At 54.7% G+C, this 57,671-nt stretch carries 51 protein-coding genes, 2 tRNA genes and 1 riboswitch (1 of these 54 running past the window's edge); of the genes, 34 read left to right on the top strand and 19 right to left on the bottom strand.

Annotated features, from left to right (window positions below; genetic code table 11):
• From FGQ86_RS10715 to FGQ86_RS10705, 3 genes are all read left to right on the top strand, one after another.
• Positions 1-2,184: the 3' portion of a molybdopterin cofactor-binding domain-containing protein gene (locus FGQ86_RS10715; RefSeq protein WP_138304003.1), read on the top strand. 132 nt of this gene lie to the left of the window's left edge; only the last 2,184 of its 2,316 coding nucleotides appear in the window; its start codon lies beyond the left edge, outside the window; it ends in the stop codon at positions 2,182-2,184.
• A gap of 614 nt (positions 2,185-2,798) precedes the next feature.
• Entirely contained in the window at positions 2,799-4,139 is a 1,341-nt protein-coding gene (locus FGQ86_RS10710; protein ID WP_138304001.1) for a MurT ligase domain-containing protein, read from the top strand.
• A gap of 15 nt (positions 4,140-4,154) precedes the next feature.
• The gene (locus FGQ86_RS10705; RefSeq protein WP_033126556.1) at positions 4,155-4,898 is read left to right on the top strand and encodes a glutamine amidotransferase; all 744 of its coding nucleotides are present in this window, start codon (positions 4,155-4,157) and stop codon (positions 4,896-4,898) included.
• A gap of 23 nt (positions 4,899-4,921) precedes the next feature.
• Here the strand turns inward: FGQ86_RS10705 and FGQ86_RS10700 are convergent, their stop codons facing one another.
• On the bottom strand, positions 4,922-5,278 hold the full coding sequence (locus FGQ86_RS10700; RefSeq protein WP_033126555.1) for a helix-turn-helix transcriptional regulator: 357 nt from the start codon (positions 5,276-5,278) through the stop codon (positions 4,922-4,924).
• A 205-nt stretch (positions 5,279-5,483) separates the two neighbouring features.
• On the opposite strand from FGQ86_RS10700, the gene FGQ86_RS10695 reads away from it, so the two are divergent.
• The 3 genes from FGQ86_RS10695 to FGQ86_RS10685 all read left to right on the top strand — a co-directional run bounded on the left by FGQ86_RS10695 (position 5,484) and on the right by FGQ86_RS10685 (position 11,808).
• Positions 5,484-5,945: a hypothetical protein gene (locus FGQ86_RS10695; RefSeq protein ID WP_033126554.1), complete on the top strand. Its 462-nt coding sequence runs from the start codon at positions 5,484-5,486 to the stop codon at positions 5,943-5,945.
• Positions 5,946-6,119: 174 nt separating this feature from the next.
• Positions 6,120-7,175 carry a flavodoxin-dependent (E)-4-hydroxy-3-methylbut-2-enyl-diphosphate synthase gene (gene ispG / locus FGQ86_RS10690; protein ID WP_033126553.1) on the top strand — a complete coding sequence of 352 codons (1,056 nt, stop codon included), beginning with the start codon at positions 6,120-6,122 and terminating at the stop codon, positions 7,173-7,175.
• The gene (locus FGQ86_RS10685) at positions 7,168-11,808 is read left to right on the top strand and encodes a PolC-type DNA polymerase III (protein ID WP_138303999.1); all 4,641 of its coding nucleotides are present in this window, start codon (positions 7,168-7,170) and stop codon (positions 11,806-11,808) included. Before ispG ends, FGQ86_RS10685 begins: the two co-directional genes overlap by 8 nt.
• A 91-nt stretch (positions 11,809-11,899) precedes the next feature.
• On the opposite strand, the gene FGQ86_RS10680 is transcribed toward FGQ86_RS10685, so the two are convergent.
• On the bottom strand, positions 11,900-12,217 hold the full coding sequence (locus FGQ86_RS10680; RefSeq protein ID WP_138303997.1) for a hypothetical protein: 318 nt from the start codon (positions 12,215-12,217) through the stop codon (positions 11,900-11,902).
• A gap of 133 nt (positions 12,218-12,350) precedes the next feature.
• Between FGQ86_RS10680 and FGQ86_RS10675 the strand changes: the two genes are divergently transcribed.
• On the top strand, positions 12,351-13,025 hold the full coding sequence (locus tag FGQ86_RS10675; protein ID WP_138303995.1) for an MBL fold metallo-hydrolase: 675 nt from the start codon (positions 12,351-12,353) through the stop codon (positions 13,023-13,025).
• 26 nt (positions 13,026-13,051) lie between these two features.
• Positions 13,052-13,684 carry a Type 1 glutamine amidotransferase-like domain-containing protein gene (locus FGQ86_RS10670; RefSeq protein ID WP_033126549.1) on the top strand — a complete coding sequence of 211 codons (633 nt, stop codon included), beginning with the start codon at positions 13,052-13,054 and terminating at the stop codon, positions 13,682-13,684.
• A gap of 209 nt (positions 13,685-13,893) precedes the next feature.
• Here the strand turns inward: FGQ86_RS10670 and FGQ86_RS16700 are convergent, their stop codons facing one another.
• From FGQ86_RS16700 to FGQ86_RS10660, 3 genes are all read right to left on the bottom strand, one after another.
• Positions 13,894-14,691, bottom strand: a complete 798-nt coding sequence (locus tag FGQ86_RS16700) for an ATP-binding cassette domain-containing protein (RefSeq protein ID WP_347562508.1) — start codon at positions 14,689-14,691, stop codon at positions 13,894-13,896.
• Entirely contained in the window at positions 14,624-15,382 is a 759-nt protein-coding gene (locus FGQ86_RS16695) for an ABC transporter transmembrane domain-containing protein (protein WP_347562507.1), read from the bottom strand. The genes FGQ86_RS16700 and FGQ86_RS16695 overlap by 68 nt, the downstream gene beginning before the upstream one ends.
• A gap of 88 nt (positions 15,383-15,470) precedes the next feature.
• The gene (locus tag FGQ86_RS10660; RefSeq protein ID WP_033126547.1) at positions 15,471-16,121 is read right to left on the bottom strand and encodes a TetR/AcrR family transcriptional regulator; all 651 of its coding nucleotides are present in this window, start codon (positions 16,119-16,121) and stop codon (positions 15,471-15,473) included.
• 112 nt (positions 16,122-16,233) lie between these two features.
• On the opposite strand from FGQ86_RS10660, the gene FGQ86_RS16600 reads away from it, so the two are divergent.
• The 11 genes from FGQ86_RS16600 (at position 16,234) to thiC (ending at position 29,507) form a co-directional block, all read left to right on the top strand.
• Positions 16,234-16,365, top strand: a complete 132-nt coding sequence (locus tag FGQ86_RS16600; RefSeq protein WP_255349850.1) for a hypothetical protein — start codon at positions 16,234-16,236, stop codon at positions 16,363-16,365.
• Between the two features lie 190 nt (positions 16,366-16,555).
• The gene (locus FGQ86_RS10655; protein WP_138303994.1) at positions 16,556-17,395 is read left to right on the top strand and encodes a PRD domain-containing protein; all 840 of its coding nucleotides are present in this window, start codon (positions 16,556-16,558) and stop codon (positions 17,393-17,395) included.
• A 141-nt stretch (positions 17,396-17,536) separates the two neighbouring features.
• Positions 17,537-19,438 carry a beta-glucoside-specific PTS transporter subunit IIABC gene (locus FGQ86_RS10650; protein ID WP_138303992.1) on the top strand — a complete coding sequence of 634 codons (1,902 nt, stop codon included), beginning with the start codon at positions 17,537-17,539 and terminating at the stop codon, positions 19,436-19,438.
• A gap of 24 nt (positions 19,439-19,462) precedes the next feature.
• Positions 19,463-20,923 carry a glycoside hydrolase family 1 protein gene (locus FGQ86_RS10645; RefSeq protein ID WP_138303990.1) on the top strand — a complete coding sequence of 487 codons (1,461 nt, stop codon included), beginning with the start codon at positions 19,463-19,465 and terminating at the stop codon, positions 20,921-20,923.
• A gap of 165 nt (positions 20,924-21,088) precedes the next feature.
• On the top strand, positions 21,089-21,655 hold the full coding sequence (locus tag FGQ86_RS10640; protein ID WP_087175084.1) for a CDP-alcohol phosphatidyltransferase family protein: 567 nt from the start codon (positions 21,089-21,091) through the stop codon (positions 21,653-21,655).
• Between the two features lie 192 nt (positions 21,656-21,847).
• A complete protein-coding gene (locus FGQ86_RS10635) occupies positions 21,848-22,600 on the top strand; it encodes a TetR/AcrR family transcriptional regulator (protein WP_243127235.1) in 753 nt (250 codons plus the stop codon).
• Positions 22,601-22,698: 98 nt separating this feature from the next.
• The gene (locus FGQ86_RS10630) at positions 22,699-24,483 is read left to right on the top strand and encodes an ABC transporter ATP-binding protein (protein WP_347562506.1); all 1,785 of its coding nucleotides are present in this window, start codon (positions 22,699-22,701) and stop codon (positions 24,481-24,483) included.
• Positions 24,476-26,209: an ABC transporter ATP-binding protein gene (locus FGQ86_RS10625; protein WP_138303986.1), complete on the top strand. Its 1,734-nt coding sequence runs from the start codon at positions 24,476-24,478 to the stop codon at positions 26,207-26,209. The genes FGQ86_RS10630 and FGQ86_RS10625 overlap by 8 nt, the downstream gene beginning before the upstream one ends.
• Positions 26,210-26,370: 161 nt before the next feature.
• Positions 26,371-27,048, top strand: a complete 678-nt coding sequence (locus FGQ86_RS10620; protein WP_138303984.1) for a TRIC cation channel family protein — start codon at positions 26,371-26,373, stop codon at positions 27,046-27,048.
• A gap of 76 nt (positions 27,049-27,124) precedes the next feature.
• Positions 27,125-27,234, top strand: a riboswitch (TPP riboswitch).
• Positions 27,235-27,443: 209 nt separating this feature from the next.
• Positions 27,444-27,953 carry an energy coupling factor transporter S component ThiW gene (gene thiW, locus FGQ86_RS10615; RefSeq protein ID WP_033126539.1) on the top strand — a complete coding sequence of 170 codons (510 nt, stop codon included), beginning with the start codon at positions 27,444-27,446 and terminating at the stop codon, positions 27,951-27,953.
• 243 nt (positions 27,954-28,196) lie between these two features.
• Positions 28,197-29,507 (top strand): phosphomethylpyrimidine synthase ThiC, encoded by a 1,311-nt coding sequence (gene thiC / locus FGQ86_RS10610; RefSeq protein WP_138303982.1) that lies wholly within the window; start codon positions 28,197-28,199, stop codon positions 29,505-29,507.
• Positions 29,508-29,532: 25 nt separating this feature from the next.
• Here the strand turns inward: thiC and FGQ86_RS10605 are convergent, their stop codons facing one another.
• From FGQ86_RS10605 to FGQ86_RS10580, 6 genes are all read right to left on the bottom strand, one after another.
• Positions 29,533-30,363 carry a polysaccharide deacetylase family protein gene (locus tag FGQ86_RS10605; RefSeq protein WP_033126537.1) on the bottom strand — a complete coding sequence of 277 codons (831 nt, stop codon included), beginning with the start codon at positions 30,361-30,363 and terminating at the stop codon, positions 29,533-29,535.
• Between the two features lie 152 nt (positions 30,364-30,515).
• The gene (locus tag FGQ86_RS10600; RefSeq protein WP_033126536.1) at positions 30,516-31,706 is read right to left on the bottom strand and encodes an MFS transporter; all 1,191 of its coding nucleotides are present in this window, start codon (positions 31,704-31,706) and stop codon (positions 30,516-30,518) included.
• A 1-nt stretch (position 31,707) separates the two neighbouring features.
• Positions 31,708-32,094, bottom strand: coding sequence for a DUF1349 domain-containing protein (locus FGQ86_RS10595; RefSeq protein WP_242842863.1), 387 nt, complete (start codon positions 32,092-32,094; stop codon positions 31,708-31,710).
• Between the two features lie 102 nt (positions 32,095-32,196).
• A complete protein-coding gene (locus FGQ86_RS10590) occupies positions 32,197-33,099 on the bottom strand; it encodes a helix-turn-helix domain-containing protein (protein ID WP_242842862.1) in 903 nt (300 codons plus the stop codon).
• A 118-nt stretch (positions 33,100-33,217) separates the two neighbouring features.
• Positions 33,218-33,288, bottom strand: a tRNA-Trp gene (locus FGQ86_RS10585).
• A gap of 120 nt (positions 33,289-33,408) precedes the next feature.
• Entirely contained in the window at positions 33,409-34,620 is a 1,212-nt protein-coding gene (locus FGQ86_RS10580) for an ion transporter (protein ID WP_033126534.1), read from the bottom strand.
• A 196-nt stretch (positions 34,621-34,816) separates the two neighbouring features.
• On the opposite strand from FGQ86_RS10580, the gene FGQ86_RS10575 reads away from it, so the two are divergent.
• From FGQ86_RS10575 to FGQ86_RS10535, 9 genes are all read left to right on the top strand, one after another.
• Positions 34,817-35,509: a response regulator transcription factor gene (locus tag FGQ86_RS10575; RefSeq protein WP_033126533.1), complete on the top strand. Its 693-nt coding sequence runs from the start codon at positions 34,817-34,819 to the stop codon at positions 35,507-35,509.
• Positions 35,510-36,532 carry a HAMP domain-containing sensor histidine kinase gene (locus FGQ86_RS10570; protein ID WP_033126532.1) on the top strand — a complete coding sequence of 341 codons (1,023 nt, stop codon included), beginning with the start codon at positions 35,510-35,512 and terminating at the stop codon, positions 36,530-36,532.
• 33 nt (positions 36,533-36,565) lie between these two features.
• A complete protein-coding gene (locus FGQ86_RS10565; protein WP_347562505.1) occupies positions 36,566-37,294 on the top strand; it encodes an ABC transporter ATP-binding protein in 729 nt (242 codons plus the stop codon).
• A complete protein-coding gene (locus FGQ86_RS10560) occupies positions 37,254-39,836 on the top strand; it encodes an ABC transporter permease (protein ID WP_171031551.1) in 2,583 nt (860 codons plus the stop codon). The genes FGQ86_RS10565 and FGQ86_RS10560 overlap by 41 nt, the downstream gene beginning before the upstream one ends.
• A 128-nt stretch (positions 39,837-39,964) precedes the next feature.
• Positions 39,965-40,636: an ABC transporter ATP-binding protein gene (locus FGQ86_RS10555; RefSeq protein ID WP_138303976.1), complete on the top strand. Its 672-nt coding sequence runs from the start codon at positions 39,965-39,967 to the stop codon at positions 40,634-40,636.
• 15 nt (positions 40,637-40,651) lie between these two features.
• Positions 40,652-43,216 (top strand): ABC transporter permease, encoded by a 2,565-nt coding sequence (locus FGQ86_RS10550; protein WP_243127233.1) that lies wholly within the window; start codon positions 40,652-40,654, stop codon positions 43,214-43,216.
• A 208-nt stretch (positions 43,217-43,424) separates the two neighbouring features.
• A complete protein-coding gene (locus tag FGQ86_RS10545; protein ID WP_052084098.1) occupies positions 43,425-44,840 on the top strand; it encodes a DNA repair protein in 1,416 nt (471 codons plus the stop codon).
• Positions 44,755-45,099, top strand: coding sequence for a YolD-like family protein (locus tag FGQ86_RS10540; protein ID WP_138303974.1), 345 nt, complete (start codon positions 44,755-44,757; stop codon positions 45,097-45,099). Before FGQ86_RS10545 ends, FGQ86_RS10540 begins: the two co-directional genes overlap by 86 nt.
• A 117-nt stretch (positions 45,100-45,216) precedes the next feature.
• The gene (locus FGQ86_RS10535) at positions 45,217-45,960 is read left to right on the top strand and encodes a DUF6198 family protein (RefSeq protein WP_207742292.1); all 744 of its coding nucleotides are present in this window, start codon (positions 45,217-45,219) and stop codon (positions 45,958-45,960) included.
• Positions 45,961-46,075: 115 nt separating this feature from the next.
• Here the strand turns inward: FGQ86_RS10535 and FGQ86_RS10530 are convergent, their stop codons facing one another.
• Both FGQ86_RS10530 and FGQ86_RS10525 read right to left on the bottom strand, forming a co-directional pair.
• Entirely contained in the window at positions 46,076-46,408 is a 333-nt protein-coding gene (locus FGQ86_RS10530; protein ID WP_052084097.1) for a DUF6465 family protein, read from the bottom strand.
• A 124-nt stretch (positions 46,409-46,532) separates the two neighbouring features.
• Positions 46,533-47,939: an MATE family efflux transporter gene (locus tag FGQ86_RS10525; protein ID WP_138303971.1), complete on the bottom strand. Its 1,407-nt coding sequence runs from the start codon at positions 47,937-47,939 to the stop codon at positions 46,533-46,535.
• An 82-nt stretch (positions 47,940-48,021) separates the two neighbouring features.
• Here FGQ86_RS10525 and FGQ86_RS10520 point away from each other — a divergent pair, with 82 nt between their 5' ends.
• Entirely contained in the window at positions 48,022-48,864 is an 843-nt protein-coding gene (locus FGQ86_RS10520) for a MerR family transcriptional regulator (protein WP_138303969.1), read from the top strand.
• A 74-nt stretch (positions 48,865-48,938) separates the two neighbouring features.
• On the opposite strand, the gene FGQ86_RS10515 is transcribed toward FGQ86_RS10520, so the two are convergent.
• From FGQ86_RS10515 to FGQ86_RS10495, 5 genes are all read right to left on the bottom strand, one after another.
• On the bottom strand, positions 48,939-49,703 hold the full coding sequence (locus FGQ86_RS10515; RefSeq protein WP_138303968.1) for a pseudouridine-5'-phosphate glycosidase: 765 nt from the start codon (positions 49,701-49,703) through the stop codon (positions 48,939-48,941).
• A 3-nt stretch (positions 49,704-49,706) separates the two neighbouring features.
• Positions 49,707-50,789, bottom strand: a complete 1,083-nt coding sequence (locus FGQ86_RS10510; RefSeq protein WP_033126525.1) for a substrate-binding domain-containing protein — start codon at positions 50,787-50,789, stop codon at positions 49,707-49,709.
• Positions 50,790-50,792: 3 nt separating this feature from the next.
• Entirely contained in the window at positions 50,793-51,758 is a 966-nt protein-coding gene (locus FGQ86_RS10505; protein WP_033126524.1) for an ABC transporter permease, read from the bottom strand.
• Positions 51,755-52,510 carry an ATP-binding cassette domain-containing protein gene (locus FGQ86_RS10500; RefSeq protein ID WP_138303965.1) on the bottom strand — a complete coding sequence of 252 codons (756 nt, stop codon included), beginning with the start codon at positions 52,508-52,510 and terminating at the stop codon, positions 51,755-51,757. Before FGQ86_RS10500 ends, FGQ86_RS10505 begins: the two co-directional genes overlap by 4 nt.
• A gap of 95 nt (positions 52,511-52,605) precedes the next feature.
• Entirely contained in the window at positions 52,606-53,259 is a 654-nt protein-coding gene (locus tag FGQ86_RS10495; protein ID WP_138303962.1) for a YwaF family protein, read from the bottom strand.
• A gap of 169 nt (positions 53,260-53,428) precedes the next feature.
• Between FGQ86_RS10495 and FGQ86_RS10490 the strand changes: the two genes are divergently transcribed.
• The 3 genes from FGQ86_RS10490 to dtd all read left to right on the top strand — a co-directional run bounded on the left by FGQ86_RS10490 (position 53,429) and on the right by dtd (position 55,527).
• A complete protein-coding gene (locus tag FGQ86_RS10490; RefSeq protein ID WP_138303960.1) occupies positions 53,429-54,328 on the top strand; it encodes a DMT family transporter in 900 nt (299 codons plus the stop codon).
• A gap of 181 nt (positions 54,329-54,509) precedes the next feature.
• Entirely contained in the window at positions 54,510-55,016 is a 507-nt protein-coding gene (locus tag FGQ86_RS10485; RefSeq protein WP_033126521.1) for a CarD family transcriptional regulator, read from the top strand.
• A gap of 64 nt (positions 55,017-55,080) precedes the next feature.
• Positions 55,081-55,527: a D-aminoacyl-tRNA deacylase gene (gene dtd / locus FGQ86_RS10480; RefSeq protein WP_138303957.1), complete on the top strand. Its 447-nt coding sequence runs from the start codon at positions 55,081-55,083 to the stop codon at positions 55,525-55,527.
• 89 nt (positions 55,528-55,616) lie between these two features.
• Here the strand turns inward: dtd and dapB are convergent, their stop codons facing one another.
• The gene (gene dapB / locus FGQ86_RS10475) at positions 55,617-56,417 is read right to left on the bottom strand and encodes a 4-hydroxy-tetrahydrodipicolinate reductase (RefSeq protein WP_033126519.1); all 801 of its coding nucleotides are present in this window, start codon (positions 56,415-56,417) and stop codon (positions 55,617-55,619) included.
• 197 nt (positions 56,418-56,614) lie between these two features.
• On the opposite strand from dapB, the gene FGQ86_RS10470 reads away from it, so the two are divergent.
• Both FGQ86_RS10470 and FGQ86_RS16260 read left to right on the top strand, forming a co-directional pair.
• Positions 56,615-56,689, top strand: a tRNA-Pro gene (locus tag FGQ86_RS10470).
• A gap of 323 nt (positions 56,690-57,012) precedes the next feature.
• Positions 57,013-57,671, top strand: a 659-nt coding sequence (locus FGQ86_RS16260; protein ID WP_171031550.1) for a hypothetical protein, incomplete at its 3' end; no start/stop codon positions are given.

Genomic DNA, 57,671 nt, shown 5'->3' with positions numbered 1-57,671 from the left:
AAGGTGCTCCACAGCCCTCACGCCCACGCCCTCGTGCAGGAGATCAACACGGATATTGCCATGAAGGTGCCCGGCATTGAGGCCATTTACACCTACAGGGATGTGCCTGACAAGCGCTTTACCATGGCTGGCCAGACCTACCCCGAGGCCAGCCCCTACGACAGGCTGATCCTGGACCAGAGACTCCGCTTTGTGGGGGACGCTGTGGCTATCGTGGCTGGGGAAAATGAGAAGGCCGTGGACAAGGCATTGAAGCTCATCAAGGTCAAGTACGAAGTGCTGGAGCCGGTGCTGGATATCCACACGGCCAAGGACAACAAGATCCTTGTTCATCCGGAGGAAAACTGGAGGGCTCTCTGCCCTGTGGGAGCGGACAACAAGAGGAACCTGTGCGCCTCCGCAAAGGACAGCAAGGGAGATGTGGACGCGGTCATGGAGGACTGCGACATTGTGCTGGAGCACACCTACCACACAAAGCCGGACAGCCAGGCTATGATGGAGACATTCCGGACCTACACCTGCATGGATCCTTACGGGAGGCTGCACATTATCAGCTCCACCCAGATCATCTTCCACGTCCGCAGGATCGTGGCCAATGCCCTGGATATCCCCAAGTCAAAGGTGCGGGTGACAAAGCCCCGTATCGGCGGCGGATTTGGGGCGAAGCAGACCTGCGTGACAGAAGTCTTTCCGGCCTTTGTCACATGGAAGACAGGAAAGGCGGCCAAGCTGATCTACACCAGGCAGGAGAGCCAGACTGCCGGTTCGCCCCGCCATGAGATGGAGGTCAGGGTGAAGGTGGGAGCCATGAAGGACGGCACCATCCGGGCCCTGGATGTGTACACCCTGTCTAACACAGGGGCCTACGGGGAGCACGGCCCTACAACAGTGGGACTGAGCGGACACAAGTCCATTCCCCTCTATAACGGCAATATGGAAGCCTACCGGTTCAACTATGACGTGGTGTATACCAATGTGCAGGCAGCCGGAGCCTACAGGGGCTACGGGGCCACACAGGGTATTTTTGCGGTGGAGAGCATTGTCAGCGAGCTGGCGGACAGGCTCCACATGGATCCGGTGGCGATCCGGGAGAAAAATATGGTACGCCAGGGACAGACAGCCATGGCTTACTACAATGAAAAGATGAACGCCTGCGCTCTGGACCGCTGTATGGCGAGGGCAAAGGAGATGTTCCGCTGGGACGAGAAGCCTCTGGCAAAGGACATGGGCAATGGAAAGATCCGGGCCAAGGGAGTGGCCATGGCCATGCAGGGCTCCGGCATTTCCGGTGTGGACGTGGGATCGGCCACACTGAAGCTGAATGACGAGGGCTTCTACATCCTTTCCATTGGAGCAGCGGACATGGGAACTGGGTGCGACACCACCCTGGCCCAGGTGGCGGCAGAGTGTCTGGAGTGCGACCTGGACAATATCATCGTCTACGGGGCGGACACGGACTCCTCGCCCTACGACTCCGGCTCCTACGCATCCAGCACCATGTACGTGACAGGAAAGGCGGTGGAGAAGGCGGCCGTGGAGCTGAAGGACCACATCTGCGCCATTGCCGCCGGCATGCTGGAGTGCGGGAAGGACGAGGTGGAGTTTGCCGCTGACCGGGTGCGCAGAGCCGACGGGACAAAGGAGGTGCTCCTTAAAGATATCGCCACTAAATCCATGTGCGGAAACCGGGAGCCCGTCCAGGTCACAGTGACCCACTCCTCACCCACATCTCCGCCGCCTCTCATGGTGGGCATGGCAGAGCTGGAGGTGGACAAGGAGACAGGGGCTGTGGAGCTTCTGGATTACGTGGCCGTGGTGGACTGCGGCACGCCCATGAATCCCAATCTGACAAGGATCCAGACCGAGGGCGGCCTGGCCCAGGGGATCGGCATGGCCCTCTACGAGGACATCACCTACAGCAAAAAGGGAAGGATCCTGGAGAATTCCTTTATGCAGTACAAAATTCCCAGCCGTCTGGATATCGGAAGGCTGCGGGTGGAATTTGAGAGCAGCTATGAGGAGACCGGCCCATTTGGCGCCAAGTCCATCGGAGAGGTCGTCATCAACACTCCCTCCCCGGCTATTGCCCACGCTATCTTCAACGCCACAGGCGTATGGCACAGGGAGCTGCCCATCACGCCGGAGAAGATCCTCATGGGAATGATGGAAAAGGACAGAGGTTAGGAAAACCATAGAAAAAAGAACACAGATAAGGTCCATACAGAGCACAGAAAAACAGCCCCTGGCGCTTGGAAGCCCGGAGCTGTTTTTCCGTTTTAAAGGATTCTATTGTATGAAAAAAAGGTTTATTTGCTCTCCGGTTGTTCCTGGCAGTTCAACCAGAGAGCGTGCGTACCTGGGACGCCTATCGTTAAAAAAATATCTATCTGTTTATGTCTGTATCATAACACGGGAGGGCAGAATAGTAAATATAAATTAGACACAAAGTTTTGGGAAAAAACAGAAGAAATTTGTGAAAAACATAACAAATAAATGTAGACTGGACATGGCATGGCATGCAAACCGGACATGGCAGTTGACTTGTGGCAGGCCAGAAGGTAAAATAGTACAAAGATGCCAGGGGCAAAAGGTCTAAGCCCACATGAGCTTGCTCATAGTGGGTGAAAGACCTTGGGGCCCGCCCCAATATGAGCATAAAAGTGGGATGAACATCCCACGATATGCGAATATTGGGTAGGATTGTGAGAGTGCGCAGCATGGAACAATCCGTAGGCATCGTAGTTGAGGTTTTTGCCTCAATATCATACAAAGAATAAATCAGAAAAAAGGATAAACATATGAAGCTACGAAGAATGGCAGCAGTCTGGGCGGCAAAGGCGGCGCAGGCGGCGAGCGTACACATTTTCCACAGGCAGGGCGTGACCTGGGCCGGAAAGATCGCCCTTCGCGTCTGCCCGGATATACTGAGAGAGCTGGCCTCCCAGGTGAGAGGGGATATCTTTATCGTCTGCGGCACCAATGGGAAGACGACTACCAACAACATGCTCTGCGCGGCTCTGGAGGCAGAGGGAAAGAAGGTGGTCTGCAATCACACCGGCTCAAACATGCTGAACGGCGTGGCAGCGGCCTTTGTGCTGGCGGCCGGATGGTCCGGCAGGCTGGATGCGGACTGCGCCTGCATTGAGATAGACGAGGCGTCCACAAGGAGAGTCTTTCCTTACTTTAAGCCGGACTACATGGTTCTGACCAATCTGTTCCGGGATCAGCTGGACCGGTACGGGGAGATCGACATCACCATGAACATTCTAAAGGAAGTGATGCAGAGCGCCCCGGAGATGAAGGTCATCGTGAACGGGGATGACGCTCTGAGCGCCTTCCTCGCCATGGACGCGGGAAATCCATATATCACTTACGGGATCAACGAGAAGGTGACGGATGACAGCGGTGCCCACGAGATCAGGGAGGGACGCTTCTGCAAGAAGTGCGGCGCTCCTCTCCATTATGAGTTTTATCACTACAGCCAGCTTGGGGTCTACCAGTGTACACAGTGTGATTTCAGGCGGCCGGATATCCAGTACAACGCTTCTGATATTGAGGTGGGAGATCACCTCGCCTTCACTGTGGAGGGAAGAAGGATCACGGCCAATTACCGGGGATTCTACAATGTCTACAACATTCTGGCAGCCTACACGGCGGCCCGGGCGTCGGGACTGGAGCTTCCCCATTTCAATGACATGCTGGCGGCCTTTAATCCGGAGAACGGCAGGATGGAGCGGTTCCGGGTGAAGGGGACGGACATTACTCTGAACCTGGCAAAGAACCCGGCGGGCTTTAACCAGAATATTTCCGCGGTCATGCAGGATGAGACCCTAAAGGATGTCATTATTGTCATCAACGACAACGCCCAGGACGGCATCGATGTGTCCTGGCTGTGGGATGTGGATTTCGACAGGTTTAAGGAGGCGAATGTGAACTCCATCACAGTCAGCGGCATCCGGTGTCAGGATATGCGGCTGCGGCTCAAGTATGTGGACATCCCCTCCATGCTGGAGGCGGACGTGGAGAAGGCCATCTGCGAGCGTGTCGAGAAGGGCTGCGGCAACCTGTATGTGCTTGTGAACTACACCGCTCTTTTCAGCACCAGAAATGTGCTGAAAAGGCTTGAGGAACAGAAGTAAGGAGGGACGGGCAGTATGGAGAACAGGGAGACAAAAGAGACAAGAAAGATAACCATCGGCCACCTCTACCCGGATCTTCTCAATCTGTACGGAGACAGGGGAAACATTGCCTGCCTGATGCAGCGCTGTATCTGGAGAGGGATCGAGGCGGAGACGATCGAGTTCGAACTGAACGATGAGATTGATTTCTCAAAGCTGGATATCGTGCTCCTTGGCGGAGGCTCCGACAGGGAGCAGATGATCGTCTGCCGGAAGCTGAAGGACATCCAGCAGGATTTCAAGAGCTATGTGGAGGACAACGGAGTGGTCATCGCCGTGTGCGGCGGCTACCAGCTTCTTGGAAAATACTACCGCACCGAGGAGGGCATGATCGAGGGACTGGATCTGGTGGACCTGTACACGGAACAGGGAGAGGGGCGGCTTATCGGCAATATCGTCCTCAAAAGCGACCTCTTTGAGACACCGGTGGTGGGATTTGAAAATCACGGCGGCCGGACGTTTATCGGAGAGAACACCCCCTTCGGGAAGGTGCTCCACGGATATGGAAATGAGGAGAACAGCGGATGCGAGGGCGTGGTCTACAAAAACGTCATCGGCACCTATCTGCACGGCCCTCTTCTTCCGAAAAATCCCCAGGTCTGCGACTGGCTCATCGCCAGGGCCCTGGAGAGAAAATACGGTTCCGGAGAGCTTGTGCCCCTGGACGACAGCCAGGAGCTGGAGGCAAACAGGTATATTTATGAGCGTTTTGTGAAATAAATACAGGCGTCAGGAACTTTCCCCTATGGGCGTTCCTGCGCCTGCTTTTCATCTCTGAGCTTTAGAAGCTCGAGGTAGTCAAGAGCGCTTTCTTTTGATTTTACAGTGAGCTGGGAGTAGAGGCGGAAAAACTTCTCGTCTATGATGCGCTCATGCTGGGACAGGGAGACAGGAGTCAGTGTCTCGTCCCCGTCGATGAGATAGTCCACAGAGACGCCGAAGATGTCGGCTATGTCAGCCAGCTTCTCATGGGAGGGCTGACGGCTTTTGGTCTCATAGCCTGCGATGGTGGTGCGGGCAAGGTTCATGCGCCGGCCAAGCTCCTTCTGGGTCATATTGTGCTCTGCACGCAGTGTTTTCAGTCTCTGTGCAAATGACATGACTCTCTCCTCCTTTGTATTGATACCATATTTTACCAGTTTGCCGGCGCTGACGGTCGTGAAGTGCCGATACTCAACAAAATGTTGCGAAAAATGACGCGGTGTGACGCGGGGGATATGTCGTTGACACTGTCCCCAAAACCACCTATAATTTATTAAGAAGGAAAAAGTCTCCCTCTGGGAGAGATATGAGAGGACGATATCTATGCTGATCGCAAAAAATAATGAAGCTGAAAGAAGTAAACTCTGGAGGATCGTGATCACGGTCAGTTCCATTCTGATCGTGGTCATCGCGGTATTCTTCCTTGTCCGCATGTTCACGTCCAATCCCCTGGAGGGCAACTGGGTGAGCGAGGGCAGTGAGCTTGCGCTGGATATAGAGAACAATGAGAGGATGACGGTCACGCTGCCGGATGTGGTGGAAGAACAGACAGTTGAGGTGGAGCTCCAGTACAGCCTTGACAGGGACGAAAAGACCATCACCTTTAAAGAAATCCCGGGCGCACTGGCCAGCCAGGCTGAGAGCTCCGGGGGGCAGTACACGGAAGAGAACCTGCGCACGGCCCTCACGAATCTCACCACCACCTTTTCCTACAGCGTGGATCAGGGTCAGCTGACCCTCACGGAGAGAGAGTACGGAGAGCAGATGGTATTTGTGCGGCAGTAGGCAGCACAGGCGCAGACAGACACAGGGTTCCTCTTTGACGGTCCGGGGCTGAGCCGGGGGCGAAGGAGAGGGCCCCTTTTTATTCTGCGGGTAAGCGGAGGCGGGAAGCCCCGCCCTGTTCTGATGAGAAGAGCTACATTTGAAAAGCAGTATTTGTAAAGAAGGAGAACGGTTATGACACGAAATGAGACAAAACAGATCAGAATAGGCGATGTGTGGATCGGCGGCGGCCACCCCATTGCCATCCAGTCCATGACCAACACGAAGACAGAGGATGTGGAGGCTACAGTGGCCCAGATCCTCCGCCTGGAGAAGGCGGGGTGCGAGATCATCCGCTGCGCCGTGCCCACTCAGGAGGCGGCCCTGGCGCTTGGGGAGATCAAGAAGCATATTCACATTCCCCTTGTGGCGGACATTCACTTTGACTACAGGCTGGCCATCGCAGCCATTGAAAATGGGGCAGATAAGATCCGCATCAACCCCGGCAATATCGGCTCAGAGGATCGGGTCCGGATGGTGGTGGAGAAGGCGAAGGAGAGAGAGATCCCCATCCGGGTGGGTGTCAACAGCGGCTCCCTGGAGAAGGAGCTGGTGGAAAAATACGGCGGCGTCACGGCTGAGGGCATTGTGGAGAGCGCCCTGGACAAGGTACATATGATCGAGGGGATGGGCTACGACAACCTGGTGGTCAGCATCAAGTCCTCGGATGTGCTGATGTGCGTGAAGGCCCATGAGCTGATCGCCAGGGAGTGTCCTTATCCGCTCCACGTGGGCATTACGGAGTCGGGCACTCTTATGTCCGGAAACATCAAGTCCTCCATCGGCCTTGCGCTCATCCTGAGTCAGGGTATCGGGGACACTATCCGGGTCTCCCTGACAGGGGATCCTGTGGAGGAGATTAAGAGCGCCAGGCTCATCCTCCGGACGCTTGGCCTCAGAAAGGGAGGCATTGAGGTTGTCTCCTGCCCCACCTGCGGAAGGACGAAGATCGACCTCATCGGCCTTGCCAATAAGGTGGAGCAGATGGTGGCTGACATTCCCCTCGACATCAAGGTGGCGGTCATGGGCTGCGTGGTCAACGGCCCAGGCGAGGCGAAGGAGGCCGATATCGGCATTGCCGGCGGCATCGGAGAAGGCCTGCTCATCAAAAAGGGTGAGATTGTCAAAAAGGTAAAGGAAGAAGAACTGCTGGACACACTGAGATGGGAGCTTGAACACTGGAATGAGTAAACTGTTTTTTGAAGTGTTTCCGACTTTAAAGGTAAATGAAGAAATGAAAATGCTCCTTGGGGAGGTGGAGGTGACAAAGGTGGCCTCCAACTCCGCAAGGGATTTTATACGCGTGCACATTTTCAGCCGGCATCTGATCAAGAAGAGGCGGATCTACGAGCTGGAGAGGATGATCAAGGAGCAGCTTTTCGGCAGAGTGCCCGTCCGCATCGAGGTGCGGGAGGACTATCAGCTCTCCGCCCAGTACACGCCGGAAAATCTGATGCGGGAGTACTACGACAGCCTTCTCCTGGAGGCGGAGCAAAAAAGCGTGGTGGAGCGGAACATGCTTCAGACATCCCGCTATTCATTTGAGGACGGCAACATTATGTGCCTGACTCTCCAGGATACGGTGGTAGCGCAGGGGAAAAAAGACTCTGTAGTGGAGCTTCTGACCTCTGTGTTCAACGACCGGTTCCACGTGCCTGTGGAGGTGCGGGTGGTCTACGAGAAGCCCAAGGAGAGCAGCCTGAAGTACAATGACCTGAAGCTGCGGCAGGAAGTGGACGCCATTGTGGAGAGAAACCAGGCCCTCAGGAAGGAGCGGCTTCTGCGGGAAAAATCCGCGGAGGAGGACGCCGCCTTTGGAGAGGAGACGGCGGGCGCTCCTGACTCCCTGAAAAAGACAGGAGAGGGATCCGGAGAGAGGGTTGCCTCCAAAGCCGGCTCAAAGGGCAGCGCAAAAGGCGGCTCAAACGGCGGTCTTAAGGGAGATGCAAAGGGCGGCTTCAAGGGAGGTGGCTCCCGGGGCGGTTTCTCCAAGGGAAACGGCGGCTTCCGGAAACGGGAATTTTCTTCCTACCGCAAATCCGACGATCCCAATGTCATTTACGGCCGGGATTTTGACGATGCGGCTATTGAGCTGAAGGAAGTGGTCAGCGAGATGGGAGAGATCACCATCCGGGGCAAGGTCATCAGCTTTGACACGAGAGAGATCCGCAATGAGAAGACTATCATTATGTACGCGGTGACGGATTTCACGGATACCATCATGGTGAAGATGTTTGTCCGCAATGACCAGCTGGCGGACATACTCCAGGACATCAAGATGGGGGCGTTCCTGAAGATCAAGGGAGTCACCACCATCGATAAATTTGACGGTGAGCTGACCATCGGCTCTGTCACAGGCATCCGGAAAATCCCGGACTTTACGGTCACAAGGAAGGACACAGCCCCGGAGAAGCGGGTGGAGCTCCACTGCCACACAAAGATGAGCGACATGGACGGGGTCTCCGAGGTAAAGGATATTGTGAAGAGGGCCCACGACTGGGGACACAAGGCCATCGCCATCACGGACCACGGGGTGGTGCAGGCGTTTACAGACGCCAACCACTACATAGAGACGCTGGATAAGGACGACCCCTTCAAGGTCATCTACGGGGTGGAGGCCTATCTGGTGGACGACCTGTCCGACGTGGCGGTCAACGAGAAGGGACAGGACCTGCAGGGGACCTTTATCGTCTTTGACCTGGAGACGACGGGCTTCAGCCCCATCAAGGACAAGATTATTGAGATCGGGGCCGTGAAGGTGGAGAAGGGGGAAATAACGGAGAGGTTCAGCACCTTTGTAAATCCCCAGATCCCCATTCCCTTTAAGATCACCCAGCTCACCAGCATCACGGACACCATGGTTTTAGACGCCCCTCCCATTGAGGAGGTGCTGCCCAGATTTCTGGAATTTGTGGGGGACGGCGTGCTGGTGGCCCACAACGCCTCCTTTGACGTCAGCTTTATCGAGCAGAACTGCCGCTATCAGGACATCCAGCCGGATTTTACCTCTGTGGACACAGTGGCCATGGCCAGAGTGCTCCTGCCTACCCTGTCCAGATTCAAGCTGAATATTGTGGCAAAGGCCCTGAACATTTCACTGGAAAATCATCACCGGGCGGTGGACGACGCGGGAGCTACGGCGGAAATCTTTGAAAAATTTGTGGAGATGCTGGCCGAGAGGGACATTTATACCTTGAAGGAGCTGAACCGGTTCGGCGTGAAGAACAATGCGGACGCGGTCCGGAAGATGCCCTCCTACCACGCCATCATCCTGGCCAGGAATGACATTGGAAGGACCAACCTCTACACCCTGATCTCCAAGTCCCACCTGGATTATTTTGCCCGGCATCCAAGGATTCCAAAGAGCGAATTTTCCAGGTACAGGGAGGGACTGATCCTGGGAAGCGCCTGCGAGGCCGGAGAGCTCTACCAGGCCATTCTGGACGACAAGTCCGAGGAGCGGATTGCCCGCATTGTAGACTACTATGATTACCTGGAGATCCAGCCTCTGGGGAACAACGCCTTTATGATCGACAGCGACAGAGTGTCCAAGGTTCACTCGGAGGAGGATTTAAAGGAGATCAACAGGCAGATCATCCGGCTTGGGGAGAAGTTCAACAAGCCCGTGGTGGCAACCTGTGACGTCCATTTCCTGGATCCGGAGGATGAGGTCTACCGCCGGATCATCATGGCCGGGAAGGGCTTTTCAGACGCTGACAACCAGGCTCCTCTCTATCTGCGGTCAACAGACGAGATGCTGGCTGAGTTTGAATACCTGGGATCTGCCAAGGCAAAAGAGGTGGTCATCGACAACCCAAACATGATCGCGGACTGGGTGGAGAAGATTGCTCCTGTCCGTCCGGACAAGTGTCCGCCGGTGATCCCCAACTCGGATCAGATGCTGAGGGACATCTGCTATAACAAGGCCCACGAGATGTACGGGGAGGATCTGCCGGAGGTGGTGACGGAGCGTCTGGAGAGAGAGCTGAACTCCATCATCTCCAACGGCTTTGCCGTGATGTACATTATCGCCCAGAAGCTGGTGTGGAAGTCCAACGAGGACGGCTACCTGGTAGGCTCCCGTGGATCGGTTGGCTCCTCCTTTGTGGCCACCATGGCGGGAATTACGGAGGTCAATCCCCTGAGTCCTCACTATTACTGCCCCAAATGTCACTACAGCGATTTCACCTCCGATGAGGTGCGCAGGTACGCCGGGGGCTGCGGGATGGACATGCCGGACAAGAAGTGTCCGGTGTGCGGGGAGATGCTCATAAAAGACGGATTTGACATTCCCTTTGAGACTTTCCTCGGATTTAAGGGAAACAAGGAGCCGGATATCGACCTGAACTTCTCCGGAGACTATCAGAGCAATGCCCACAAATACACGGAGGTCATCTTCGGAGACGGCCAGACCTACCGGGCCGGCACCATCGGAACCCTGGCGGACAAGACGGCCTTCGGATTTGTGAAAAATTATTTTGAGGAGCGGGGACAGAGAAAGCGGACCTGCGAGATCGACAGGATCGTCCAGGGCTGTACCGGCATCCGCAGGAGCACCGGCCAGCACCCGGGAGGTATCATTGTCCTGCCCCTGGGGGAGGATATCAATTCCTTTACCCCGGTGCAGCACCCGGCCAATGATATGAGCACGGACATCGTGACCACTCACTTCGACTACCACTCCATTGACCACAACCTGCTGAAGCTGGATATTCTGGGACACGATGATCCCACCATGATTAAGACGCTGGAGGAGTACATCAGCTCTCCTGCTATGGATAATGAGTACAATGAGACGGACAATCGGTTTGATGCCACAAAAATTCCTCTGGACGACCCCGGTGTGATGAGCCTGTTCCAGAGTACCGAGGCTCTGGGTATCAAGCCCTCTGACATCGGGGGCTGCCCGGTGGGCTGTCTGGGTATCCCGGAGTTCGGAACGGACTTTGTTATCCAGATGGTGGTGGACACCAAACCCCAGACCCTCTCAGACCTGATCCGTATCTCCGGTCTGTCCCACGGGACGGACGTGTGGCTGAACAATGCCCAGGATCTGATCCTGAGCGGTCAGGCCACCATTTCCACAGCTATCTGTACCCGAGACGACATCATGACCTACCTCATCAACAAGGGGATGGACAGCGAGGAGTCATTTACCATCATGGAGCGCGTCAGAAAGGGAACCGTGGCAAAGGGGAAATGCAAGGAGTGGCCGGACTTTAAGAAGGATATGACAGAGCACGGTGTGCCGGACTGGTACATCGGCTCCTGCGAGAAAATCAAATACATGTTCCCCAAGGCTCACGCAGCTGCCTATGTCATGATGGCCTACCGGATCGCCTACTGCAAGATCAACTATCCGCTGGCCTACTATGCGGCCTACTTTGGGATCCGTGCGGACGCCTTCTCCTATGAGCTCATGTGCCAGGGAAAGGAGCAGCTGAATTTCTATATCAAGGATTACGAGAGACGGAAGGACTCTTTGAGCAAGAAGGAGCAGGATACCCTGAAGGACATGCGCATTGTACAGGAGATGTACGCCAGGGGCTTTGAGTTTGTCCCCATTGACATTTACAAGGCAAAGGCCTCCCGCTTCCAGATCGTGGACGGCAAGCTGATGCCGCCCCTTTCCAGTATCGAAGGAATGGGTGACAAGGCTGCCGAGGCCGTGGAGGCTGCCTCTGAGCAGGGCCCATACCTGAGCAGAGACGATTTCCGCCAGAGGACCAAGGTCAGCAAGACAGTCATTGACCTGATGAATGACCTGGGACTTTTCGGGGATCTGCCGGAGAGCAATCAGCTCTCTCTGTTTGATACATGGTAGAATAAATAAAAATATAAATAACAACACAGTAAATAAAACACAGGGTATTTGGAAGTACATTCCAGGTGCCCTGTGTTTTTTAGAACCTTTTTTAGAAATCGGGATTTTTATGGAGTATCCGCAGGCTTCTCACCGTATCCGTGTCCACCTCCAGTTCCCCGGCAATAGTCTCTACAGATTTGCCCTTTGCCAGCTTCTTCTGGATCACCTCCGCTTTTTGCTCCAGCAGAATATCCCTCAGCACATTGTTTTCAATGCATGTATCCACTGCCGCTGAAACTGCCTCCCTGAGGGGGAGCGGCCGCTTCAGGTTCTCCCGGACTGTGTTCACGAAGACAGCGTACTCCTTCAGACGGCGGCACTTCTCCATCAGGGCCCTGCTGTGCCCGTAGTTAATGTTCAGCATCACGGTCTCGCACTCCAGGGCGGGCCGCTGGAAAATAAAGCGGGCACATTGGTGAATTTGTGGACAGCTGTTTGAGCGGAATGTTACAATATAAGCAGGATTAGGTATAGAAAGAGCAGTAAAAGGAGGGTTGCCCATGACAAATGTAAAGCTGTTTATGGAAAATTTTTATATACTGGATGACGGACGGGTGCGGCAGTTCCTGATCACAGGGGAGGAGGAGGCACTTCTGATCGACACAGGATTTGCGGACGGCCAGGTGCACCAGGCAGTCAGAAGGCTTACAAGCCTGCCGGTGAGAGTCGTCCTGACTCACGGGGATGTGGACCATGCAGGAGGGCTGAAGGATTTTGGAGAAGGATTTCTCCACAGGGCGGACTGGCATCTGGTAAAAGACAGGGTGTCCCTGAAGCCTCTGGAGGAGGGGGATGTCTTTCTGTGCGGCGGCTACTGCCTGGAGGTGGTCGAGATACCGGGCCATACATACGGGAGCGTGGCGCTTCTGGACCGGGAGAGAAAGCTGCTTCTGCCCGGCGACTCTGTACAGAAGGGCGGGCCGATTTTCATGTTTGGGGATCATCGCAGTCTGGACCTGTACATAGAGAGCCAGAAAAAGCTGTGCGTCCTGGCAGACCAGGTGGAGACGATTATCCCCTGCCATCACCCGTATCCGGTTGAGCCCGAATATATCAGGAGAAACCTGGAGGACGCCGTGGAGCTGAAAAAGGGCACACTGAAGGGGACGAAGCATCCCTCCCTTCCCTGCCTGTCATATCGGGGAAAATGGACGGAGTTTTATTACGACAAATAGAAGAATGTAAGGAGCACAGGGAGAATATGAAGAAGATTTTACTGGTCTCCATGATGCATCGGGTCTTGGAGACTTTAAAGAGAGAGGAGCCTGACCTTGGGGGAAAAACGGTGTCGTACATCCCCACGGCGATTATAGGGGAAGCGGACGGCGATGCGGCCATCGTAAACGGAATGATAAAGGAAGAGACGGAAATGCTGGAAAGCCTGGGACTTAAGGTGGACGTGCTGGATGTCTCCGCTGCCTCCCGGGAAAAGATTTTCCACAGTCTGACAGAGAATGACCTGATCTTTGTGGGTGGGGGCAATACCTTTTTCCTGCTGCAGGAGCTGAAAAGGAGCGGAGCGGACAGACTGCTGATCCGGGAGGTGGAGCAGGGCAAGCTGTACATAGGCGAGTCGGCGGGTGCTGTCGTGGCCTGCCCGGACATCGGATACTGTGATCTTATGGACGCCCCGGAGAAGGCCCCGGAGCTTGAAACCTATTCCGCCCTCGGACTGGTGGACTTCTATGTGGTTCCCCACCTGGACAACGAAGAGATGGGGGAGGGGGCACGGAAGATCATTGAGACATATGGAGACAAGCTGGATTTGAAGGTCATTACGGATGAGCAGGCCATACTTGTGGAAGGGGATAAGGCTGAGATCTTAGATATGTAATCTTAAGCAGAAAGAAAAATCTGACGGAGGTCTGTATGAAGAGTGTGTTGTGTGAGAAATTAAAATTCTGACTTTATCCGGTTGCTATCCTGTTTACAGACGAGAAGCCGGCGGGGGCAGTGGACGGATGCAGGGCGACGGGAACAAAGTTCCAGGCGCCCTGTCCTGTCTTGCTGCGGCCCTGGGGTGAGATCCTGGGCCGCTTGTTTCTAAGCCGGCCTGCGGTTCCAGCCCTGGCTCTGCTCCCTGGCGCTTACAAGGTCCCGGTAGGGACCGCCTTCCTCCATGAGCAGGTCGTGGGTGCCCCGCTGGGCGATGCGGCCATCCTGGATGACCAGGATCTGGTCTGCGTCCCGGATGGTGTGGAGCCGGTGGGCGATGACCAGCAGGGTCTTGCCCCGGCACAGTTCACTGATGGCCTCCTGGATGTACTGTTCATTGTCCGCGTCCACGCTGGCTGTGGCCTCGTCCAGGACGATGACAGGGGCGTCCTTTAAGATGGCCCGGGCCAGGCAGATCCGCTGACGCTCCCCGCCGGAGAGCTGCTTTCCGCCGTCCCCGGCCATGGTGTGGATGCCCTCCGGCAGCCGGTCCAGGAATTCCATGCACTGGGCCTTCCCGGCGGCCTCCATGACCTCCTCGTCGGTGGCGGTCAGGCGGCCTGCGCGGATGTTTTCCAGAAGGCTTGTGTTAAAGAGGAACTGCTCCTGGGACACGTAGGAAATCTGGTCGTTCAAAGCCTGAAGACTCATGTCCCGCAGGTCCTGGCCGCCCAGGCGGATCGCTCCGCCGGTCACGTCGTAGTAGTGGACCAGGAGCTTTGCCAGGGTGGATTTCCCGGAGCCGGACTCCCCAACCAGGGCGGTCAGGCTTCCCTCCGGCACAGTCAGGGAGACGCCGTGGAGCACCTCCTCCTCTCTGTAGGCGAAATGTACCCTGTCAAAGGTGACTGTGTGGTCCCTGCCGGAGAAGGGAGCCTCTGTCTGGGCGAGGGGCAGGGCGCTCATGAGCTGCTCCAGGGCATGGATCTTGTAGCTCACCTGGGGCATGGCGGCCAGGAAGGAGAGGGCCCTGAGAAGAGGGGCGCCTGTGCCGAAGGACATGCAGAGCACCAGGGCCAGGTCCGGCAGGGTGGAGTAGTCTTTCAGGACAAGGAAGGCACCCACAGGAAGGGTGAAGAGGGCCACGCAGGGAAGGATGCTGTTGTACAGCGCCATCCAGGGCCAGCTTCCAGTCCACGAAGAACATGGCGATGAACACAAAGACCGGCACAGCCACATTGGCCAGCCCCTCGGGCAGGGCGTGGGCCAGCAGGAGCTCGATGGAGTCAATGTCGTCGATGAACATTTTTTTCAGTGTGCCTGTGCCCTTCTCCTTTATGACTCCCAGGGGCTGCTTTTCCAGGCGGCCCTGCAGGGAGACCCGGAGATTGCGCAGCGTGCTGTAGGCAGCCCGGTGGGAGAGGGACAGGCCCTTCACGTAGAGCAGAGCGTAGAGCACCCCGCACAGGGCGATGGCCGCCGCCCACAGAAGGGACTGACCGGGATTTGCCAGCTCCCCGGTGAGAGGCGGGGCGATGAGCCGGTAGATGAAGAAATAGGGGAGTACGCTCATGACCACGCCCAGCAGCATGACTGCTATGGACGCATAGGTGGTCCGGCGGTATTCCCCGGCATATTCCAGAACCTTTTTAAACATGTCTTAAACCTCCTTTCTGGGTTAGAACAAACTAACTTACGAGAGAAAAGAAAGCCCTCCCCGAAGAGAGGGGCTGTGAGGGGCGTGTCTAGGGGGAGAGGCTGCTTTCCTGCCCCGGCTCTGTCGTCCGGAAGCCAAGGGCCTGGTGCCAGTTGAACAGCCTGCACACGATATGGCAGTGCGCCTCGATCTGCTCCCATGTAAAATGGTGGATAAAGGGCTCGTATATGGTAGTCCAGAATGCGGACAGGAGGATGTGGAGCTCATCCGGATTCACATCCTTCCTGCAGAGCCCCCTCCTTTTCGCCTCCTCCAGGAAGGCGCTGGTGGCTTTTGTGAGGAGGGCCACCCAGTCGTGGGCAAAGCGGGAGTACCTGGTCCCCTCCGAGCAGGCAAGGAGCAGGTAGAAATCATCGTGCCTGTCGTAGAGGTATCGGAACCACCACATCATGTCGGAGTGGTCCATGTCCCACGCTTTGATCAGCTCTTCGTCGGACATGAGGGAAAGCTCTCTGTCCCCCCGCTGAGACGCCACAGAGTACAGCTCCTCCACGGTCTGCCGTACAGTGGCGCTGAACAGGTCCTCCTTGCCCTTGTAGCGCTTGTAGAGGGCACCGGTGGTGACACCTGCGCCCTCGCAGATGGATTTCAGGGACGCCTTCTCAAAACCCTTCTCCAGGAATTCTTTCCGGGCGCTCTCGATAATGCGCGGGTCAATGGAATGGTCGGGTACTGCCATGGTCGTGCCTCCTTACTTTGCATGGAAAACAACTGATAATTTGATTACCGATAATCTGATTATCAATATAACAGAGAGAGAGGCAAATGTCAAGGAGAATGTGACGTACAATATGTTTGAGATAGAAATGCGAAGTCCGAAAAGGGAATGGCGGTCAGGGTTTCAGAAGGAGGCCGTTTCCGGCTCCGAGGCAGAGGGAATGATTTTGGAAATATTGCATAAAAAGAAGAGCGGGAAGTTATGATATATGATGAAAAGAAAAATAGCTATAGACAAATGGACCGAGAGCTGTTAATATATACAAGTAAATTAAGTTTGTTATTACGTAATGGTAAGCAAGACTGTTTATAATACTGACTGGGATAAATAGTATTATAGGCAGTTTTTTTTATGGCAGAGCCGTTTTGGATGCTTGCCGGAGGGGGCAGGAACAGGTGAAGATCGTCAGAGTTCTGAATACAAATGCAGTTGTATCGCTGGACCCGTGCGGCCGGGAAATCATCATTACCGGCGCCGGCATCGGGTTTAAAAAGAAAAAGGGCGAGGAGCTGGACAAGTCCCGCGTGGAGAAGATCTACTGTCTGAAGAATGCGGAGGACAATTACAGGCTCCAGCAGGTGGTGAGGGAAATATCGGAGAAATATCTGGAGATTGCCGGCAAGGTAGTCACTGCTTCCAGAGAAGCAGGCCTGAAGGTGAGAGATACCCTCTACGTGACGTTGACAGACCACATCAATTCTGCTGTGGAGAGATACCAGAGAGGTATCAGCCTTAAGAATCTGATGCGACACGAGATCCGAAAATTTTATCCCCAGGAATACAGGGTAGCTCAGGAGGCCATTGAGTGGATACGGCGTATGACTGACTTTGACCTGGGAAAAGACGAGGCGGGATTTATCGCCATGCATATCATATCCTCAGAGCTTGAGAGCAACGAGGTTTCGGATGTGCAGAAGATGACAGAGCTGATCAATGCCATTATCAAGATTGTCAAAATACATTTCAGGATTGAATTTGACGAGGATTCTGTGTCCTATCAGAGATTTCTGACACATTTAAAATTCTTCTCATCCAGAGTCCTGGACGGTGAGGTCTACCAGGACAGCATGGAGGAGATATACCAGGCAATGGTGGCACAGAACGGGCATGCCTACACGGGTGTGGAAAAGGTGGCCCGGTTCATTGAAAAGCAGTATGGATACCGGCTCAGCATAGATGAGGAGCTGTATCTTCTGATCCATATAAAGAGAATACTGGACGAACAGCACCGCTAGTTCACAGGTTTGTTATTATTCAGTTAAGCAAGACCTGGCCCTGAGGGGCGCATTTCCCGGGAAAATGCGCTCTTTAAGGCCAGGTCTTTCTTTTTCCGGAGACTTCCGGGATACATATATCAATTCTAATGAGGTGAAGATATGGATTACGCAAGTGTTGCAAAGAAAATCCTGCAGCGTGTGGGAGGAAAAGAAAATGTGATCAGTCTCGTACACTGTATGACCAGGCTGAGATTCACGCTGAAAGACGAGTCCATTGTGGACGACGAGGCAGTGAAAAAGACAAAAGGTGTTATGGGAGTGATGAAGAAGGCGGGACAGTACCAGATCATCATAGGAAATGATGTGGCCAATGTCTTTGCGGAGCTGAACAAGCTCGGCAGCTTTTCAAACGAGGCTCCGAAGAAGGCGCCCCGGAACCAGGAAAAGAAGGGGGTCGTCTCCATGCTGATGGACACGATTTCTGGTATTATGGCACCGGTCATTCCGGCGATCATCGGCGCGGCCATGATCAAGGTACTTCTGACGCTGCTGCCAATGATAGGTGTGCTTGATACAGAAGGAAATACCTATAACCTGTTAAGCGTTATAGGAGACGGCGCCTTTTTCTTTATGCCTGTTTTGATCGCCATCTCTGCATCAAAGAAATTCGGGACAAATATGTACTATGCGGCCAGCATTGCGCTTATCATGCTCCATCCCAATTTCATTTCCTTGATGAGCAATGCAAACGAGGCGGGAGAGGTGGTAAAATTCCTCGGCTTTATCCCGGTTACCTATGCTTCTTATTCCTACTCGGTCATCCCGATCATCCTTGCGGTATGGTCTCTGCAGTATGTGGAGAAGCTGGCAGATAAGATTACGCCCGTGGTGACCAAGAACTTCCTGCGCCCCATGCTGGTGGTGCTGATCGAGGCACCGATCGCCCTGATCGTACTGGGACCTCTGGGGGCAATCCTGGGCAATGTCCTGTCAGATATCGTATACTTTATCCATGACCAGCTCGGCTTTATCGCCATCGGATTGGTGGCCGGTATTTATCCGTTTGTTGTCATGGCCGGCATGCACCACGCATTTACCCCGATAAAGCTCGGTATGATCGCAACAACCGGATATGAGAACTTTATCTGTATCGGTGAGCTATGCTCCAACATGGCGCAGGGTGCTGCTTCTCTCGCCGTATCTGTAAAGAGCAAAAACAAAGACTTCAAACAGGTTGCCGGCTCCTCCGCATTCTCCGCACTTGTGGCAGGTATTACGGAGCCCGCTCTCTACGGTGTGACACTGAGACTGAAAAGGCCAATGCTGGGGGCCTGCATCGGAGCTGTCGCAGGCGGACTCTTCGGCGGTTTTTTCCAGATGAAGTGCTTTGGCATCGCGACACCGGCAATCGTGACGATCGTCCAGTATGTGGAGGAGGACAGAGCAGCCAGCCTTCTGATAGCGGCCCTTACCATTGTCATAACAGTCATTGTGGCATTTATCGCCACTATGCTGATCGGCTTTGAAGATATTGTGGACGAGGATGACGAGGATGAGGCTATCCTGGCAGAAGAGGCCCAGCCTGCAGCCGCTCCCCTTCCGGAGGGAAAAGAAATCCGTATCCTGAGCCCTATCCAGGGAGAGTGCATTCCGCTGGAGCAGGTGAAGGACGCTACATTTTCACAGGGAATCCTGGGAAAAGGAGCCGCTGTCATCCCGGAGAAGGGCGAAGTGGCATCCCCCTTTGACGGGAAGATAGATATGATGTTTGAGACCGGACATGCGGTCGGGATGACCAGCAGTGACGGTGTGGAATTGCTGATACATGTAGGCATGGACACGGTAAATCTGGAGGGAAAATATTTCTATCCGAAAAAGGCTTCCGGAGATACAGTCAAGAAGGGAGAAGTTATCCTGGAGTTTGACAAGGATGAGATCGTGAAGGCGGGATATGACATCACGACTCCGGTCATCGTATCCAACACGGATGCATTTGCGGATGTGTCTGCCACCGCCTCCGGGCCGGTGAAGGAGCTTGATGAGATACTGGTAGTACGCTGATTGAAAAGAAAAGGAGGAAGAGACATGGAACAGATGAGAGCATCAGGATTTCCGAAGGGATTTCTCTGGGGGAGTGCTTCTGCCGCCTATCAGATAGAAGGCGGATGGAAGGAAGGCGGAAAAGGGATGACGAACTGGGATGCGTTTGTGCGCATCCCGGGCAAGACCTACAAAGCCACCACAGGAGATGTGGCAGTGGACCACTATCACAGGTACAAAGAAGATATTGCGCTGATGGCAGAGATGGGGCTGAAGACATACCGTTTCTCTGTCTCCTGGGCCAGGATCTTCCCTGAGGGGACCGGGGAAGTCAACGAGGAGGGAATGGCCTTTTACCAGGATATCATTGACGAGTGCCTGAAATACAGCATAGAGCCTATGGTGACCATTTACCACTGGGATCTGCCCCAGGCCCTTGTCGATGAGTATCGGGGGTGGGAGAGCCCCCGCATCATCGATGATTATGTACAGTATGCAAAAACGCTGTTTTCCAGGTTTGACGGAAAGGTGAAGTACTGGATCACTCTGAACGAGCAGAATATATTTACCTCGCTGGGATGGCTGACAGCCCAGCATCCGCCGGGCAAATTTGATGACCAGAAAATGTTCTATCAGGTCAACCATCATGCGTTTATGGCTCATGCAAAGGCAGTGCTGGCCTATCGGCAGATGGGCGGGAAGGGACAGATAGGGGCAAGCTTCGCCTACACACCCTCCTATGCCCTGGACTGCAGGCCTATCAACGCTATGGCAAAAGCCAACTACGATGACCTGAAAAACTACTGGTGGATGGATGTCTATGCATACGGGCGCTATCCTGTTGCGGCGATGACATATCTGAAGAAAAAGGGGATCGCGCCGGACATGGCTGATGGAGATGAGGAGATTCTCAGACAGGCGGCAGCGCAGATCACGTTTATGGGCGTGAACTATTACCAGAGCTGCGTCTGCGAGTACAATCCGATGGACGGGGCCACTCCCTACGGGACTATGAACACGACCGGCGTCAAGGGCTCCGCCCAGGAGCTGGGGATGCCGGGGATTTACAAAAATCCGGCCAACCCGTATCTGCTGACCACAGACTGGGACTGGAGTATCGATCCTTCGGGACTTCAGTTCTGCTGCAGAGAGATTACGAGCCGCTATGCGCTGCCCATAGTCATCTCTGAGAACGGGCTGGGAGCCTTTGACAAGAAGACTGAGGACGGTCAGATACATGACGAGTACAGGATCTGCTATCTGAAGGAGCATATCAAGGCGCTGGGAGAAGCTGTGGAGGAGGGCTGCCAGGTACTGGCCTACTGCACCTGGTCCTTTACCGACCTTCTGAGCTGGCTGAACGGATATCAGAAGCGGTACGGCTTTATCTATGTGGACCGGGAAGAGGAGGAGGGCGGCACGCTGGACCGCTTCAGGAAGGACAGCTTCTACTGGTACAAGAAAGTCATTGAGACAAACGGGAAGGTGCTCTTTGAAGAGGAGTAGAGTGCGGGAGCTTTATTAAGGGGCTGACCTGATTTTTCCGGGATGCCTTGCCTGAGGGCTGACTTTGGTATATACTTTTACACAGACAGACCTCAGGGCTTTTCTGTCGGGCGGCGGTGTCCGGCAGATGGACAATGAGGCCAAGATAAAAAGGAGCATCCCGCCATGAAGCATGAAGAGACAACCCGCAGGATACTGACCATTCCCAATCTCCTGTCCTTTTTCCGGCTTTGCCTGATACCGGTCTTTGCCTGGCTGTACTGCGTACAGAAGGAGTATATATGGACCGGCATCGTACTGGTGATATCGGGACTGACGGACACGGCGGACGGGCTCATAGCCAGGCATTTTCATATGACCAGCGACCTGGGGAAGGTGCTGGACCCGGTGGCGGACAAGCTGACCCAGGCAGCCATGCTGGCCTGTCTCCTGACCAGATTTCCCCTCATGGCAGTCCCGCTTGCCATCATGGTGGTAAAAGAAATCTTCATGGCCATTACCGGACTTCTGGTGATACGGAAGACGGGCAGCGTGTTCGGGGCTGACTGGCACGGAAAGGTCACCACCTGGCTGCTCTACGCCATGATGGTCCTGCACCTGTTCTGGTACAATATCCCTGAGGGGGTATCCCGGCTCCTGATCGGCATCTGTGCGGCCATGCTGCTTTTGTCCTTTGCCCTCTACGGCATCCATCACATCAGGACCCTGCGGGGGACACAGACAGAGAAATAACAGCAAAATCGCGTGAAAATGATCAGTCAACAGCCGGCAGGCTCCAGAGGACAGGAGCCTGCCTTTTCTTATACCTTTATCCCAGTTGAGAAAAAATCTCATATACAGCCCTTCCTCTTGTGCCCGGACACATTTCCTGATACACTGATAACAGTGTTAGCACACACTGTTATCTCTGCCGGAAGGTCCGATGTGAAAGGGGCCGCAGCAGCGGAGGCTGTTTCCGACGGGGAGAGGCAGGATACAAAGGGGAGGAAGGCCATGGAAGAAGAGAAGGGAACACAGGAGAGGATCCTTGAGGCGGCCCGGGAGGAATTCCTGGAAAAGGGCTTTGAGCGGGCTTCCCTTCGCAGGATCGTGAAGGAGGCGGGCGTCACCACCGGGGCATTTTACCGGTATTACCCCACAAAGGAGGCTCTCTTTGACGCTCTGGCAGGGCCCCACGCCAGGGCAGTGATGGGTTTTTTTGACCAGGGACTTGCCGCCATCCGGGAGATGCCCGCCAGTGAGCAGACCGGCGCCATGTCCAGGGTGACAGGCGACTGTATAGGGAAGATCCTGGACTATGTGTATGACCATTACACAGAATGCAAGCTCCTCATCTGCTCCGCCGGGGGCACGTCCTATGAACAGTTTATCCATGAGATGACAGAGAAGGAGGTGGAGGCCACCTACCGCTACATCGAGGCCGTGGAGTCCACAGGACATCCCATGCCCGAGATAGACAGGGAGCTGTGTCACATGATCTCCAGCGGCCTGTTTACTGGCATGTTTGAGATGGTGGCCCACGATATGGAAAAGGAGGCGGCGTCCAGGCGGATACGGCAGCTGAGGGAGTTCCACACCGGCGGGTGGATGCGGATCATGGGCGTTGATTTTGACGGGGGCGAAGCCAGGGAGGCCGGTGAAGATGCGGATACACAGAGCGGCGGCGAAAGCCGCTGAGGAGAAAACAGGGAGCATTCCCTTTTTCTTTTGCCAGACGGTTAGAAATAACTAACGCACGGATGAGACGGAAGGTAAGAATAAAGGAGGGATTTCATTTGGAAGCAAAAAGAAAGAAGGAAAGGTCTACCCTGGGGTGGGTCATGACATTTGCGGGAACCCACAGGGGGCTCTACGCAGTCAGCGTGGCGGTGGCGGCGGTGGGCGTGGTCTGCGGGATCATTCCCTATTTTATCATGGGGGATATGATACACAGACTGGTGGAAGGTGACAGGAACTGGCAGGCCTATCTGGCGTCCGGCCTTGCCATGGCAGTGTTCTGGACGGCCAGGGTCGTCTTTCACAGCATTTCCACAGCCTGCTCCCACAAGGCCACCTTTCACGTGCTGGCTCAGCTGCGCAGGATGATGTGCGACAAGCTGTCCCGGGTCCCGTTAGGGTACGTGAAGGACAGACCGTCAGGGACGCTGAAGAACATCCTGATGGAGAGGACGGACAGTATTGAGACCACGCTGGCCCACGTGCTGCCGGAGTTTACGGGAAATATACTGGCCCCGGTGCTGGTGTTCCTCTACATGCTGACCATTGACTGGAGGATGGCGCTCATCTCTCTTATCACCCTGCCCCTGGGACTTTTGTTCTACTCCATGATGATGATCGGGTACGAGGAGAACTACAAAAATGTGCTGGCAAAGACTAAGACCTTAAATGACACAGCGGTGGAATACATCAACGGCATCGAGGTCATCAAGGCATTCGGGAAGGCGAAGACCTCCTACGACCGGTTCGTCACGGCGGCAAAGGAGGGGGCGGCCTGCTACGTGGACTGGATGCGAAAGTGCAATATCCCCTTCTCCCTGGGCATGGTGGTGATTCCCTGCACGGCCCTGACGGTGCTGCCTTTTGGGGGACTCTTTGTCAGGAATGGCAGCCTGACCCCGGTGGATTTCATCATGATCATCCTGCTGTCCGTGGGGCTCATCCAGCCCCTTATCACCTGCATGTCCTACACAGACGACCTGGGAAAGATGGGGACCATCATCGGGGAGGTGACAGAGATCCTCACACAGGAGGAACTGGACCGGCCAAAGGAGGACAGGGCCAGGCCCGCGGACCACTCTGTCACGCTGGAGAACGTTCATTTTGCCTACCACGACAGGGAGGTGCTCCACGGCGTCAGCATGGAGATACCCTCGGGCAGTGTCGCCGCCCTCGTGGGACCATCCGGCTCCGGAAAGTCCACCATCGCCAAGCTGATCGCCTCTCTCTGGGATGTGAAGGAGGGGAGCGTCCGGATCGGGGGCGTGGATATCCGGGACCTGTCCCTGGAGGAGTACAATCGGAGGATCGCCTACGTCTCCCAGGACAATTACCTTTTTGACGACACCATCCGGGAAAATATCCGCATGGGCCGCCCTGGCGCCACGGACGGGGAGGTGGAGGAGGTGGCCAGAAGGAGCGGATGCCACGACTTTATCATGGGCCTGGAAAAGGGCTACGACACAGTGGCAGGGGGCAGCGGCGGTCATCTGTCCGGCGGCGAGCGGCAGCGCATCGCCATTGCCCGGGCCATGCTGAAGGATGCGCCCATTGTGATACTGGATGAGGCATCCGCCTACATGGACCCGGAGAACGAGGCGGTGATACAGGCCTCCGTGGCCAGGCTGGTGCAGGGGAAGACCCTCATCGTCATCGCCCACCGCCTGTCCACTGTCTGCGATGCGGACCGGATCTTTGTGATCCGGGACGGCCGGGTGGACGCCGCGGGAACCCACAGGGAGCTGCTGGCCCGGGGCGGCCTCTACAGCCAGATGTGGGAGGCCCACATGTCTGTCAAAGACCGGGCTGCAGAAAAGGAGGAGGGAGGGGAGCTCCATGATTAAGATACTGAGAAGATTTTTTGATTTCTGCGGGGGAGAGAACCGGCGCAAATTTTACCTGTCCATCTTCTTCGGTGTGCTGATGGCCCTCTTTGAGGCCCTGAAAATCCCGGCTATCGTGCTCATGCTGGACGCGGTCATCAGGGGGAATGTGACAGTGGCGGTGATCTGGCAGTGCCTGGGCATCTGTCTTGTCAGCATTATCGGCGGCTTCATCGTGAAGTATTTCAACACTATCATCCAGTGTGAGGCGGGCTACGGCACCGCGGCGGAAAAGAGGATCGAGATCGCGGAGCATCTGCGGTATCTGCCCATGGGCTATTTTAACAACAACAGCATAGGATACATTACCTCCGTCACCACCAACACCATGGAAAATCTGGGGGACGTGGCGACAAGAGTGGTCATGCTCACCACCCAGGGCGTGCTCACCACCCTCATCATCGCGGTCATGCTGCTCTTTTACGACTGGCGGATCGGCCTGGTGGTGCTGGCGGGACTTCTCCTTTTCTTCCTTGCCAACAGCCGGATGCAGAGGAAATCCGAGAAGGTCTCCCCGAGAAAGATTGCCGCCGACTCAGGCCTTGTGGAAAAGCTGCTGGAGTATATCCAAGGCATCATGGAGGTGCGGGCCTACAATATGACGAGCGCCCAGAGCCGGAAGCTGGACGCGGCCATCAGCGAAAATGAGGACTGCAACTTCACTCTTGAGAAGACCTTCATCCCCTACATGTGCGCCCAGAATTTTGTCACAAAGATGACTGGCGTGGCCATGACCCTCCTGTCCATCTGGTTTTATCTGGAGGGGACAATGGACCTGATCGTGTGTATCTCCATGATGATATGCTCCTTTATCGTCTACTCCAGCCTGGACTCGGCGGGCAACTACTCAGCCCTGCTGCGGACCGTGGACGTGAGCGTGGACAAGGCCCGGGAAATCCTGGATCTGCAGCCCATGGACACAGAGGGCAGGGATCTGACGCCCAAAAGTCACGACATCGATGTGGAGGACATTGCGTTCTCCTACGATAAGAGGCGCGTCATCGACGGGATCACGGTTCACATCCCGGAGCGGACCACAACAGCCATCGTGGGGCCCAGCGGAGGCGGAAAGACTACCCTGTGCCACCTCATCTCCCGGTTCTGGGATGTGGATCAGGGGCAGGTGCGGCTGGGTGGCGTGGACGTGCGGGACTACAGCATGGACAGCCTGATGAAAAATTTCAGCTTTGTGTTCCAGAACGTGTACCTGTTCCAGGACACAGTCGCCAATAACATCCGCTTCGGCCAGGAGGAGGCGCCCATGGAGAAGGTGGTGGAGGCCGCCAAAAAGGCCTGCTGTCACGACTTTATCATGGCCCTGCCGGAGGGCTATGACACGGTCATCGGCGAGGGCGGGGCCTCCTTGTCCGGGGGAGAGAAGCAGCGTCTGTCCGTCGCCCGGGCCATGATGAAGGACGCTCCGGTCATCATCCTGGACGAGGCCACGGCAAATGTGGACCCGGAGAATGAGAAGGAGCTGGTGGAGGCCATCGAGGCCCTGACAAAGGAGAAGACCATCCTCATGATCGCCCACAGGCTGAAGACAGTCCGCCATGCGGACCAGATACTCGTGGTGGATAAAGGAAAGCTTGTCCAGAGGGGGCGCCACGAGGAGCTGATGCAGGAGGAGGGCATTTACCGGAGATTTGTGAACGCCAGGGAGACAGCGGCAGGCTGGAAGCTGTGACGCTGTGATGCCGGGGAGAGAGCGGCCGGCACAAAGACAGCTGCTTAACAGGACTGCTTATCGGAGTTTTCCTTTTAGACTTGTCATGGCATGGAATTGTGCTATAATGACCTGGGCTGGTATGCCCGCATGAGAATGACGAGTATGAGAGGAAGAGCAAAATGAGTGTGCAGGATAACATTGTCTTTATACTGGAGATCATCGGCACGGTGGCCTTTGCGGTCTCCGGGGCGCTGGTGGGCATCCGCAGATCCATGGATATATTTGGCGTGTGCGTGCTGGGAGTGGTCACCGCCGTCGGCGGGGGAGCCATCCGGGACGTGGCGGTGGGGATCATCCCACCCAATGTGTTCCGGGACCCGGTCTATGCGACGGTGGCCGTCCTTGTGTCCTGCCTTGTCTTCGGGATCATGTATTTTCGCAGCTTCCGGTCCACCGGCAGACTTGGAAGGCTGTACGACGGGGCTATGCTCCTGATGGACGCGGTGGGGCTGGGGATCTTTACCGTGGTGGGGGTCAACGCGGGCATCCAGCAGGGATATGGGGGCAATGCGTTCCTCCTTATTTTTACCGGCACAGTGACCGGCGTGGGCGGAGGACTCCTCAGAGATATCATGGCAGGGGTCCCGCCTTACATATTTGTCCGCCACATCTATGCCTGCGCTTCTATAGCAGGGGCTGTGGCCTGTACGCTCCTCTACAGGATGACCGGGATCACGGCGGCCATGTTCGCCGGGGCGGGGCTTGTCCTGGTGATACGGTGCCTGGCCTCCCACTACCGGTGGAACCTTCCGAGGATCAGGATGGAGGAAGAGCCGCGCTCATATATGGGGCGGTGACAAAACAGAGAGCCGAAAATCCTTGCAAATGACCTTCGGCAGGTCTATAATGACAAGTGATCAGATACAGTTGAATAAGCGTGTCACGGGGAGCTGGCCGTTAGCCGGCTGAGAGGAGGCTGTTATCGTCTCGACCCGCAACCTGATTTGGATAATGCCAACGTAGGGATGTGTATTCGTGTGTGAAATGGAGATGCCCTCGTGCATCTCTTTTTGTTTGATAGAAAACCTTGTTTCTGTCAAACAAAACACTCCGTGGGATGCGCACTCGCGCAAAGCAGAAAATAGTCGCTAAAGCGACTGCGCTCGGCGCGAAAGTTCCGCAAGCGGAACTTTTATTTCACAGCAAAGCTTTCCACTGGATCTGAGGACATATAGAAAGGAGCTGTGTATTGATGAAACAAAATACAGCAACGAAAAAGCTGGTGCTGGCGGGAGTTCTCACAGCCCTGGCCGTGGTGGGAAGTCTGATCAGTTTTCCCATAGCAGGCAGCAAATGCGCTCCGGTACAGCACATGGTCAACATTCTGGCCGCGGTTACGCTGGGACCCGGATGGGGCGTGGGGATTGCGTTTACGGCAAGCCTTCTGCGCAATATCCTGGGGATCGGAAGCCTTCTGGCATTTCCCGGCAGCATGGTGGGAGCCCTCTGCTGCGGACTGGTCTATGCGGCCTGTAAGAAGCTGGCCCCGACCTGCGTGGCAGAGGCCCTTGGGACAGGCATCCTGGGCGGACTTTGCGCCTACCCGGCAGCCAAACTTCTGATGGGGATGGAGCCTGCGGGACTTTTCGTGTACGTTGTACCGTTCCTCGTGTCTACAGTGGCGGGGAGCATACTGGCCTTTATCCTGATCACAGTGCTGGAGAGAGGCGGAGTCATGAGCCAGCTGCGGGCAGCAGGGTAAATGTGTTTATCGGAGGGCGTGCCCTCTGAAAAAGCGGCAGATCGGGGACACCACCTTCTGCCGCTATAGAAAAATCTGGTTGTACTGCAAAGGAGGAAATACAGCCATGATGATCACCGCGTTATACAGAGGTGAAGGCGTCGGCATCCGGACGGGGAGAAGGGAATTTTGCGTTCCTTTGTCCTGCGTTTTCCATAGCCGGCGTCGGAAAGAACAGGACAAATAATAATGGAGGTAGGACAAATGGAAGCTTACACAACACAGATGGATGCAGCCCGCAAGGGCATTGTGACACCCCAGATCAAAAGGGTGGCGGAGAAGGAGAAGATGCCGGTAGAAAAGCTCATGCAGCTGGTGGCGGAAGGAAAGGTGGCAATCTGCGCCAACAAGCGCCACACCTGCCTGGACCCGGAGGGCGTGGGCAGCATGCTCCGCACAAAGATCAATGTAAACCTGGGTGTGTCCAGGGACTGCAAGGACTATGACATAGAGATGCAGAAGGTGATGAGCGCTGTCAATCTGGGAGCGGAGGCCATCATGGACCTCTCCAGCCACGGAAACACGCAGCCTTTCCGGCAGAAGCTGACAAGCGAGTGCCCGGTCATGATCGGGACGGTGCCCGTATATGACAGTGTGATCCACTATCAGAGAGACCTGGCCACTCTGACGGCAAAGGATTTTATTGATGTGATCCGGCTCCACGCGGAGGACGGCGTGGATTTTGTGACGCTCCACTGCGGCATCACCCGCAAGACCATCGAGCAGATCAGGAAGCACAAGAGAAAAATGAACATCGTGAGCCGGGGTGGGAGCCTGGTGTTTGCCTGGATGAGCATGACGGGGGAGGAGAACCCGTTTTACGAGTACTTTGACGAGATTTTGGATATCTGCGAGGAGTACGACGTGACCATCTCCCTGGGAGACGCCTGTCGACCCGGCTGTCTGGCCGACGCCACAGACGTGTGCCAGATCGAGGAGCTGGTCCGCTTAGGAGAGCTGACCAAGCGGGCCTGGGACCACAATGTCCAGGTCATGGTAGAGGGACCGGGACATGTGCCTCTTGACCAGGTGGCCGCCAACATGGAGGTGCAGAAAAGCATCTGTATGGGGGCTCCCTTCTATGTACTCGGACCTCTTGTCACAGACATTGCGCCGGGCTACGACCACATCACGGCAGCCATCGGCGGCGCAGTGGCAGCCATGAGCGGCGCTGCCTTCCTGTGCTATGTGACGCCGGCAGAGCATCTGGCCCTGCCCAATGTGGAGGATGTGAAGCAGGGCATCATCGCCTCCAAGATCGCGGCTCACGCGGCGGACATCGCCAAAGGCGTTCCGGGGGCGAGAGATATTGACGACCGCATGGCCGAGGCGAGGCAGAAGCTGGACTGGGATGCCCAGTTTGCATGTGCCCTTGACCCGGAGACGGCAAAAGCGATCCGGGACAGCAGGAGCCCGGAGGATGACCACAGCGACACCTGCAGCATGTGCGGTAAATTCTGTGCGGTGCGCAGCATGAACAAAGCCCTGGCAGGGGAGTACATTGATATCCTCTAGAAAAGAGGGGCCGCCTCTTTTTACGCTATCTGTCTGACTGGACCAGCTCTTCCAGGGAGCCGAAGGAGTAGCCCATGTCCTCCCATTTCCCCAGAAGCTCATCCATGATCTCCCCGTTGGTGGAGGAGGTGCTGTGGAGGAGGACGATGGCGCCCGGGTGGATGCGGCCAAGCAGCTTGTCAAAGGCCGCCTCCTTTGAGGGCTGGTCGTCCTGGTACCAGTCTACGTAGGCGAGGCTCCAGAAGAAGGTGTGGTAGCCCAGCTCTTTGGCCATCTTCAGATTTTCCACATTGTACTTCCCCTGGGGCGGGCGGTAAAGCTTTGTCATCTCCTTTCCTGTGATCTCTTTATAGGAAGCTTCCACACCCTCCAGCTCTTCCCGGAAGGTCTCCAGAGTGGAGATCCGGGACATATCGGGGTGGGTGGAGGTGTGGTTGCCTACAATGTGTCCTTCCTCCTCCATCCGGCGGATCAGGTCCGGGTTCTCAGAGATAAAATTGCCCACCACAAAAAAGGCGGCGGGGGCCTCGTGCTTTTTCAGTGCATCCAGGATGGGCTCCGTGTTGCCGTTCTCATAGCCTGCGTCAAAGGTCAGGTAGATCCGCTTTTTATCTGTGTCGCCCAGATAGTAGGCGTCGTACTGCGCCAGCTCCTGGGAGGTGGCGTTTCCCACAGGGGGCTGGCCCTCCTCCTGGAAGCCAAGGCCCCAGTTCCCCTCCGCGGAGGACTGGATCCGGTCAGAGTGGGAGGAGGAGACAAAGGAGGTCACCTGGGCGGCGGTGCGGCCGAGGAGAAAGGCGGCGGCCAGGAGAAGTGTGACCCGGAGGCAGGGGAGTGGTTTTATTTTGCGGTACATAGGGACGTATCCTTGCTCTTACAGTTGTCTCTTCATTATATGAGAGAGGCGGGCTGCGTATGACGGAGGAGATTTTATATCTTTCAGCGGGAAAAAGGCCGGAAGCGCTGTGAATGAGCGCTTCCGGCTTTCTCTGTACCATCCGGTTGCCTTCAAATGGAACCCTTCATCCTTCGGTTCACGGTAAGCAAGCCAATCACTAGAAGAATCGGAAAGATTGTAGCGGCCAGCAGTCCCGCTTTCAGATTGCCGTCAGCCAGTTCCGAGAGACTCCCTACCATTGCCGGGCTTATTGTTCCGCCAAAATCTCCTGCTAATGCCAAAAAAGCGAACATAGCGGTGCCGCCTTGCGGACACTTTTGGGAAGAAAGGCTGATCGTGCCTGGCCACATAATGCCTACGCTGAAACCGCAAAGAGCGCACCCTGTCAGGCCAAGAAGCGGCACGGGGGAAAGAGAGGCCAGCAGATAGCAAGACACGCACAGCAAGCCGCTCAGCAGCATGGTTTTTGTCAGGTTCAGGTTCCCGCTCATTTTTCCATACAGCATACGGGAGATACCCATGAAAACAGCAAATAGACAGGGGCCAGCCAAATCCCCAACTGTTTTAGAGACGCCGAGCCCTGCCTCTGTAAAGGCGGATGCCCACTGCGCCATGGCCGCCTCGGATGCGCCGGAACAGATCATCAGTAAAATCATCATCCACAATAGCGGCAGTCGGAGCAGCCTGCGAAGAGGCAAACTCTCGCCTTCTTCGACCAGACGCTCCATGGGACATGCGAGGAACTGAAAGACATTTACCAGCGGTACAAGTGCCCAGATCAGCGTGAGTATCCTCCAGTTCTCAGTGCCAAACACTGCAAAAAAGAGAGTGGAACCCAGGATTACGGCCACCGCACCCCAACAGTAAAAAGAGTGCAGTAAACTCATCCTGCCGTCCTTGTTTTCGAAGGGGCAGGCCTCTACGATAGGGCTTACCAGTACCTCCACAAGACCGCTGCCGATGGCGTAAAACATCACTGCGATGAGGATCCCCGGAAATGGCACAGGGAGTACTTCAGGGAGAACCGCCAGCAGCACAAGCCCCGCTGCTGAAACTGCCTGGGATGTCACCACACAGATGCGATAACCAATTTTGTCCGCAAACCTGCTCGCTCCAAGGTCAACCAGCAGCTGGGTGAGATAAAATACAACGGGGATCAGGGAAATCTTTTTCAACGAGATCCCATAGGTATTTTGGAAAGTAAGAAACAGAAGGGGGGCGAAATTGGCGGCTATGGCCTGGGTGACAAATCCCAGATAGCAGGCTGTCAGTGTTTTTTGATACTTTCTGGTTTCAGCCATATTACTTACCTGCCCGAATGTTTTTTACTGTTTTTTTCTCAATGCTGAGATTTTCATACACCCGGACGCCGCCGTCGCCTATCGGAGCCTGTGCCAGGAGTCCCACTTTGATGGCGGGATCCGCAGGGAGATGAAAATATCGTATCATATAAAAATTGACACCATCTACAGAGTAGTGAAACGCGAAATTGTTGCCCACCCGACAAACTCGCAGCCAGGCAGTGTTGCCTTCCAGATTGCATCCGTTGGCATCATCGGAATTCCCCTTTGTCACTACACTTGCCACAGCATGCGTACTAAAATCGGTAAGTTCAAAACAACATTTTGCCCAACAGTTCCGGCCCTTCCTCTGTTCGATCCGGCTTTTGTTTAACCACTTAAATTTCATAGTGGATCTCCTTTCACACTCGAATTTAAGCGTATTATATAATCAAAATCTTCAAAGTCAAAGGCACTATAGCGTCAAATAGAAGCATTATTTACCCAAACTTCATTTCCGCTGGCGTTTTTTACCGGGTGAATATCCGTATCTTTTGCGGAATTGACGACTGAAGTAATTGACAGAATGAAATCCGCAGGCAAAACTGATCTCCTGCAGAGTCAGTGTGGTTTCCCGCAGCAAACGCTGCGCTGTTTGAAGGCGGTACTGAATGAGCGCCTCCACCGGAGAACACCCCAGAAAGGACTGGAAACAACGTCCCGCTTCGCTGCGGCTGATATTGGCGGCGTCGGCAATGTCTGTCAGAGTGACCGTTTGGTCGTAATTTTTGTAAATATATGACAGCATTTTCTGCAGCCGTATCTGGGCGTTCATCTGTATCCGTGACGCTTCGGATTTTGGCAGAGAGTCAAAATTGCGAAAGACTGCCTCCAATATGCATGAGATATTGCGCTGAACCTCCAGCTCGTAACAATCGGAATGTTCCCGTATGGCGTGATACGTAGCGCGGATCCACCTGTGGACCTCTTTCCACAGACTGCTGTCGTGTCGGAACACAACAAAGGGCAGAGAGTTACACGCAAGAATCGGCTGGATATATTTCTGGTAGACAGAGCTGTTCTCCGGGGCAACCACTGTGGCGGAAAAAACAATGATCGGAAGGTGATCCGGCTCTGCGCCGGACAGCTGTCGGATTCCGTGGAGCACATTTTGGTTGACGAAGATGCTGTCCCCCGGCTCCAGAATCGTATGGGTTTGTCCCACTTGATAGTCAAGGACACCACTTTGCGCTGTGGCAATCTCAAAGTAGGGATGCCAGTGAATAGGTCCCGCACGGTCTGGCAGGGCGGCAAGCTCATCGCAATAAAATGCAATGGGAAAAGCTGAGATATCATGCGGTATCTGTTCCTGCAATTGATGATCAAGTAATATGGGCATTTTTGTTTTCTCCATCAGGATTTCTGTACATGTTGATAAAGACTAAGAATTAATAGTTGTATCGTGAATTTTTGGTAAAGATAAAAGCCCTGAGAAACAACGCTTTTACGCCGTTCCCAAGGCTTTTCAAAAGCAGGGGATGAGAGAATCGAACTCCCGCTAAGAGTTTTGGAGACTCCTGTCATACCATTTGACCAATCCCCTGTACCTGCTTCCGACTTAAATCGGTCACTAGATATTTATATCATATTTGCACACGTTTTGTCAATTATAAATTAAAAAAATCTATCAATATCTTTTGCCTGCTGTTTCCCTGCGGGAGAGCTACACCTCTATCTGCGTAGCGCTGGCCATGTGTATCTGGGAGTAGAAGATGACCATGTCCTGCTCCCGGAGGATCATGTTCCCGTTGGGAATCAGGGTGCGGCCCTTTCTCTTGACGAGGACGATGATAGATTTCCTCGAGATGTCCAACTCCTGGATGCGCTGGCCGATCCAGGGATGGTTTTTCTGGAGTACCATTTCCTTGAGCTGGATGCGCTCACCCTGGTTGTTGTGGAAGGACTCGGCGCCGAGAACCATGTCGTCTCCGGCCTTCAGCATCATGCTGCCCCGGGGGACGATGATCCGGTGATCCCGCTGTATGGCGGCTACGATGACCCGGGCCGGCAGGTGGAGCTGGGAGATGGTCTTTCCGGCCCACTTGTCCTGCTCTGTCAGGTGGATCTGTATGAAATGGATAGCTGCCGCCTGGCCGTACTCGCTCATCCTCTTGATGCGGGAGTACTGATCCACGAATCCGGCGGAGATGATACCTGTGGGGATGGCCACAATACCCACGCCCAGAAAGGCGATAAAGATGCCGAACATCTTCCCCAGCACTGTAATGGGGTAAATGTCCCCGTAGCCCACGGTGAGAAGCGTGGACGCGGCCCACCAGATGCCGGAGAAGGCGTTGGAAAACACCTCCGGCTGGGCTTCATGCTCCAGACTGTACATGCACAGGCTGGAGGCCAGCATCAGCATGAGGATGATGAAGACTGAGGAGAAAAGCTGCTGCTTTTTGCTCACAATGACCTCCGTGATCACGTTCAGGGAGTCGTAGTAGGCGTTGATGCGGAACAGACGGAAAATGCGGATGATCCGGAACATGCGGAAGGCGATAGCCCCTGCCGGGAAAAAGAAGGGAAGATACTGGGGCAGGAAGGACAAAAGATCCACGATCCCGGTGAAGGAGGTCATGTATTTGGAGACAGCCCTGGGCTGTGTACTGCCCGGATACAGATATTTTGCCGTCCAGATCCGCAGGAGGTAGTCCAGCAGGAACATGGCCACAGTGGCCTGCTCTATGACCATCAGGATGCCGCCGTAGGCAGCCCGGTACTCGTCAAAGGTGTAGACCATACTGGCCACCAGATTGAGAATGATGCAGAAGGCGTTGAAAAAATCATAGATGCGGCTGACATAGTCGTACTCTGTCCCCACCTCTATGATCTCAAAAATCCTTTTTCTCCTCTTTTCCCATGTGTCCTGCATATCGAAGGCCCTCCCCGCATTAAGCTTTCACAGATATTGTACAATATATTCCCGGGATTGCAAATGAAAAAGTTCCCGGCAGCGAGAGCTTTCTCTTGTCCTTTGGGGCCTGCTGAAATATAATGGTGATGTCGGCGCCGAAAGGGCCGGCTGCGCGATTTTATGTATGATTTTATGGACAAGGAGAATGTAAGACATGAGCGCGGGAAGGATCATGGTAGTGGAGGACGACCTGACGCTGAGCGCAGGCCTTTGCTTTGAACTGGATATGAACGGCTATCTCACCGTGGCCGCCTACAATATAAAGAAAGCCCGGCAGCTTGCCGGGGAGGACGATTTTGACCTGGTTATCCTGGACGTCAACCTGCCCGACGGCAGCGGGTTTGACCTTTGCCGGGAGCTGAAGGAGAGGGATCCCGGCCTGCCCGTCATCTTCCTCACGGCCAATGACCTGGAGGAGGACGTGGTGGCAGGCTTTGACCTGGGAGCGGACGACTATGTGACAAAGCCCTTCAGTATGAAAATCCTCCTCAAGAGAGTGGAGGCGGCACTGCGGCACGCCGGGGGGCGGGAGACTGCCCTGAAGGACCGGTGGGAGGACGGCTTTCTGTGTCTGGATTTTGCCGCTCTGACAGCCAGGAGGGGACAGGAGCAGATCGCCATCACCCCCAACGAGTACAAGCTGCTGCGGACGCTGACGGAGAACGGGGGAAATGTGCTCACCAGGCAGACCCTTCTGGGCAAGCTGTGGGACAGCGAGGGAAATTATATTGATGATCACACGCTGACCGTCACCATGAACCGTCTGCGGGCCAAGATCGAGGACGGGGAGCACACTTACATCAAGACGGTCCGGGGCATGGGCTATATCTGGACAGGGGGGAGATAGATGAGAGAGAAGAGGAGAAGGCTTCGGGAGGCGCTGCCATTTCTTGGAGCCATTGTTTTGGTCGGAGCTATGGCATGGCTTTTGTGGGAGTATGTCCCCCGCCGGGAGGTGCGGTATGGGCTCCTTGGGATCTGCGCCGGCCTCTTTCTCCTGGCCGCCTGGTGGCGTGCCTGGGTACGGCGGCAGGTGGCGGATTTTGCCGACTCTCTCTGCGACATCCTGGACAGTCTCATCGCCGGGGAGCCGGACAGATGGCCTCAGATCTATGAGGACAGCCTGACAGCAAAGGTGCAGGGAAAGATCCTGCAGTTTTACGACATTGCCAGGGAAGCCAGAAGGGAGAGCCAGAGGGATAAGCAGACGATTCAGGAGCTGGTCAGTGATATCTCCCATCAGGTCAAAACGCCTATGGCGAATATCCGGATGTTCGCGGGTATTTTAAAGGAGCACGACCTGCCGGAGGAGAAGCGGCAGCAGTTTCTGGAAACTATGGAGGGGCAGATCGGGAAGCTGGATTTCCTCATGCAGTCCCTGATCAAGATGTCCCGTCTGGAGACAGGAACCTTTGTGCTGAAGCCGGAGGAGGCCTCTCTTGCGGACACCATTGCCCGGGCCATCAGCCTTGTATGGGCCGGGGCGGAGAAGAAGGAGATCGCGCTGGAGACAGAGTGCGGCAGCGATGTGGCGGTCAGACACGATCCCAGATGGACAGCGGAAGCCATTGGAAATATACTGGACAATGCGGTGAAATACACGCCACGGGGAGGAAGCATTACCGTGCGGGTGCGGCCCTGGCAGATCTACACGAGGATCGACATTGAGGACACGGGAATGGGCATTGACCCGGACCATTACCACGATATTTTTAAGCGGTTTTACCGGGCTCAGGAGGCCTCCGGGCAGGACGGAGTGGGTCTTGGACTCTACCTGGCCCAGGAGATCATCCGGCAGGAGATGGGCTACATTACGGTGAAGTCAGAGCAGGGGAAGGGCTCCGTCTTCTCCGTGTTCCTGCCAAGCTGACAAAGGCTCCGGCATCGACAGGTACAGGAGAGAGTGAAGGGAAAGGATTTTACTATAAAGGAAATGGAAGTAATCGCGAAGACAGAGGGACTGAAAAAATATTATGGGCAGGGAGCGGGACTTGTGAAGGCGCTGGACGGCATTGACCTGGAGATCGAGAAGGGGAAATTTACCATGATCGTGGGCACCTCCGGCAGCGGCAAGACCACGTTCCTCAATCTGCTGGGAGGGCAGGACAGGCCCACAGAAGGGCGCATCTGGGTGGAAGGGACGAGGATTGACACCCTGAAGGAATCGCGGCTTGCTGTGTACCGCAGGAACAAGGTGGGATTTGTGTACCAGAATTTTAACCTGATCCCCATGCTGACGGTGGAGGGAAATATCCTGTTTCCCCTGGAGATGGGAAACGAGAGGCCGGACCGGGCCTTTTTTGAGGAGCTGGTGGAGACGCTGGGGCTTGGGGACCGGCTGTCGGCCCTGCCCGGGGAGCTGTCCGGAGGACAGCGGCAGCAGACAGCCATCGCCAGGGCTCTCATTGCCAGGCCGGCCCTTGTGCTGGCAGACGAGCCCACAGGCAACCTGGACACAAAGTCCGGCCAGAACGTATTGGGACTTTTGAAGATGATGAACCGGAAATACCGCCAGACCATCGTCATGATCACCCATGACCTGGACATTGCCCAGACGGCGGACCGGATCGTCCGCATTGAGGACGGCAGGTTTGCGGAGGGGAGGGGTGGCTATGGCGCTCCTGGCCAATGACAACCGAAAGGTCTGCCTGCGCCTGGCCCGGCGCATGATCCGGGCAGACAGGGTGCGGGCCGCTCTTTTGTCCCTGTCCATCCTGCTGGTGACCCTCCTTTACACCCTGGTCTTTTTCACGGCGGACAGTGTCCACAGCTCTTATCTTCTCAGTGATCAGCTGGAGTACGGATCCACAAGCCACATTGTGTTTACCGGGCTGACAGAGCACCAGGCGGAGCGGATCAGCGGACACGACAGTGTGGAGAGCAGCGTGGAGCTCCGCAGCCTGGGCACCCTGGGGGACGAGCTTCTGGAATACAGGAATATCTGTCTGGCCGCCGCGGATAAGGACTATGCCGAGACGGTGAGCGCCGTCCCCGAGGAGGGGCGTATGCCGGAGAGGATGGGAGAGATCGCCCTGGACACCATGACTCTGGACTCCTTAGGGCTGCCCCACGAGACGGGAAAGGTGATCCAGCTGAAATGGAGGGACGGGGAAGGCACAGAGCACACAGGCCGGTTCACCCTCTGCGGCTTCTGGTCCGGGGAAAATGTCCACTCCGAGTCCTGCGCCTGGATCTCTGAAGAGGAGGCGTCCCGCCTTCGGGAGGAGACCGGGGCGAAGGAGAGCGTCACCCTGGGCGTCATGCTCTGGCAGCCGAAGGATCTGGATGACCAGGCAGAGGAGATCCTGGCAGATCTGGGGCTTGGGGATGTGTCCTTTACCACGAATCTCTCCTACAATTCCGCCAGGATGGACACCGCAAACGCAAGGGCAGTCAGCTATCTTCTGACGGGCTTTTTTGTGGTGGCAGGGGGCTTCCTTCTCATCTACAATATTATGACTGTATCCCTGCATGAGCGTCTGTCCCTTCTGGCGGCTATGAAGGCCCTGGGCATGACGCCGGGGCAGACGGGACTGTTTACCAGCGCTTATGCGCTGCTCCTTTGCATCCCTGCCGTTCCGGCCGGGCTGGTGCTTGGATTTGGCGTGTTTCTCTGGCTGGCCCGGGGGATTGTGGAGGGATACACGGGTATACGGCTGGAGCTGAGCCTTCTCCATCTGTGGCCGGCCCTGGCGGCAGTGCTTCTCTCCTTTTTCACTGCCTGGGCGGGCTGCTACTTTTCCACCTTCCGGATGAAGGGCTGGACGCCGGCCATGATCCAGGCCTTTCTGAACCGGGAGTACCGTGGAAAGAAGAAGAGAAGGAGAGGGCGGGTCACCGCCTGGCGGCTGGCGCTGGCCTCGCTGGGGACAGGCTGGCGGAGCTTTGCGGCAGCGATCCTGTCCCTTTTGATGGCCTCCCTCGTGCTGGGGAGCGCCTACATCCGCTATATCAGCTACGATGAGGACTACTATGCGGATGAGATGTATCTGAGCGATTACTCCTTTATCGATGCCTCCTGCGGCGGGGAGTACCAGAGATACAACGAGCAGGCCGGCAATATCACGGAAGAAATGGCGCAGAAGCTGCGCTCCTGCCCGGAGGTTACGGAGTACGGGGAATTTCTCACCCACGAGGTGGACCTGACTGCCGACGAGACGCTGCGCCGGACGGTGGTGGATTTTTACAATGGCATCGACAGCTATTACGGAGATGTGACAAGGAAAGAGTCTATGTCCGGACAGCCCGGCTGGGTGGCCGGCCTTGACGCGCTTGAGGAGACGGGGGAGTACCGGAGCGTCCTCATTGGCGCCGAGGGCCTTGTGATGGACTATGTCCTGTTCTACGATATTCTGGACGGAGAATTTGATCCGGAGAAATTTGCCACAGGGGACTATGTGCTCTCTGTGGGGGCTACCTCCCAGGAGGGCTTATCCTCTGCGCCGGCGGGCTCCCAGGTGGAGATCGGAGGCAGAACCTTTACGGTCATGGCTGCCGTGGCGGACTGGGGCAGCATCCCGGCGGGAAGGAACAGCAGGGCTGCAGAGTTCTCGCTGAACTATGTGATGCCGGCGGACACGCTGCAGGAGCTGTACCCGGGGATCCATATCCGGCAGATCATGGTCAACATCGATGACAGCAAAGCAGACCGGTTTGAGGAGAGGACAGCCGACATCCGCCGGGACGAGGGAGTGACTGTGGAGCGAAAAAGCGATGAGCTTGGAGAGTTCCGGCAGTCCGTGGCATCGGCGGTGTCGGTGGGGGTGTTCGCGGGAGCGCTCCTCTTTGGCATCAGCATCCTGGGATTTGTGAATGTGATCATGACAAAGGTGTTGACCAGGAGGAGGGAATTTGCCCTGTACCAGAGCCTTGGCATGGAGAAGAGGCAGATCCGGCGGATGGTGCTGTACGAAGGACTCATAGAGGGGGCGGTGAGTCTTGTCTTCACGCTTCCTGCGGCGGCTCTTGTGCTCTGGTACGGGATGGCCCTCTACTACGACAGCAATTTTGCCTACATCGGCAACAACGACTGGGCGGTCATCTACGAATACTCGCCCCTGCCGCTTCTTGGCATCGGCCTGGCCATTCTCCTTTTGTTTGTCCTGCTGCCCCAGATCTTCCTCGGTATGACAGAGAGGGAGAGCGTGGTGTCCAGGATGAGGTACAGAGAGTAAAGTTACAAAACTGTACCTTTGGAGTACCTTTATTTTGACATCCGTCTGCTATCCTTGTTCTTACAAAAGGAGGAGCGGTCTTTTTCACGCCGCTGCTCTTTTAAGCAAGACAGCAGGAGGTAGAAAAAATGGATGCGATCTTAAAGGCAGCAGGGCTGAAGAAATATTACGGAAAGGGGGAGGCCCTCGTCAAAGCCCTGGACGGCGTGGACCTGGAGATCGAGCGAGGAAAATTCACCGCCGTCATCGGCACGTCCGGCTCCGGCAAGTCCACCCTTTTAAATATGCTGGGCGGTCTGGATACGCCCACGGAGGGGAGTATCCGCATCGGCGATACGGAGCTGGCAGAGCTTGACAGCGAGGCGGCCACCATTTTCAGGAGGAAGCAGATCGGCTTCATTTTCCAGAACTACAATCTGGTTCCCGTGCTGAGCGTGTGGGAGAATATCATCCTCCCCATCTCCCTGGACGGGCGCAGGCCGGACAAGAAATTTATCATGGAGATCGTAAAGCTTCTGGGCCTTGCGAAGAAGCTGGACAATCTGCCGAACAACCTGTCCGGCGGCCAGCAGCAGCGGGTGGCCATTGCCAGAGCTCTGGCCAGCAAGCCCTCCATCATCCTGGCAGATGAGCCGACAGGCAACCTGGACACGAGGACAAGCGACGATGTGATCGGTCTTCTTAAGACCACCAGCCAGGAGTTTCACCAGACCATCGTCATGATCACCCACAACCCGGAAATTGCCCGCATGGCGGACCGTGTCATCCGTATTGAAGACGGCCGCATCGTGTCACAGTAAAGGGGGTGCTTTGCTGTGAGAGGAAGATTTCAACCCATCAAGACGCTAAGTAGCCGTCTTTTCAGAAAAAATAGGGGCCGTAATGTGGTGGCTGTGCTGGCCATCCTCATGACCACGCTCATGTTCACCACTCTGTTCACGCTGGCCCAGAGCATGAGCAAAAATATGGTGGAGATGACCTTCCGCCAGACAGGCTACGATGCCCAGGCCTCCTTTAAGAGCATTACGGGCGAGGAGGCGGCCCTGATCGGCGCCCACCCGGACGTGAGGGAGGTGGGAGAGAGCATTGTGCTGGGAGTGGCGGAAAACAGAGAGCTTAAGGGATATCAGACCGAGATCCGCTGGGGGGACGATTCTTACGCCGCCCACTCCTTTGCCTGGCCCACTGCCGGCCGGATGCCGGAGGCAGAAGACGAGCTGGCGGTGGACACCACCGTGCTGGATTACCTGGGAATTCCCCATGAGCTGGGGCAGCAGGTGACTCTTGAGTGGCGGACAGATCTGAACAGCCAGGAGACGACAGCCTCCACTTTCACCCTCTGCGGCTACTGGGAGGGAAATGCCTCCAGCTACGCCAGCATGGCATGGGTATCCAGGGCCTTTGCGGATCAGATGACGGGAGGCGCCGACGGGCCGGTGTCAGAGGGACAGATTCTCGGTACCCACATGGCGCAGGTGAGCCTTTACAGTGACAGGAACATTGAGGAGACCTTGGATGGTATCCTGGCAGACACAGGCCTGACCGGGCTGGAGTACGGGGTAAACCTGGCCTACTCGCCGGAGATGGGGGCTGCGGCCTTTTCAGAGAGCCTTCCCATGTACCTGGGGATGATCCTTGTCTTTGTGGCGGGCTATCTCATCATCTACAACATTTTCCAGATCAGCGTCACCGCGGATGTGCAGTTCTACGGCAAGCTGAAGACCCTGGGTATGACGAAAAAGCAGCTCCGCAGGCTGATCTACGGACAGGCAAACAGGCTTTGCCTTATCGGCATCCCCATCGGCCTGGTCCTGGGCTGGGGACTCGGTTTTCTCCTTGTCCCCACCCTCCTTGGCATGCTGGAGGGGGAGAGCGTGGTCTCGGTAAGCCCGGTGATCTTCCTTGGATCTGCCCTCTTTGCCTGGGTCACAGTCCTGATCTCCTGCCTGCGCCCGGCCCGCCTTGCGGGGAAGGTGTCTCCTGTGGAGGCGCTGCGGGCCTGTGACGCGCCGGATAAGACGAAGAGGACGGCAAAGAAGCGGGGCAGCGCCTCCCTCCGCGAGATGGCCTGGGCCAACCTGGGGCGGAACAAGAAGCGGACGGCCCTGGTGGTTTGCTCCCTGTCCCTGGGACTTGTGCTGCTGAGCTGCTTTTACGCCAAGAACGCGGCCTTTGATATGGAGAAATATCTCTCCGGCCTGACTATCGCTGATTTTGAGCTCTCCGACGCCTCCAGCGAGGACTACACAGGAGGCTACGATCCCCAGGGCTCCACGCTGAACCAGGAGCTTGTAAGCCAGGTGGAGCAGGCGGACGGAGTGGAGGAGACCGGCCACGCCTGGTCCCACCAGTTTATCTGGCAGATGGACGATGGGACAGCCGCCAATCTGGCTGCCTACTACAATGAGGACATTCTGGCTGACTGGGCCAGCTACGATGCCCAGGGGGCCCAGGATGCGGAGAACTCTATCAAAGAAAAGCAGGCCATAGTCACCCTGTTCGGACTGGATGGGATTCCACTGGAGGCGATGACAGACGAGGATCACATCCTGGCAGGATCCTTTGACCCGGAGGCCTTTGCCACAGGAGAGTATGCCCTGGCCGTGTCCACTGCGTCCATCTCCAAAGAGGAGGCAAAAGGAGGGAAGACTCTGCCCGCTGCCTCTGTCGGCCAGACGGTGGAGCTGGAGGGGAGGACCTACCAGGTGATGGCAGTGGTGCTGCCGGATAGCTCCGTCGTGGACGGGGCTCTGGAGGCGGGAGAGAACACAGGTCTTGAGCTGGAGTATGTGATCCCTTCCGACTCCTTCCGGGAGCTGTATCCGGATAACACGATGCGCAGGCTCTACGTCAATGTGAAGGAGGGCCAGGTGGATGCCATGCAGGAGCTGCTGGACGGGTACACTGCCTCTGTGGACAGGACGCTTCCCGTCACCTCCCGCCAGACTATGGCGCAGCAGTACGAGGAGGAGACCAGATCCTCCGCGGTCATGGGAAACGCCATCAGCGTCATCATCGCCCTGGTGGGCGTGCTGAACTTTGCCAACTCCATGATCACGGCCATCGTCTCCAGGAAGAGGGAGTTTGCCGTGATCCAGAGCGTGGGCATGACGAAGCGGCAGCTCCGCCGGATGCTTGTGTATGAGGGACTGTACTATGCAGGGCTGACCCTTCTTACCTCCTGGATTGTCAGCGCCCTGGCAGTGGGCATTGGCGTGCGGGCTGTGACGGCGGCGGACGACTTTTCCACCTTCCGCTTTACGCTGCTTCCCCTGGGCGTGTGCACCCCGCTGATCCTCATCCTGGCGGTTCTCATCCCCTGCCTGTGCTTCCTGAACCTGGAGAAGCAGAGCGTGGTGGAGAGACTGCGGATGGAATAGGAAACACTGCGCCGAAGGACGAGGCCGTTTCGACGAAATGGCCTCGTCCTTTTTTGCATGTACAAATTTTGGGGGAGATTGGAAAGCCGAGTACAGATTTCCATGACCCAAATCTTCCTGTCAAAAATCCCCAGTTGAAAATCCTCCCCGCTCCTGCTATAATCAAGAAAAGAACATATGTTCGAAAAAGTAAAAAGGAGGATTTCATATGGAGAACACTGTTCAAAATGTTACCAGCAGAAAGCAGAAGACATATGTGTGCATAGATCTGAAGTCCTTCTACGCTTCCGTGGAGTGCCGGGAGAGGGGACTGGATCCCATGACCACCAACCTGGTGGTGGCTGATCCTGAGAGGACCGACAAGACCATCTGTCTGGCTGTGTCCCCGGCCATGAAAGCGCTGGGAGTGCCGGGCAGGTGCAGAGTGTTTGAGATCCCCAAGGGGATCAGCTATATCATGGCGCCGCCCCGGATGCAGCTCTATATTGACCGCTCGGCAGAGATATACGGCATTTATCTGAAATATATTGCGAAAGAGGACATCCATGTCTACAGCATCGACGAGGTGTTCATGGATGTGACCCGGTATCTGCACATGTATGGGATGAGCGGACGGGAGCTGGGCGTTAGGATTATGGAGGATGTGTATGACACCACAGGCATCACCGCCTCTGTGGGGATAGGAACCAACCTCTATCTGGCCAAGATCGCCATGGACATCACGGCAAAGCACTCCGAGGGGCATGTGGGGGAGCTGAACGAGGAGAGCTACAAAAGACAGCTCTGGCGACACAGGCCGCTGACGGACTTCTGGAGAATCGGGAGCGGGATACAGCGGCGCCTGGCCCAGTCCGGCCTGACGACTATGGAGGAGGTGGCCCATGCGGACGAGGGGCTGCTCTACCGCCTGTTCGGCGTTGACGCGGAGCTCCTCATCGATCACGCCTGGGGCAGGGAGACCACTACGATGGAGGATATCAAGGCCTACAGGCCCAGATCCAGCTCTGTCTCCAACGGGCAGGTGCTGCCCCGGGACTACAGCTTTGAGGAGGGCAGACTGGCGGCCAGAGAGATGGCGGATCTTCTCAGCCTGGAGCTGGTGGAGAAGGGGCTTGTAACAGACTCTGTGACCCTTCATGTGGGGTACAGCGGAAGGATAGAAAGAAAGGCTGCTCACGGCACAGAGCCCATGACCTTGACGACCAGCTCTTCCCGCCAGCTCATGGCCTGCACGGCCCGGCTTTACGACAGGATCGTGGACCGCCGCACGCCGGTGAGAAGGATCAGTGTCACGTACAATCATGTGGTGGACGAAGCCTGGAGGCAGTACGACCTGTTTACGGATCCGGAAGAGCTGGACCGGGAGCTGCGGATGCAGAGGGCACTTCTGGAGATCAAGGGAAAATATGGGAAAAATGCAGTTGTCAGAGGCATGGATCTGCAGGAGGGGGCGACGACTATGGAGAGAAACCGCCAGATCGGAGGACACAGGAGCGGAGGAGAAACGTGGAGCCGATTACAGAAGGGGGAAAGCGAAAATGGCGTACAGAAACGGGCGGGGCGGGATGAGCCGCCAGGACAGAGCAAAGCAGTTTATGCCCTTCGCAGCCCTGAAGGGCTATGAGGAGGCGCTCAGAAAAAAGGAAAAGATCACAGTGCCCAAGGCAGAGCTCTCTGAGGAGCGGGGAGAGGAACTGGACCGCGCGCTCAGGCAGATCAGGAAAAATGACATAGTGACAGTCATCTACTTTTGCGAGGGGGAATATCTGAAGGTGACGGGGATGGTGTCGAGGATAGACGGCACAGCCCGGCTGCTGAAGGTTGTGGACACAAAAATCCCCTTTGAGGATCTGTATGAGGTGAGCGTCCAAAGCTATGTGTGAAAATGTGGAAATTCTTCCGGAAAAAGAGTTTTTCGGGAAGTTCCGGGAAATGGATTTGACAGATTTTTCAAAAATCCTTAGAATAATATAACGGAGCAGAAAGTGGGAGGGATTTACTTGAGAAAAATCAACAGAAGCACCTTGTTCCGTGTGTTTTTCTATCTTCTTGGACTTCTTGTCCTGGCGCTGGGACTTACGCTGAATACGAAGACCGGCCTGGGCGTATCGCCTATCATATCTGTGGCTTACAGTATTTCTGTCATCTCCGGACACAATTTTGGAAATATGACGCTTGCCCTGTACAGCATTTTTGTTGTCATCCAGATCTGCCTGCACCTGATCCGCAGCAAGAGAGCGGCCGGTGAGGAGGGGGCTGTCCTTGCCCATGCAAACAGGATGGACAGAAAGCTGACGGTGCTCATGGATCTGCTGCAGATACCGCTGAGCCTTGTGTTTACCAGGTTCCTGAATGTGTTCTCGGCGGTGATTCCCAACCTGTATGGAGAGGGGAAGGACACACCGGGACAGATGGTCCTGCGGATCCTGTTTCTTGTGGTCGCCATTGTGCTGACCGGGATCGGGGCGGCCATGTCGCTGAACATGCGCATTATTCCCAATCCGGGCGATGGCATTGTACAGGCTATAGCGGACTGTATCCGCAAAAGCGTGGGCTTTACAAAAAATTGCTTTGATCTGACCAATATTGCCATCACTACCACGGTGAGCCTTGTCTTTGCGGGACATCTGGTGGGGATTGGAATAGGGACGATTCTGGCTATGATCGGAGTGGGAAGGACCATCGCTGTGTTCAATCATTTTACATACGACAGGATGATACGGCTTTCCGGTGTGGAGGTGTAAAGCGTTTCCATTCCGGGGAAGAAGGCCTGTGAAGCGAAGAATAGGTCTGCAAAAACACTCCCGGCAGATGCCGCCTTTTGCGCATCTGTCGGGAGTGTTCTTTTTCATAAGGAATTTACAGAGCAATTTTTCCTGTTGTTTCGTCGTTGATCACATAGTAGGCTGCCATTTCCTCCGGCTTCAGATACACGTTGATAGTCTTCATATCCTCTGCCTTTTTTCCCATGTCCTTTGTCCAGATATCTTTGACCTTTGCAAGAATATCGTCAGTGCTGCACTCTGTTCCGAGATACTGGAGAAATATCTGTGTCTTCAGCTCGGCCTTTGGCGCCTCGGGTGCGTCCTTTAAGACGCCGGCCCTTGTCTCGATAGCCTTGGTGGTGTCCTTTGTTGTGACAATCGATTTGGTTGCCTGAGCTGTATGTGATGTTCTGTTATTCTTTTTCATGACTGATTACCTCCTTAGATCACATATCGCATGTAAGCAGGGTGGATTTCTCTCTGCTACGAAATGTATTATAACGCTTTTTTTTGAAAAGGTCAAAATCGCAGCAGCCTCTGTGCGCAAGCCTCTATGCCCGCTGTCTTTGCCCGGAGGACAGGCGCCGGCTGGTGTCAAGGAGAAACAGGATGCACATCAGAAAGGAGGCGGCCCCGGCCAGCACCGGGGACAGCCAGATACCGTCCAGGCCCAGAAGCCTGGGCAGGACACAGAGAAAGAGGACAGGGAACAGGAGGGTCTGTCCCGCGGCAGTCACAAGGGAGAAGACAGGCCGGTTCAGAGCAGTGAAAAAGGAGCCGGACAAAATGGCGCACCATGTAAAGAGGTAGGACAGGGAAAAGATCCGCATGCCCCTGACGCTCATGCTGAGCAGTTCCCCGTCACCCTTTGCGAAGAGGCCGATCAGCGCTTCTCCGCCGATCTGCATGAAAGTGAGCACCAACAGTGCCAGCAGCAGCCCGGCAGCCTGGACCCGCCTCTCTATGGCCCAGATCCTTGCAGGGCTTCCTGCCCCGTAATTGTAGCTGATGGCCGGCTGCAGGGCATCGCCCATACCAAAAAGCAATGCCTTTACTACGCTGTCCACGTACATGATAATGCTGAAGGCCGCCACTGCCATGTATCCCCCGACAGACAGGAGGGCGGCGTTGAAGATGATCATGCACACAGAGCCGGAGATATTGTTGAAGAACTCTGAGCTTCCGTTGGCCACGATATTTCCTACCAGCCTGAGCCCGACCCATTCCCGCGTGAAGCAAAGTGGCAGCTTTCCCGCGAAAAACGGGAGAAAGCAGATGATGTTTCCGCACATCAGGCTGAGACAGGAGGCCAGGGCGGCAGCTTCGATCCCCCAGCCGAAGACGCCGATGAAAAGCCAGTCCAGCACAATATTTGCCAGCGACATGCCCACGTTCATAGCCATGCTGTAGTGGACCCTCCCACAGATCCGCAGGTAATTGTCCACGGCGAAAAAGTGCATGATAAGGACGGAGAAGGCCGCATAGACACGCATGTACTTCACTGCCAGGTCAGCCACTTCCCCGGTGGCCCCCAGCAGCTGCACAAGCGGGTAGGAAAACAGCCAGGCCAGTGTCCCCATTATAAGAGCAGAGATGAGGATCAGAAGGCAGGCAGTGGAAAAGATGCGCCCTGCCATTTTTCCGTCCTTTTTTCCAAGCCAGATGGCAATCTGGACAGAAGAACCAACGGCTACCATGTCCGAGAAGGCAAAGCTCATCATGATCAGAGGCATAACCAGATTGATGGCAGCCAGCGCCTCAGCGCCGATGTAGTAGCCCACAAAGATCCCGTCAGCGATGGTGTACAGCGATACCACAGCCATACTGATCATGTTGGGGATGGCGCACCGGAAGAAGAGTCTGGTGGGAGACATCCCGTCAAACATCCGGTTATGGCTGTCCTGTACGCCGGCAGTATGAGTATCTGTCTTCAATGTAGTATGCGTATCTGTTTTCATAGATGGTTGTTCTCCTCAACAAGGAATGGTAAACTATAGGGTAACACAATAGTCAAGAGAAAACGGAGAGGAGTATCTGAGGATGAATACAGAACAGCTTCTGACAACGGGACAGTTTGCGTCTCTGTGCGGCACTACAAAAGAGACGCTTTTCCATTACGACAGGATTGGTATATTGAAGCCCGACCGTGTGGGAAACAATGGCTATCGGTACTATACGGCCGTTCAGTTCTATGACTTTGATCTGATCCAGACTATGAAATACACCGGCAGTTCCCTGGAGGATATACGGAAATGTATTCGCAATTTTGACACGGGATATTTCCTGGAGATGTTCAGGGAAAAGCAGCGCAGGATCAAAGAAGAGCAAAAGAAGCTGGAGGAGCTCTCAGGCTTTATGCAGGAGCTGGTGCAGATCACGGAGGAGGCGCTGGATGCCCGGTACGGTGTACCCCGGACAGAGCGGGACGGGGAAGAGCATCTGCTGGTTACTGATTTTGGGTACAGGGAGTGGGACAGCAGCAACGCTCCGGCCAGACTTTTGGGCGAGCATATCCGGAAATGTGAGGCTTGCAGCATCCGAAATCACGCCTTTGTGGGATCCATCATTTTGCGGGAAACGCTGGAGAAGAAGGAGATGAAAGAAAGCTTTCTCTTTACAAAGATACCGGAAAATATATGGGCAGATGAATGGTGCAAAAGAGAGGATGTGAGGAGAAAGCCTGCAGGGACTTTCGCATCCGTCATGCATAAAGGACCCTACAATTCATTTGGAAAAAGTATTGAGAAGCTGATGAAATTCATAGAGAGAGAAAGTTTGAAAATCGCGGGGGACTGCTATGTGTACGATATGATCAGCTACATTGCGGGAGCCGGGGAGGAGGATTATGTAGTGAAGATCAAGGTGCCGGTGAAAACAGTGTGATAACAGAAGAGGGCCATACCGCTGTAAGGTCTGAAGAGCGGTATGGCCCTGTGTCAGTTTTGCCTTTTTACATTTTAAGGAAGCTTTTTGGCAGCACGTGCATTTTCAATCAGAGAAGCCAGCTGAATTATGGAAGAATACCCATTTGTAAGTTCATCGATGCGCCTGTTGGCAGCAGGGTGATAGGCTCTTCCTTCTGCGGCTGCCTGGTGTCCTGCCTGGATGGCCTTCGTCAGTATTTCTCGGTCAGTGATCCTGTCAGATACAGGGATCTCATTGATGAGAAGAAGCGGGGCTGCAACGGGAAGACTCAGGTCAAATGACTCAAGAGGAAGAGGGCTGCCTTTAAAAACGTAACCGGTACAGGAGCTTGTGTTGATTCCTTTTACGGAAACGCCATGCTTCCGGAGCCAGGAAAAAGTGGCCGCCCTGTCCAGCATGTCCTTTGGGCCTGTTGAAATCAGGATGACGGGTATCGTCTCGAGTGCCGGGAGATCCGGACAGAGTTCTTCCCCTTCCACATCGCCAATGCCGCCCATACCGGCAGTGACTGCCATAGGTATATCCAGTTCACGGCACACAGCCATGGTGGCAGAAGCCGTGAAAGCTCCGGACAATCCCTGTGATTTTGCACTCTCCAGAGAAGTACAGTCAATGCGTGCCATCCGCTCAGGATGTTCCCGCAGCTTCAGATAATCTTCTATAGTGCCTGTCTTTACTGTGCCATTTTCAAGATAAGCAAGATTTGCCTCCTTAAACGGCCATTGCTTTTTTATGTATTCATTGGACAGTGATGACAGGCCGTGAGTCAAAAGGGCAGTTTCGATCAGATGTTTCATGGTTTATTTCCATCCGTCCATGTCTGCCACATTGTCCTGTGTCACCAGTGTCAGAGGAAGATACAGGGGCTTGTCATAGCTGCCGCCCTGTGCCAGGTTCATAGCCATGGAGATAGCAGCTTTCGTGTAGATGGCGCTTGAATAGGTCATGGAGCCCATCATAGTGCCATCCTCGATAGCGGCTTTCGCGTCTGAGGTGTAGTCCACGCCGTATACCAGTACATCGCTGTTGCCCAGCTCTGTCAGAGCCTGTACAGCTGCCAGAGCAAGATTGTCATTGCAGGCAAAGATTGCCTTTACATCCGGATTGGCTGTCATAATGTCGCGGGTTGCCTCGTAGGCTGTATCTGTATCCCAGTTGCAATCCTGGCTCGCTACTACCTCGATGCCGTCGTTCTGTGCAAATACATCCTCAGCGCCTTTGACACGTCCCTCACTCTGTGCAGCGCCTGCCATGCCTTCCAGAATGGCTACCTGGCCTTTGCCGTCAAGCCTTTTCACGATATCTTCCGCTACCATTTTTCCCTGATCCTCAAAATTGACAGTGATCTTGGCATCCAGATGCCCGCCGGCCTCCTCCAGAGCCGCCTCATCTACGCCGGGACCAAGGTTGATGACTTTGATACCCTTCTCATTGGCGGCCACGATGCCGGGGATCAGATTAGTGCCGTTGATGGGGGAGAGGATGATCACGTCGAAATCCATGGACACCATAGTATTTAGTGCGTCCAGCTGACCCTCGGCGTCATCTTCGGCAGAAGCCTCGTATACTTCTATGTCAAGATCTGCGTCTGCGGCAGCTTCTTCGTAGCGTGTCTTCATAGTGGCCCAGAATTCATTGGAAGTAGAGCTGATCAGAATACCAACTTTTTCACCGGCGCTTTTTTCCGGAACTTCTCCGAGCTGACTGTCCATCTCGGCCTCTACATCGGCCAGTATCTGATCCACGACGCTGGAGGAGGTTTCTTCTGTCTCGGTGGTCTGCGCCTTATCTGTGTCCTCTGTGCTGCTGTCTGTGCCGGAGCATCCGACAAGCAGAGACATGGCCAGCACTGCTGCCAATAAGATACTAAGTAGTTTTTTCATTAGTCATTCTCCTTTTCTTGTGTATTTTTGTTTTGTATTTTTAATCCTGATCCCTGATACGAGGACAGAGACCAGCAATAAAAATCCGGTGATCCACTGCTGGTAATCTGAGGAAATGCTCATAAGTGTAAGACCGTTTCGAATGATGCCCAGAATGATAACGGCCAGCATAGTGCCGCTGATGCGGGATTTCCCTCCTGTGATAGGCGTGCCGCCCATCGCAACAGCAGTGATGGCGTCCAGCTCCATATCCATACCTGCATTGGGCTCGGCAGAATTAAGTCTGGCCGTGATGATGACAGCTGTAATAGCCGCTGCCAGTCCCATGACAGCCTGTACGGAAATGCGGTATCCAGCTATGCCTATACCGCATTTTTGAAGAGCCTCCGGATTACTCCCGAGCGTTCTGATATAGCTGCCCCATCTTGTGCAGTTCAGGACAACAGCGGCTGCCAGTGTCAGGATGACTGCGATCCACACAGAGATCTGAATTCCTGCCAGTCTGCCTGTTCCGATTGTCATAAAAGCCGCTCCAAACCGTGTGATAGGACGGCCGCCTGTAATAATCAGTGAAATGCCGCGAAGCATACCGCTCATAGCCAGTGTGATGATAAAGAAACTGATTTTTGTGTAGTGGATGAGCAGCCCGTTTAGAACGCCTGCAGCTATTCCGGTCAGCAGTCCGGCCGCTACAGACAGGGGAATTCCTGCCCCTGCATGGAGCATCCAAGCGGTGATGACACCTGCAAGTGAGACAGTGGAGCCAGCTGACAGATCCATGACGCCGGACGCCATGATAAAGGTCATCCCTACGGCCATGATGAGACGGTAGCCACAGGAGTCTGCAATATTGATCAGATTTGAAGGAGTTAGAAAGTATTCGCTTTTTATGGTCAGAAACCCACCTATTACAACAATTACGATCAAAAGAAATAGCTGCTGACTGTTTTTCTCAATATATTTTGTCATTGCTCAAGCTCCATTTCTTCCTTTACAATCCGATCATGCAGCTTTTGGGGGCTGCTTTCGGCTGTGGAAAATGTGTCTACAAAACATCCTTTATCCAGAACTGCGATGCGGTCCGCAATATCAAATACCTGAAACAGATTATGGCTGATGAGAAGAATGGTTCTCCCCTCATCCTTTAATCTTTGAAAGAGATCCATGGTATGCTGAGTCTCCTTCATACCCATAGCAGAAGTAGGCTCATCAAAAATCAAAATCTGCCTGTCCATGTCAATGGCTCTTGCGATGGCGATAGCCTGCCGCTGCCCACCGGACATGCTGCCCACCGGGAGTTCCATGTCAGGGATGTCAATTGCCAGGGTCTGGAAAAGTGCGGCAGCTTTTTCCTTCATCTTTTTTCTGTTGAGAAAAACGCCAAAATGAATATCCTCCCTTCCGAGAAAGATGTTTTCATAGGCGTTCTTCAGATTGTCCAGCGCCAGATCCTGATAGACAGTCCCGATGTTCCCTTCATATATGGCCTGATGGTTCGTGAGAGAGGGATAGGTCCTGCCGTTGATGGTAATCTCCCCGGAGTCAGGCTTCAGGCAGCCGGATATGATTTTTGCAAGAGTGCTCTTTCCGGAGCCATTATCCCCCACAATTGCAGTCACCTTGCCCCTGGGGGCAGAAAAAGAGGCGCCTCTCAAGGCCTGTACATGCCCAAAGGATTTATAGATGTTGTTTATGATTAAAAGGGGAGTTTCAGTTTCCATAGCAAGTCTCCTGATTTGATTTCGGTATAAATCTATTTTACGTCCAGGTGGTTTTGCGGTCAAATTGATCAAATCTATAACTATATTTATGATATCTATAAGACGGAATGATTGGGATTTTCTATAGATTTTAGAACAAAGCTTCGCCAGCCCAGGTGAAAGGCAGCCCCGCCCGCGAGCGTGGCGCCGATGTAGATAAAGATGCCCGCAGTGTCCCCCAGGACGGCGGCGATCTCCGAGAACACCTTCTGGGTCATGGGATAGTCCGGGTTGATGTAGAACATATTGATGGTGCCATATTGGTCGCAAAGCAGATTGATCCCTGTGGCGACCAGGCAGCAGGCGAGATAGAGGCAGGCGCTCCCGGCATAATTTTTCCACCCGGCGGCCAGGCGGTCTGAGAGAGCTGCGGCAATGCCCAGCAGGATGAGAAAGATATGCCAGGCAAAGGAGTGGATGGTGAGGGGAAGATACCCGTAGTGCATGCCGCTGGTGTCAAAGAAGGCAAAGACGCCGCCCAGCATGCCGAAATCCACGAGAAAGGCGGTGAGGATCTGACGGAGGCGCCGGCTGCGGACCCAGGGCAGGAGTAGGCAGACGTACATGGGGATGCTGCAGAGCTGGAAGGGAAAATACCACCAGTTGTAGCTGCCGCCGCCGATCAGGAAGGTCAGGGTGTACTGCTTCCACAGCTCCGACGCCAGCATCAGGATACCCGATATTAAGAAAAAACGTCTGAACTTCCACATAGGCTCCTCCTGATTCTCTGCCGCTGCAAGGGATCTTGCGTTTTAGGCCCCGCATTTTCTTTAGTATACACCATTTCAAAAAAATCATGAATATGTTATACTGAACAAGTTGTTGTATACAGAAAAATCAGACAGAAGAAAACTCAGACAGAGGAATGAAGGAGAATATATGAGGAGAAAAAACGCGTGTATGCTGTTTCTGACAGCGTTTATCTGGGGAACCGCCTTTGTCGCCCAGAGCGTGGGAATGGACTACCTGGGCCCCTTCGGGTTTAACGGCATCCGATCCCTCATCGGCGGCGTGGCGCTTCTCCCCTGCATCTATATCCTGGAGAAGATCAACAAAAGGACAGCCGGGGAAGAGGGGAGCACAAAGACCCTGATTGCGGGAGGACTCTGCTGCGGATTGGCCCTGTTCGCGGCCAGCAGTATGCAGCAGATCGGCATCCAGTACACCACGGCGGGGAAGGCAGGGTTTGTGACCGCCTTCTACATCGTCCTGGTGCCGGTGCTCGGCATGTTTCTGGGGAAGAAGACCGGATGGAAGGTGTGGCTGGCGGTGGCAATGGCCCTTGCGGGACTTTACTTTCTGTGTATCACAGAGTCCTTCAGTGTGGGGAGGGGCGACATCTATGTGTTCATAGGCTCCCTGCTGTTCGCTGTTCATATCCTGATTATCGACTATTTCGCGCCCAGAACAGATGGAGTGAAAATGTCCTGCATCCAGTTCTTTGTGGCAGGCATCCTGTCCATGTTTCCCATGGCTGCCTTTGAGACCACTACAGTGGAGGGAGCCCTGCGCAGCTGGGGCCCGCTCCTGTATGCGGGTGTTCTGTCCTGCGGTGTGGCCTATACCCTGCAGATCATTGGACAGAAGAATATGAATCCCACTGTGGCCTCGCTGATCCTGAGCCTGGAGTCCTGCATTTCTGTGCTGGCCGGCTGGGTGATCCTGGGAGAGCGTCTGTCCGTGAGGGAGGGGCTGGGATGTGTCCTGATGTTTGCGGCGATCATACTGGCGCAGCTTCCGGAAAAAATGGGTAAAAATAGACAACCATCGACGCTGTAATGCTCGCAAAAATGCTGAAAATAAAATATTTTCTGGAAAAGCCTTACGCAAAAATGATTTGTCTGATAAAATAGAATAAAGACAGAGATGAAAATCTGTCTACCACATCTGTGGATAGGCGGATTTTTATGTAACGGTATTTTTGGGAATACTATTTAATATGAAAGAAAGGAGAATGGGAATGTTTGAGACAGGAGCGTATATTGTCTGCGGGCAGCACGGCGTGTGCAGAGTGGAGAGTATAGGTCCGATCCGCCTGGAGGAAGCGTCCGCCGGAAAGGATTACTATACACTGTCACCTCTGTACTCAAAAGGAGGCGTGATCTACGTGCCGGCAGACAGTGAGAAGATCATTATGCGGTATGTGATCTCCAGGCAGGAAGCGGAGCAGCTCATTGGCGAGATTGACGGGATGGATATGATCCCTATCGATAATGAACGGCAGAGAGAAGAAACCTTAAAAAAGGCGCTGAGAACCTGCGACACGAGGCAGTGGGTGCGGGTGATCAAGACGATCAATGTCCGCAGGGAAAAGAGACTGGCCCAGGGGAAAAAAGTGACCGCAGGTGATGAACGCTGCCTGCACGCGGCCCAGGAAAACCTTTTCGGTGAGCTCGCTGTTTCGCTGGGGATTGAAAAAAACGAGGTTGAGTCCTATATACGAAAGAAGAGAGAGAAACACAAATAAAGAGAGTATTGACATTTCCCTCCTCTTCGTGGATGATAGAAGATAGCGAAAAGGAGGAAACAGTATGCGTTTTGTAATACAGCGGGTCACAAATGCGGACGTAAAGGTAGACGGTCAGACGATCGGAGAAATCGGCAGAGGCTTTATGGTGCTGATCGGCGTGTCTGACAGCGATACAGAGGAGATCGCGGATAAGATGGTAAAGAAAATGCTCGGCCTTCGCATTTTTGAGGATGAGAACGGAAAGACCAATCTGTCACTGGACACGGTAGGCGGGAGCCTTCTTCTCATCTCCCAGTTTACCCTGTATGCCAACTGCAAAAAGGGAAACCGCCCCAGCTTTATCGAGGCGGGCGATCCGTCCATGGCGGAGGAGATGTACGAGTACATTATTGAAAAATGCCGGGAGACAGTGCCCACAGTAGAGCGGGGGCAGTTCGGGGCAGATATGAAGGTGAGCCTCACAAATGACGGCCCCTTCACTATTATCCTGGACTCTGACACACTGTAACTGTAGCGGTAAATGAGCGATAAGAGGCACAAAGAAGGAGCGGCCGCAGTCATCCGAAAAGGATTGACGCGGCCGCTCCCTTTTCCTGGTCAGGACAGGTGGAGCACATCCTTGATGGTGTACCAGCCGGGCTCCTTGTCCGTCAGGTACAGTCCGCAGTCCACAGCTCCCCTGGCGAAGCACTCCCAGTTGTAGGAGTGATGGGTGATCTCCAGCCTCTCCCCCATGAAGCCGAAGTACACGGTGTGGCTGCTGGGAATGTTGCCGGCCCGAAGCGAGTGGTAGCCAATGGTACCCTTTTCGCGGGGAGATACGCCGTGGCGGCCGTAGACGGCGATGTCGTCCAGCTCCTTACCCATGGCGTGGGCCATGATCTCGCCCATCTCTTTGGATGTGCCGCTGGGGGCGTCTTTCTTCCACTGGTCATGCATCTCCAGGATCTCTATGTCCGCCTCGTCCCCCACCGCTGTGGTCACGATCTCTAGAAGCTTGTTCATGATATTTACCAGCTTGGAGGTGTTGGCTGCGTAGAGCATGGGAATGGAGGAAGAGGCCTCCCTGAATTTGGCCATCTCCTCCGGTGAAAATCCGGTAGTGCCGCACACGAGCGCTTTCTTGTGCTTCACAGCGCTTTCCAGCACCTCCAGCCCGGTCTCCTTTGTGGAAAAATCGATGATCACATCGCAGTCATCTATGACAGCCTCCAGATCATCCACTACGGGTACCCCGAGCCGGCGCCCTGTCATGGCCACATCGCCCAGATCCTTTCCGATGTAATCTCTTCCTGCCGGCCCCACTCCGGCGATCAGCTGGATGTCAGAACGCTCCGCGGCGACCTGCGTGATGAGCCGGCCCATTTTTCCCCTGGGGCCTGTTACAATTAATTTCATAATCAGGGACTCCTTTCGCATAAGATTTTATAGGTATTTTAGCATATTTGTCTGAAAACGGGAAATAATAATTGTAGAATACAGGCAGATTTGTTGGCGCAATAAGGGCGAAAATAAAAAAATATTATGAATTTTACGATTTATTAAAAAAACACTTGCAATATACGACAGACTTCGAGTATAATACTATCTGTGACCGGGGTATGGCTCAGTTTGGTTAGAGCGCGCGGCTGGGGGCCGCGAGGTCGCAGGTTCGAATCCTGTTACCCCGACTTGAAAGACCAGTGGATTTCCACTGGTCTTTTTGTTGCTGTTTTTTCTTGGTTTCACAAAATATGGAGCCTGCTGGATACTCTATAGATTATTCTCACTGAAATAAAATTGAATATGGAAAAATATAGAAATAAGTATTTGGAAAGTATTGACAAAAATATACGGGGGGGGGGTAAAATAGAACTGTTTAAATATGGGAGCTGTGACAAAAAATGGTATGTGCTTCTCGTTGGTGCTGTTCTGATTGCTGTGGTTTTTGGCAGTTTCAGTATTTAGACAGAAGTATCATTCCTGTAGGGGAAGAAAGTAGGAGGAGAGAACAATGTATAGAAAAAAGTTGGCAAAAGCATGTCTTGTGACTGCGCTGGCCGTGACTTTGGCTGCTACCAGCATGTCAACTGTGCTTCCGGGTCGGGCGTCGGTTGTGCAGGCTGAGGAGAGTGTAACCATGAATATCCAGTTCAAGGATGGAGACGAAGTAGTAGCGGGTGGTGATTACACTGTACCGGCAGGCGTGCAGAACTATTCCGTACTTACACAGTATGTGCCGGCAGGCTATCAGATGACAGCAAGTGGCGACTTCTATGCGGAGGCCGGCGGAAAACTGGTTGTCAATATTGAAAAGATTGCTACAGATGTGACTATGAATATCCAGTTCAAGGCTGGAGATGAGGTGATAGCAGGCGGCGACTATACTGTGCCGGCAGGCGTACAGAACTATTCCGTGCTTGAACAATATGTGCCGGAAGGTTATAAGATGACGACAAGCGGCGACTTCTATGCGGAGGCCGGCGGAAAGCTGGTTGTCAATATTGAGAAGATTGCTACAGATGTAACTATGAATATCCAGTTCAAGGATGGAGACGAAGTAGTAGCGGGTGGTGATTACACTGTACCGGCAGGCGTGCAGAACTATTCCGTACTTACACAGTATGTGCCGGCAGGCTATCAGATGACAGCAAGTGGCGACTTCTATGCGGA

Origin of the sequence: Clostridium sp. BSD2780061688st1 H5 (assembly GCF_005845155.1) — a bacterium.
GTDB classification, from domain to species: Bacteria; Bacillota; Clostridia; order Lachnospirales; family Lachnospiraceae; genus Claveliimonas; species Claveliimonas intestinigallinarum.
The sequence above is the reverse complement of the archived record's forward strand: the minus strand, read 5'-3'. Positions and strand labels throughout refer to the sequence as shown.

Coding starts and splice junctions, on each gene's coding strand:
- FGQ86_RS10710 (WP_138304001.1), top strand. CDS start 2,799: ATGAAGCTACGAAGAATGGCAGCAGTCTGGGCGGCAAAGGCGGCGCAG.
- FGQ86_RS10705 (WP_033126556.1), top strand. CDS start 4,155: ATGGAGAACAGGGAGACAAAAGAGACAAGAAAGATAACCATCGGCCAC.
- FGQ86_RS10700 (WP_033126555.1), bottom strand. CDS start 5,278: ATGTCATTTGCACAGAGACTGAAAACACTGCGTGCAGAGCACAATATG.
- FGQ86_RS10695 (WP_033126554.1), top strand. CDS start 5,484: ATGCTGATCGCAAAAAATAATGAAGCTGAAAGAAGTAAACTCTGGAGG.
- ispG (WP_033126553.1), top strand. CDS start 6,120: ATGACACGAAATGAGACAAAACAGATCAGAATAGGCGATGTGTGGATC.
- FGQ86_RS10685 (WP_138303999.1), top strand. CDS start 7,168: ATGAGTAAACTGTTTTTTGAAGTGTTTCCGACTTTAAAGGTAAATGAA.
- FGQ86_RS10675 (WP_138303995.1), top strand. CDS start 12,351: ATGACAAATGTAAAGCTGTTTATGGAAAATTTTTATATACTGGATGAC.
- FGQ86_RS10670 (WP_033126549.1), top strand. CDS start 13,052: ATGAAGAAGATTTTACTGGTCTCCATGATGCATCGGGTCTTGGAGACT.
- FGQ86_RS16700 (WP_347562508.1), bottom strand. CDS start 14,691: ATGAGCGCCCTGCCCCTCGCCCAGACAGAGGCTCCCTTCTCCGGCAGG.
- FGQ86_RS16695 (WP_347562507.1), bottom strand. CDS start 15,382: ATGTTTAAAAAGGTTCTGGAATATGCCGGGGAATACCGCCGGACCACC.
- FGQ86_RS10660 (WP_033126547.1), bottom strand. CDS start 16,121: ATGGCAGTACCCGACCATTCCATTGACCCGCGCATTATCGAGAGCGCC.
- FGQ86_RS16600 (WP_255349850.1), top strand. CDS start 16,234: ATGTTTGAGATAGAAATGCGAAGTCCGAAAAGGGAATGGCGGTCAGGG.
- FGQ86_RS10650 (WP_138303992.1), top strand. CDS start 17,537: ATGGATTACGCAAGTGTTGCAAAGAAAATCCTGCAGCGTGTGGGAGGA.
- FGQ86_RS10645 (WP_138303990.1), top strand. CDS start 19,463: ATGGAACAGATGAGAGCATCAGGATTTCCGAAGGGATTTCTCTGGGGG.
- FGQ86_RS10640 (WP_087175084.1), top strand. CDS start 21,089: ATGAAGCATGAAGAGACAACCCGCAGGATACTGACCATTCCCAATCTC.
- FGQ86_RS10625 (WP_138303986.1), top strand. CDS start 24,476: ATGATTAAGATACTGAGAAGATTTTTTGATTTCTGCGGGGGAGAGAAC.
- FGQ86_RS10620 (WP_138303984.1), top strand. CDS start 26,371: ATGAGTGTGCAGGATAACATTGTCTTTATACTGGAGATCATCGGCACG.
- thiW (WP_033126539.1), top strand. CDS start 27,444: ATGAAACAAAATACAGCAACGAAAAAGCTGGTGCTGGCGGGAGTTCTC.
- thiC (WP_138303982.1), top strand. CDS start 28,197: ATGGAAGCTTACACAACACAGATGGATGCAGCCCGCAAGGGCATTGTG.
- FGQ86_RS10605 (WP_033126537.1), bottom strand. CDS start 30,363: ATGTACCGCAAAATAAAACCACTCCCCTGCCTCCGGGTCACACTTCTC.
- FGQ86_RS10600 (WP_033126536.1), bottom strand. CDS start 31,706: ATGGCTGAAACCAGAAAGTATCAAAAAACACTGACAGCCTGCTATCTG.
- FGQ86_RS10595 (WP_242842863.1), bottom strand. CDS start 32,094: ATGAAATTTAAGTGGTTAAACAAAAGCCGGATCGAACAGAGGAAGGGC.
- FGQ86_RS10590 (WP_242842862.1), bottom strand. CDS start 33,099: ATGGAGAAAACAAAAATGCCCATATTACTTGATCATCAATTGCAGGAA.
- FGQ86_RS10580 (WP_033126534.1), bottom strand. CDS start 34,620: ATGCAGGACACATGGGAAAAGAGGAGAAAAAGGATTTTTGAGATCATA.
- FGQ86_RS10575 (WP_033126533.1), top strand. CDS start 34,817: ATGAGCGCGGGAAGGATCATGGTAGTGGAGGACGACCTGACGCTGAGC.
- FGQ86_RS10570 (WP_033126532.1), top strand. CDS start 35,510: ATGAGAGAGAAGAGGAGAAGGCTTCGGGAGGCGCTGCCATTTCTTGGA.
- FGQ86_RS10555 (WP_138303976.1), top strand. CDS start 39,965: ATGGATGCGATCTTAAAGGCAGCAGGGCTGAAGAAATATTACGGAAAG.
- FGQ86_RS10545 (WP_052084098.1), top strand. CDS start 43,425: ATGGAGAACACTGTTCAAAATGTTACCAGCAGAAAGCAGAAGACATAT.
- FGQ86_RS10540 (WP_138303974.1), top strand. CDS start 44,755: ATGGCGTACAGAAACGGGCGGGGCGGGATGAGCCGCCAGGACAGAGCA.
- FGQ86_RS10530 (WP_052084097.1), bottom strand. CDS start 46,408: ATGAAAAAGAATAACAGAACATCACATACAGCTCAGGCAACCAAATCG.
- FGQ86_RS10525 (WP_138303971.1), bottom strand. CDS start 47,939: ATGAAAACAGATACGCATACTACATTGAAGACAGATACTCATACTGCC.
- FGQ86_RS10520 (WP_138303969.1), top strand. CDS start 48,022: ATGAATACAGAACAGCTTCTGACAACGGGACAGTTTGCGTCTCTGTGC.
- FGQ86_RS10515 (WP_138303968.1), bottom strand. CDS start 49,703: ATGAAACATCTGATCGAAACTGCCCTTTTGACTCACGGCCTGTCATCA.
- FGQ86_RS10510 (WP_033126525.1), bottom strand. CDS start 50,789: ATGAAAAAACTACTTAGTATCTTATTGGCAGCAGTGCTGGCCATGTCT.
- FGQ86_RS10505 (WP_033126524.1), bottom strand. CDS start 51,758: ATGACAAAATATATTGAGAAAAACAGTCAGCAGCTATTTCTTTTGATC.
- FGQ86_RS10500 (WP_138303965.1), bottom strand. CDS start 52,510: ATGGAAACTGAAACTCCCCTTTTAATCATAAACAACATCTATAAATCC.
- FGQ86_RS10495 (WP_138303962.1), bottom strand. CDS start 53,259: ATGTGGAAGTTCAGACGTTTTTTCTTAATATCGGGTATCCTGATGCTG.
- FGQ86_RS10490 (WP_138303960.1), top strand. CDS start 53,429: ATGAGGAGAAAAAACGCGTGTATGCTGTTTCTGACAGCGTTTATCTGG.
- FGQ86_RS10485 (WP_033126521.1), top strand. CDS start 54,510: ATGTTTGAGACAGGAGCGTATATTGTCTGCGGGCAGCACGGCGTGTGC.
- dtd (WP_138303957.1), top strand. CDS start 55,081: ATGCGTTTTGTAATACAGCGGGTCACAAATGCGGACGTAAAGGTAGAC.
- dapB (WP_033126519.1), bottom strand. CDS start 56,417: ATGAAATTAATTGTAACAGGCCCCAGGGGAAAAATGGGCCGGCTCATC.